Below are 48,234 nucleotides of genomic sequence, written 5' to 3'. Positions count from 1 at the left end.
AACGGGCCGTCGAGTGTGGTGCTGTCCGGGGAGATCGAGGCGCTGACCTCGGTGGCCGAACAGTGTGAGCGTGACGGGGTGCGGGCGCGGTGGATCCCGGTGGACTACGCCTCGCATTCGGCGTACATGGACGCGGTGCGCGAGGAGGTCGTCGAACTCTCCTCGGGTGTGCGTCCGTTGGCCGGCCGGGTGGCGATGTTCTCGACGGTGACCGGCGAAGCCGTTGACTCTCCGGACCGGTTGGCGGGTTCGTACTGGTTCGACAATCTGCGCGGCACTGTCCGCCTGGACGCGGCGGTGCGGGCCGCGGTGGCCGCCGGGCACACCACGTTCGTGGAGTGCAGTCCGCACCCCGGGCTGGTCGTTCCGGTCGCGGACCAGCTGGAAGAGGTTCCCGGCGCCGTGGTCCTGGAGACCCTGCGCCGTCATGAGGGTGGTCCCGCGCGGCTGGTGACGGCGTTGTCGGCGGCCTTCGTCGCGGGCCTGCCCGTCGACTGGACCACCCTGCTCCCCGCCGGCCGGCACGTCGACCTGCCGACCTACGCCTTCCAGCACCGCCGCTACTGGGCCGAGCCCGACCCCACGGACGTCGTCGGCGTCGGCTGGGGCCAGTCGGCCATGGAACACCCGGTGCTGGGCGCCGCCGTCGAGCTGGCGGACGGCTCCGGGACGGTCCTGACCGGTCGGTTCTCCGCCGCCACCCATCCGTGGCTCGCCGACCACGCCGTACTCGGCACCGTCATCGTCCCCGGCACGGCCTTCCTCGAACTCGCCCTCCGCGCGGGGGCCGAGGCCGGCTGCCCGGTGGTCGACGAACTCACCCTGCACACCCCGCTCGTGCTGGCCGACGCCGAGGACGTCCGGATCCAGGTCACCGTCGAGGACCCGGACGAGTCCGGTGCCCGCGCGATCGGCGTCCACTCCCGGCCTGAGCAGGCGCCCGCCGACCAGCCCTGGACCCGGCACGCCACCGGTCTGCTCACCGCCGCCCCCGAAGCGGTCGCCGAGGACCCGGCAGGCGAAGCGGCTGCCGGGCAGTGGCCCCCGCCCGGCACCCGGCCGCTCGACGCGGACGACCTCTACGAACGCGCGGCAGCGGCCGGCTTCGACTACGGCCCGCTGTTCCAGGGCCTGCGGCAGGTCTGGCGGCGCGGAAACGAGCTGTTCGCCGAAGTCGAACTCCCCGACGAGGGCGGCGCCGACGCCGACCGCTTCACGCTGCACCCGGCCCTGCTCGACGCCGCCATGCACCCGATGCTGGTCCGGGAGGACGCGGACGCGCCCCTCCAGGCGGGCCTGCCGTTCTCCTGGACGGCTGTCCGGCTGGACGCCCGCCACAGCCGTGCGCTGCGGGTGCGGCTGGTGGCGGGCGCGGACGGCGCGATCTCGCTGAGCGCCCACGACGAGGACGGCCGGGCGGTCGTCTCCATCGGCTCGGTGGCCGTCCGACCCGTCTCCGCCGAGCTGCTGCGGACCACCGACGCGCCGCTCCGCGATTCCCTCTTCGAACTCCACTGGAAGGAGGCGGAGTTCGAGGCCGCCTCCGGTTCCGGCCGGACCGTCGACCTGGACGACGCGCCCGCGCTCCTCGACGACTCCGAGGCCCCGCTCCCGGAGGCCGTCCTGGTGCGCGTCCCCTCCGCCGAGGACCCGGAACCCGCGCGGGCGCACGAGCTCACCGCTCGCGTCCTCGGTCTCCTGGGCCGCTGGCTGGCCGACCCCAGGACCGCCGACACCCGTCTCGTCCTGCTGACCACCGGCGCGGTCGCGGTCGGCGGGGACGAGCAGGTCGCCGACCTCGCCTCGGCCGCCGTCTGGGGGCTGGTCCGCTCCGCGCAGGCCGAGCACCCCGGGCGCTTCGTACTGGTCGACGCCGACCCCGACACCTCCGAGGAGGCCGTGCTCGCGCAGGCCGCCTCGGGCGAGGCCCAGCTCGCGCTGCGCCGCGGCACCGCTCTCCTCCCCGCCCTGGTCCGGGCCGCCGCCCGCCCCGAGGACACCGGCTTCACGCCCGCGCCCGAGGGCACCGTGCTGATCACCGGCGGCACCGGCACCCTCGGGGCCCTGCTGGCCCGCCACCTGGTCGCCGAGCGCGGCGTGCGCCGGCTGCTGCTGCTCAGCCGGCGCGGTGAGGACGCCCCCGGTGCGGCCGCCCTGGCCGCCGAACTCGCCGAGCTGGGCGCCGAGGTGCGCATCGAGGCCTGCGACGCGGCCGACCGCGAGGCCCTCGCCCGGGTGCTCGCCGCGATCCCCGCCGAGCACCCGCTCACCGCCGTCGTCCACGCGGCCGGCGTACTCGACGACGGGGTCGTCCAGGCCATGACGCCCGAACGGCTGGCCGCGGTGCTGCGCCCCAAGGCCGACGCGGCGTGGAACCTGCACCAGGCCACCCGTGACCTGGACCTGAACGCCTTCGTCCTGTTCTCCTCGGCCGCCGGCCTGATCGGCAACCCAGGGCAGAGCAACTACGCCGCCGCCAACGCCTACCTCGACGCCCTCGCCCGACACCGCCGCGCCCACGGCCTGCCGGCGACCTCGCTGGCCTGGGGCTGGTGGGCCGACGGCAGCGAGATGACCGCGGGACTCGGCACGGCCGACCGCCGGCGGATGACGAGCCTGGGAGTCCTGCCGCTCTCCGCCGAGCAGGGCTGCGCGCTCCTCGAAGCGGCGACCAACCGTGCCGAGGCCGTACTGATGCCGGTCCGGATGGACCTCGCCGTGCTGCGCCGCGCCGACGCCGACACGGTGCCCGCGCTGCTGCGCGAGCTCGCCCAGGGCCCCCGCCGACGTCGTTCCGCGGTCGGCGGAAGGACGCGGTCGGGCGCCCTGACGGTCCGACTGGCCGGGCTGCCGGAGGCCGAGCGCCGGCAGCTGCTGCTGCGGACCGTGTGCACCCACGCCGCCGCCGTGCTCGGACACGGCGACGAGGACGGCATCGAGGAGAGCCGGGCGTTCCGGGAGCTGGGCTTCGACTCGCTCACCGGGCTCGAACTGCGCAACCGGCTGAGCGGTGCGACCGGCCTGCGCCTGCCCGCGACGCTGGTCTTCGACTACCCGACGCCGAGGCTGCTGGCCGGCCGCCTGGCCGACCTGCTCGCCGACGGCCCGGCCCCGGCCGCCGCGTCCGCCCGGCCCGTGCCGGTGGCTTCGGACGAGCCGATCGCCATCGTCGGCATGGGCTGCCGCCTCCCGGGCGGCGTGACCTCCCCGCAGGAGCTGTGGGAGCTGGTCGCCGGCGGTGTCGACGCCCTCACCGACTTCCCCGCCGACCGCGGCTGGGACATCGACCGGATCTTCGACCTCGACCCCTCGCGCCCGGGCAGCACCTATGTGCGGACCGGCGGATTCCTCGACACCGCCGCCGAGTTCGACGCGGACTTCTTCGGGATCTCGCCGCGCGAGGCGCTGGCGATGGACCCGCAGCAGCGCCTGCTGCTGGAAGCCTCCTGGGAGACCGTCGAGCATGCGGGCATCGACCCGGAGTCACTGCGCGGCAGCCGCACCGGCGTGTTCGCGGGCGCGATCTACTACGACTACGCGACCCGCCTGAACCGGGTGCCGGACGAGCTGGAGGGCTACCTCGGCAACGGCAACGTCGGGAGCGTCGCCTCGGGCCGGGTGGCCTACGCGCTCGGCCTGGAGGGCCCGGCGGTGACCGTCGACACGGCCTGCTCGTCCTCGCTGGTCACCCTGCACCTGGCCTGCCAGGCGCTGCGCGCCGGTGAGTGCGACCTGGCGCTCGCCGGCGGGGTGACCGTGATGTCCACACCCGCCGTCTTCGTCGACTTCGCCCGCCAGCGCGGTTTGGCGGCGGACGGCCGGTGCAAGCCGTTCGCGGCGGGCGCGGACGGGACCGGCTGGGGCGAAGGTGTGGGCCTGCTGCTGGTGGAGCGGTTGTCGGACGCGGTGCGCAACGGGCATCCCGTCCTCGCGGTGGTGCGGGGCAGTGCGGTGAACCAGGACGGTGCGTCGAACGGGTTGACGGCGCCGAACGGTCCGTCGCAGGAGCGGGTGATCCGGGCGGCTCTGGCGAGCGGGGGGCTGGCTCCGGCGGACGTGGATGTGGTGGAGGCGCACGGGACGGGGACGACGCTGGGTGACCCGATCGAGGCGCAGGCGCTGCTGGCGACGTACGGTCAGGACCGTCCAGGGGACCGGCCGCTGCGGCTGGGGTCGGTGAAGTCGAACATCGGTCACACGCAGGCGGCGGCGGGTGTGGCGGGTGTGATCAAGATGGTGATGGCGTTGCGGCACGGTGTGCTGCCGAAGTCGCTGCATGTGGACGCGCCGTCGCCGCACGTGGACTGGTCGGCGGGCGCGGTCGAGCTGCTGGCGGAGTCGGTGGAGTGGCCGGAGACCGGGCGGCCGCGCCGGGCCGGGGTGTCCTCGTTCGGGATCAGCGGCACCAACGCCCACGTGATCATCGAACAGGCCCCGGAACCGGCCGGCCAGGACACCCCCCGGGAGCCGGGCGTGCCCGTTCCGTGGGTGGTCTCCGCACGCACCGCGACCGGGCTGCGGGCCCAGGCGGCCCGGCTGCGCGACTGGGCCGACGAGCACCCGGAGGCCCGCATCGCGGAGGTCGCGGCCGTGCTCGCCTCGGGGCGTTCGGCCATGGCGCACCGGGCGGTGGTCCTCGGCGCAGACACCGCGGAACTGTCGGTCGGTCTGGCCGCGGTGGCGGCCGGCGAGCCCGAACCCGCAGGCGTGGTGACCGGCGCCGTGGCGCGCGGTGCGGGGCGGACGGCGCTGGTGTTCACTGGTCAGGGGGTGGGTTGCCGGGGTGCGGGGCGTGAGCTGTACGAGGCGTTCCCGGTGTTCGCGGCGGCGGTGGACGAGGTGTGCGGGGCGTTCGAGGGGGTGGTGCCGTTCTCGGTGCGGGAGGTGCTGCTGGGGGAGCCCGGCGGTGCTGAGGACACGGGTGTGGTGCAGCCGGTGCTGTTCGCGTTCGAGGTGGCGTTGTACCGGTTGTGGCGTTCGTGGGTTGCTGCGCCGGAGGTGGTGCTGGGGCATTCGCTGGGTGGGATCGTGGCGGCGTACGTGGCGGGGGTGTTCTCGCTGGAGGGCGCGGTCGCCCTGGTGGCGGCGCGGGCCCGGTTGATGGGTGAACTGCCTTCGGGCGGGGCGATGCTGGCGGTGGGGGCGAGCGAGGCGCAGGTCGCGGCCCTGCTGGGTGCGGGCCGTGCGGGGATCGCTGCGGTGAACGGGCCGGCGTCGGTGGTGGTCTCCGGTGAGGCCGGTGCCGTGGAGGCGGTGCGGGTGCTGTGCGGGGAGCGCGGCTGGCGGTCCTCGCGGCTGGCGGTGTCGCACGCGTTCCACTCGGTGCTGATGGAGCCGGTGGTGGCACAGCTTCGGGAGGTGGTGGCGGGTATAGCCCTGTCGGAGCCGTCGATCCCGCTGGCCTCGGACGTGACGGGCCGGCTGGCGACGGCGGCCGAGGTCTGCGATCCGGAGTACTGGGTGCGCCAGGTCTGCGAGCCGGTGCGGTTCGCGGACGCGGTCGCCGCGGCCAGGTCCGAGGGTGCCTCGGTGTTCGTCGAGCTGGGCCCGGAGGCGGCACTGACCCCGATGATCGTCGAATGCACGACCGGCACGGACACCGTCGCCGTCCCCGCCCAGCAGCGGGACCGCGACCGGGTCCTGGCCCTCCGGACGGCGCTGGCCCGGCTGTTCGTCCGCGGCGGAGCGGTCGACTGGACGGCGGTGACCGGCATCGACGCGGCCACCGCCCGCCGCCGCGCCGGCGAGCTGCCGACGTACGCGTTCGAACGGCAGCGCTTCTGGCTCGACGCCGGCACCGGCGCGGGCGATGCCGCCGGCCTGGGACAGGGAGCGGTGGACCACCCGCTGCTGGGCGCGGTGGTGGGCCTCGCGGACGGCGACGGCGTGCTGTTCACCGGGCGCCTCTCGCTCGACACCCACCCGTGGCTCGCCGACCACGCGGTGCTCGACACCGTGCTGGTGCCCGGGGCCGCCTTCCTCGAACTCGCGCTGCACTCCGGCGCCCGGCTCGGCTGCCCGCACGTGGACGAACTGACGCTGGTGGCGCCGCTGGCCGTGCCGAGGACCGGGGGAGTGCAGGTCCAGGTCGCCGTCGGCGCGCCCGACCCGTCCGGCCTGCGGCCGGTCACCGTGCACGCCCGCCCCGAGCGGGCCGAAGGTCCCTCCGGGCCGGACGGCGCCTGGACGCTGCACGCCACCGGCGCGCTGACGCCCGAACAGGACTTCGGGGACACCCGGGGCGCCCGCGAACAGCAGGCGCTCGCCGTCTGGCCGCCGGCCGGCGCGGAGCCGGTCGAGGTGGACGAGCTGTACGCCGACGCGGCCGACGCCGGGGTGCGCTACGGTCCCTCCTTCCACGGGCTGCGGGCGGCCTGGCAGCGCGGCTCCGAGCTGTTCGCCGAGATCGTCCTCCCCGAGGAGGCGGCCGGCGGCCGGTTCGGCCTGCACCCGGCCCTGATCGACGCCGCCCTGCACCCGCTCGGGCTGACCGGGGCGGCGACCCGGGCGGCGACCGAGAGGGCCGAGGGGGCCGAGGACCTCGGCACCCGGGTGAGGCTGCCGTTCTCCTGGCGCGGCGTGCGGCTGCACGCGGGCGGCGTCCGGGCGCTGAGGGTGCGCCTGCTGCCGCTGGACGCCGACACGATCGCCATCACGGCGGCGGACGCGGACGGCCGGGCCGTCCTCTCGGTCGAGACCCTGACGGTGCGCGCGCTTTCCCGGGACCAGCTGCCGACGGCCGCGGCGCCCGCCGCCGACCACCTCTTCGACCTGGCCTGGGCCGAGGCCCCGGCCGTCGAGCCGCCCGCGCGCTGGGCGGTCGTGGGCGGCGGGAGCGACCCGGAGCCGGCCGCGTTCGCGGCACGGTTCGCCGCCCCCGGGTACCCGGACCTCGCCGCGCTGGCCGCGGCGGTCGACGACGGCGCGCCACTGCCCGACGCGGTCCTGCTCGCGCCCCGGTCCGGCCAGGACCCGGCCGCCGGGCCGCAGGCCGTCCGGGCCGCTGTGCACGAGGCGCTCGCCGTCGCGCAGGCCTGGCTCGCGGACGAGCGGTTCGCCGCCGCGTGCCTGGTGGTCACGACCCGCGGCGCGCTCGCCGTGAACGGCACCGAGCCGCCCGACCCGGCAGCGGCCGCGGTGTGGGGCCTGATCCGGTCCGCGCGCTCGGAGCACCCCGACCGATTCGCCCTGCTCGACCTGGAAGCGGATGCCGGGCGCCCGGACGGTACCGACCCCGCCGACGCCCGGCTCGACGCGATCGCCGCGGCCGGCGCCCTGCCCGAGGCTGCGCTGCGCGGCGCGGCCCTGCTGGTGCCCCGGCTGCGCCGGGCGCCGGCCCTCCCGGCCGCCCCCACCCCGCCGGAGCCGGCGGACGGCGGCACGGTGCTCGTCACCGGCGGCACCGGAGCCCTCGGGGCCCTGGTGGCCCGGCACCTGGTCGCGGCGTACGGCGTGCGGCACCTGCTGCTGGTGTCCCGGCGCGGCGCCGACGCCCCCGGGGCGCTGGCGCTGCGGGACGAACTCGCCGCGGCCGGTGCCCGGGCCGACTTCGCCGCCTGCGACGTCGCCGACCGCGCCGAGCTGGCGCGGGTGCTCGCGGCCGTCCCGGCCGAACACCCGCTCACCGCGGTCGTCCACTTGGCGGCCGTGGTCGACGACGGCCTGCTCCCGGCGCTGACCCCCGAGCGGGTGGACCGCGTCCTGCGCCCCAAGGCCGACGCGGCGCTGCACCTGCACGACCTGACGGCCGACCTCGACCTGCGGGCGTTCGTGCTGTTCTCCTCGGCCGCCGGCCTCACCGGCAACCCGGGCCAGGCCGCCTACTCCGCCGCCAACCTGGTGCTCGACGCGCTCGCGCAGCGCCGCCGCGCCCTCGGACTGCCCGCCGTCTCGCTGCAGTGGGGCCTGTGGGAGCAGGACAGCACGCTCACCGCCGGTCTCGGCACGACCGACCGGCAGCGGATGGCCCGCTCCGGGGTCCAGCCGCTGGACGCCGGGCTCGGCCTCGCCCTGTTCGACGCGGCACTGGCCCGGCCGGAGGCGGTCCTGGCGCCGGTCCGGCTCGACCCCGCCCGCCTCGGCGGGGAGGACCTGCCGCCCGTCCTGGCCGGGCTGGCCGCCCGACGGCCCGGGGCCGAGCGGCCGGGGCCGGGCACCGGCCGCGCCCTGGTCCGCCGGCTGGCCGCCGCTCCGGTGGCCGAGCAGGAACGGCAACTGGTCGACCTGGTGCGCACCCACGCCGCAGCGGTCCTCGGACACCGGGACGGCGGCGCGATCGACCCGGACCGCGCGTTCAGCGAGCTGGGCCTCGACTCGCTCGCCGCGCTCGAACTGCGCAACCGGCTGAACGGCGCGGCCGGCCTGCGGCTGCCCGCCACGGTGCTGTTCGACCACCCGTCCGCGGGCGCCCTCGGTCGGCACCTGCGCGCCGAACTGCTCGACGAGCCGCGCCGCCCGCGCGCCGCCGCCCCTGCCCGGGTGGCCGAAGAGCCGATCGCGATCGTCTCCGCCGGCTGCCGCTACCCCGGCGGGGTGGCGAGCCCCGAGGACCTCTGGCGGCTGGTGCAGGAGGGCACCGACGCCATCTCGGCCTTCCCCGACAACCGCGGCTGGGACGTGGAGAACCTGTTCCACCCCGACCCGGACCACCCCGGCACCTCGTACGTCCGCGAGGGCGGGTTCCTGTACGACGCCGACCGCTTCGACCCCGGGTTCTTCGGAATCTCGCCGCGCGAGGCGCTGGCGATGGACCCCCAGCAGCGCCTGCTGCTGGAGGCCTCCTGGGAAGCCGTCGAGCGGGCGGCCATCGACCCGCGCTCGCTGCGCGGCAGCCGTACCGGGGTCTTCGCCGGCCTGATGTACGCCGACTACGCGTCCCGGCTGGCCGCCGTCCCCGAGGGCGTCGACGGCTACCTCGGCAACGGCAGCGCCGGCAGCATCGCCTCCGGCCGGGTCGCCTACACCCTGGGCCTGGAGGGCCCGGCGGTGACGGTCGACACCGCCTGCTCCTCCTCGCTGGTGGCGCTGCACCTGGCCTGCCAGGCGCTGCGCCGCGGGGAGTGCGACCTCGCCCTGGCGGGCGGAGTGACGGTGATGTCGAGCCCGTCGACCTTCGTCGAGTTCTCCCGCCAGCGGGGCCTGGCCCCGGACGGGCGCTGCAAGTCCTTCGCGGCCGGCGCCGACGGCACGGCCTGGTCGGAGGGCGTGGGCCTGCTGCTGGTCGAACGGCTCTCCGACGCGCGGCGCAACGGCCACCCCGTCCTCGCGGTGGTCCGGGGCAGCGCGGTCAACCAGGACGGCGCGAGCAACGGCCTCTCCGCCCCCAACGGCCTCGCCCAGGAGCGGGTGATCCGCGACGCCCTCGCCGAGGCCGGGCTCACCCCGGCCGAGGTCGACGCGGTCGAGGCGCACGGCACCGGCACCGCCCTCGGCGACCCGATCGAGGCGCACGCGCTGCTCGCCACCTACGGCCAGGACCGGCCGGCCGAGCGGCCGCTGCGCCTCGGCTCCGTGAAGTCCAACCTCGGCCACACCCAGGCCGCCGCCGGGGTGGCCGGCGTGATCAAGATGATCATGGCGATGCGGCACGGCGAACTGCCCGCCACCGTGCACGTGGACGCGCCCACCCCGCACGTCGACTGGGCGTCAGGCGCGGTCTCGCTGCTCACCGAGCCGGCGCCGTGGCCGCAGGAGGGCCGGCCCCGCCGGGCCGGGGTGTCCTCCTTCGGCGTCAGCGGCACCAACGCGCACGTGATCCTGGAACAGGGCGACCCGGTCGAGGAGGCCGCGGCCCCGCTCCCCGAGCCGCAGCCGGAGCCGTCCGCGCTGGTCTGGCCGCTGTCCGGCGCGACCCCGGCCGCCCTGCGCGACCAGGCCGGCCGGCTCCGCGCCCACCTGGCCGCGCACCCCGCCGCCGAGCCCGCCGACACCGCCCACGCGCTCGCCACCACCCGCGCCGCGCTCGACCACCGCGCCGTGCTCGTCGCCGCCGACCCGGACGAACTCCTCGCCGCACTCGACGCGCTGAGCACCGGCGCGGCCCACCCCGGGCTGGTCACCGGAGCCGCCGGGCAGCCCGGCCGGACGGTCTTCGTGTTCGGCGGGCAGGGCTCGCAGTGGGCCGGCATGGGCGCCCGGTTGCTGGACCGCTCCCCGGTGTTCGCCGAGCACATCCGCGCCTGCGACGCCGCCCTCGCCCCGCACACCGACTGGTCGCTGCTCGACGTGCTGCTGCGGCGCCCCGGCGCCGCCTCGCTGGACCGCGTCGACGTCGTCCAGCCCGCCCTGTTCGCCGTCATGGTGTCCGTCGCCGCGGTGTGGCGCTCGCTCGGCGTCGAACCGGCCGCCGTCGTCGGACACTCCCAGGGCGAGATCGCCGCCGCCCAGGTGGCCGGCGCGCTCACCCTGGAGGAGGCCGCCCGGATCGTCGCGCTGCGCAGCCGGGCCCTGCGGGCCATCGCGGGCGGCGGCGGCATGATGTCGCTGGCCGCCGCGGCCGCGCGGACCGAGGAGCTGATCGCCGACCTGCCCGGCCGCCTCGGCATCGCGGCCGTCAACGGACCCGGCGCGGTGGTCGTCTCCGGCGACGCCGCTGCCCTGGACGCCCTGCACGAGCGGTGCGAGGCACAGGGCCTGCGGACCCGTCGGCTGCCGGTCGACTACGCCGCGCACTCCGCCGCCGTCGAGCACGTCCGCGACGAACTCCTCGCCGGCATCGGCGACATCGCCCCGAGGCCGACCCCGGCGGTCGCGTTCTACTCGACCGTCACCGGCGAGCCGTTGGACGGCGCCGCACTGGACGCCGGGTACTGGTACCGCAACCTGCGCGAGACCGTCGCCTTCGAGCGGGCCACCCGCGCGCTGCTGCGCGACGGGTACACCACGCTGGTCGAGACCAGCCCGCACCCGGTGATGGCCCCGGCCGTCGAGCAGACCGCCCAGGAGACCGGGACGGACGCCCTGGTCGTCGGCTCGCTCCAGCGCGACGCGGACACCCTGCACCGCCTGCTGACCGCGGCGGCAGCCCTGTCCGTGCGCGGGGTGCCCGTCGACTGGGCGGCGCTGCACGCCCACCGCGCGCCGCTGCGCACCGAGCTGCCCACCTACGCCTTCCAGCGCGAGCGCTACTGGCTGGAGCCCGCTCCGGCCGCAGCCGACGCCGAGGGGCTCGGCCTGCGCTCCGCCGACCACCCGCTGCTCGGCGCCGCCCTCGCCCAGGCCGGGGACGACCGGCACCTGCTCACCGGCCGGATCTCGCTGCCCACCCACCCCTGGCTCGCCGACCACGCCGTCCTCGGCACGGTGCTGCTCCCCGGCACGGCCTTCGTCGAACTCGCCCTCCAGGCAGGGCAGTCGGCGGACTGCGCGGTGATCGAGGAACTGACCCTGGAGGCACCGCTGACCCTGCGCGAGCGCGCGGCCGTCCAGCTCCAGGTCCACCTCGAAGCCCCGGACGAGGACGGGCGCCGCGCGCTCACCGTGCACGCCCGCCCCGACACCGCCGAGCCGGGCCCGTGGACCCGGCACGCCGCCGGCGTCCTGGCGCCCGCCCCGCTCGGCGAGGAGCCCGCCGCCGACGGCGCGGCGTGGCCGCCGCCCGGCGCCGAACCGCTGGACACCGAGGGCCTCTACGAGCGGCTGGCCGCCGCCGGCTACCAGTACGGCCCGCTGTTCCGCGCGGTGCGCGCCGCCTGGCGGCACGGCGGCGACCTGCTCGCCGAGGTCGCCCTGTCCGGGGACGACCACGACGCCGGGCGGTTCGCGCTCCACCCCGCGCTGCTCGACGCCGCCCTGCACACCGCCGGGGCCCTCGACGGCGCGGACGGCGAGAACCGGGGTGTCGGCCTCCCGTTCGCCTGGACGGGGGTGCGCCTGTACGCGGTCGGCGCCCGCACGCTGCGCGTGCGGCTCGGCCGCACCGGCCCGGACGCCGTCACCCTCGCCCTGACCGACCCGGCCGGCGCGCCCGTCGCCACCGTCGACACGCTGCTCTCCCGGCCGCTCACCGCGGGCGGCCTCGCCCCCGCCCCGGCGGGCGCGGACGCGGACCTCCACCCCGTCGCCTGGCCGCCGCTGACGCTGCCGCGGACCGCCCCGCTCGGCAGCTGGCTGCTGGCCGGGCCCGACGAACTCGGCGCCGGGGCCGCCCTGCGCGCGGCCGGCGCCGCCGTCACCACGACGGCCGACCCGGCCGCGCTCGACCCCGGCGCCCCGCTGCCCGACGCCGTCGCGCTCACCTGCGCCACCGACGGCGGCCCGCAGGCCGTCCGCACCGCCACCCGGCGGGTGCTGGCGTTCCTGCAGTCCTGGCTCGCCACCGAGCGCTTCGCCGCCACACCGCTGGTGGTGCTCACCCGCGGCGCCGTGCCCGGCCCGTACGGGGAGGCGGTCGACGACCTCGGCGCGGCCGCGGTCTGGGGCCTGGTGCGCTCCGCGCAGACCGAGCACCCCGGCCGGATCGTGCTGGTCGACCTCGACCGGCACCCCGACTCCCACGCCGCCCTCGGCGCGGCCCTGGCCTCCGGCGAGCCCCAGCTCGCCCTGCGCTCCGGCACCGCGGCGGCGCCCCGGCTCGCCCGGACCGGCCCTTCGGAGCGCCTGGCGGTGCCGGCCGGCACCGACGCCTGGCGCCTCGACCTGACCGGCACCGGGACCGTCGACGGCCTCGCCCTGGTGCCCCACGAGGACGGTGCCCGCCCGCTCGCCCCCGGCGAGGTCCGGGTCGCGCTGCGCGCCGCGGGCCTCAACTTCCGCGACGTCGTGGTCGCCCTCGGCATGGTGGCCGACACCCGGCCGCCCGGCGGCGAGGGCGCTGGCGTGGTGGTCGAGGTCGGCACCGAGGTCCACGACCTCGCGCCCGGCGACCGCGTCATGGGCCTGTTCTCCGGCGGCACCGGCCCGCTCGCGGTGACCGACCGGCGCCTGCTCGCCCCCGTCCCGGCCGGCTGGACGTACCCGCAGGCGGCGAGCGTGCCGGTGGTGTACCTCACGGCGTACTACGGCCTGGTCGACCTCGGCCGGGTCCGGCCGGGCGAGTCGCTGCTGCTGCACGCGGCGAGCGGCGGCGTCGGCATGGCCGCCCTGCAACTCGCCCGTCACTGGGGCCTGGACGTCCACGGCACCGCCTCGCCGGCCAAGTGGCCGGTGCTGCGCGCCCTCGGACTGGACGACGAGCACCTCGCCTCCTCCCGCGACCTCGGCTTCGAGGAGCGGTTCCGCACCGCCCGCGACGGCCGGGGCTTCGACCTCGTGCTCAACTCGCTCGCCCAGGACTACGTCGACGCCTCGCTGCGCCTGCTCGGCCCCGGCGGCCGGTTCCTGGAGATGGGCAAGACCGACATCCGCGACCGCGACGCGGTGACCGCCGCCCACCCCGGCACCGACTACCGGGCGTTCGACCTGATGGACGCGGGCGCCGACCGGATCCAGCAGATCCTCACCGAACTCGGCACCCTGTTCGCCGACGGCATCCTCGCCCCGCTGCCCGTCACCACCTGGGACGTCCGCGACGCCGTCGCCGCCTTCCGCCATCTGAGCCAGGCCCGGCACACCGGCAAGATCGTGCTGACGCTGCCGCCCACCGTCACCGGCGCCGCCGCCGACCCGCACGGCACCGTCCTGATCACCGGCGGCACCGGCACCCTCGGCGCCCTGCTCGCCCGCCACCTCGTCACCGGGCACGGCGCCCGGCACCTGCTGCTGACCAGCCGCCGCGGCCCGGCCGCCGACGGCGCCGCCGAGCTCGCCGCCGACCTCACCGCCCTCGGCGCGGAGGTGCGGATCGAGGCCTGCGACGCCGCCGACCGGGACGCGCTGGCCGCCCTGCTCGCCACCGTCGACCCCGGGCACCCGCTCACCGCCGTGGTGCACGCGGCCGGCGCCATCGACGACGCCGCCCTGCACGCGCTCACCCCGGAACAGCTCGACCGGGTGCTGCGCCCCAAGACCGACGCCGCCTGGAACCTGCACGAGCTGACGCTCGGCCGGGACCTGGCCGAGTTCGTGCTCTTCTCCTCGATGGCCGGCACCTTCGGCGGCGCCGGACAGGCCAACTACGCGGCCGCCAACGCCTACCTGGACGCGCTCGCCCAGCACCGGCGCTCCCGGGGCCTGGCCGCCACCTCGCTGGCCTGGGGCCTGTGGGCGCAGGCCAGCGGGATGACCGGCCACCTCGACCGGGCCGACCTCGACCGGATCGCCCGCACCGGCGTCGCCGCCCTGGAGACCGACCACGCGCTCGCGCTGTACGACGCCGCGCGCGCCGCCGACCACCCGGCCGCGGTGCTCGCCCACCTGGACCTCGCCGCGCTGCGCGGGGCCGACGGCGTCCCCGCCCTGCTGCGCGATCTGGTCCGGTCCCGGCCCAGGCGGGCCGCGGCAGGCCCCGACCCGGACACGGCCGCCTTCGCGCAGCGCCTCGCCCGGCTGCCCGAGGACCGGCGCCGGCAGACCCTCACCACCCTGGTCCGCCAGGAGACCGCGGCCGTCCTCGGCCACGCCGGCGCCGAGACGATCGAGCGCGGCCGCCCGTTCAAGGCGCTCGGCTTCGACTCCCTCACCGCGGTCGAACTGCGCAACCGGCTCAGCGCCGCGACCGGGCTGCGGCTGCCCGTCACCCTGGTCTTCGACCACCCGACGCCCGAGGTGCTCGCCGAGCACCTCGGCGCCGAACTCCTCGGCTCCTCCGAGCAGCAGGCGCCGGCCCTGCCCGTGCCGCGCACCGCCGACACCGCCGACGACCCGGTGGTCATCGTCGGCCTCGGCTGCCGCTACCCCGGCGGCGTCGCCGACGAGCACGACCTGTGGCGGATGCTCGCCGAGGGCGCCGACGCCATCACGCCGTTCCCGCGCGACCGCGGCTGGAACCTCGACACCCTCTTCGACCCCGACCCCGACCGCCCCGGCAAGTCCTATGTGCGCGAGGGCGGCTTCATCGACGACGCCGTCGCCTTCGACGCCGAGTTCTTCGGCATCTCGCCGCGTGAGGCCGCCGCGATGGACCCCCAGCAGCGCGTCCTGCTGGAGACCGCGTGGGAGACCTTCGAGCACGCCGGCATCGACCCCACCTCGCTGCGCGGATCCGCCACCGGCGTGTTCGTCGGCGCGATGGCGCAGGACTACCACACCGCCTCGGGCGCGGTGGCCGAGGGCCAGGAGGGCTACCTGCTCACCGGCACCGCCACCAGCGTCATCAGCGGCCGGGTCTCCTACGTGCTCGGCCTCGAGGGCCCGGCCGTCACCGTCGACACCGCCTGCTCCTCCTCCCTGGTCGCCCTGCACCTCGCGGCCGCCGCGCTGCGCTCCGGCGAGTGCGACCTCGCCCTCGCCGGCGGAGTCGCGGTGCTCACCTCGCCGCACGCCTTCGTCGAGTTCAGCCGCCAGCGGGGACTGGCGCCGGACGGCCGCTGCAAGCCGTTCGCGGCCTCGGCCGACGGCACCGGCTGGGGCGAGGGCGTCGGCCTCGTGCTCGTCGAGCGGCTCTCCGACGCCCGGCGCCGCGGCCACCGCGTCCTCGCCGTCGTGCGCGGCTCCGCGACCAACCAGGACGGCGCCTCCAACGGGCTCACCGCGCCCAACGGGCCGTCCCAGCAGCGGGTCATCCGCCAGGCGCTCGGCAACGCCGGGCTCACCCCGGCCGACGTCGACGCGGTCGAGGCGCACGGCACCGGCACCCGGCTCGGCGACCCGATCGAGGCGCAGGCCCTGCTCGCCGTGTACGGCCGCGAGCACACCGCCGACCGGCCGCTCTGGCTCGGCTCGATCAAGTCCAACATCGGCCACACCCAGTCCGCCGCCGGCATCGCGGGCGTGCTCAAGATGGTGCTCGCCCTGCGCCACGGCGAACTGCCGCGCACCCTGCACGCCGACGAGCCGACCCCGCACGTCGACTGGGCCTCCGGCCACGTCGCGCTGGCCACCGAGCACCGGGCCTGGCCGGAGACCGGCCGCCCGCGCCGCGCCGCCGTCTCCTCCTTCGGTGTCAGCGGCACCAACGCGCACATCATCCTGGAACAGGCCCCCGAGGAGGAGCCGGCGCCCGACCGGGCCGCCCTGCCCGCCCCGCGGGTGCCGGGCGTGGCCGACGTGGTGCCGTGGCCGTTGTCCGCCCGCACCGGCGAGGCGCTGCGCGCCCAGGCCGCCCGGCTGCGGGACTGGCTCCTGCGCAACCCGGGGGCCGAACCCGCCGACGTGGCCTGGTCGCTGGCGACCGGCCGGGCCGCCTTCGACCACCGGGTGGTGGCCCGCGGCCGCGACACCGCCGAGCTGCTCGCCTCCCTCGGTGAGGTGGCGGACGGAGCGGTGGAGGCTCCGGGCGTCCTGGTGTCCGGCCCCGGACCGGTCTTCGTCTTCCCCGGCCAGGGCTCCCAGTGGCTCGGCATGGCGGCCGAACTGCTGGACACCAGCCCGGTGTTCGCGCAGGCCGTGGCCGAGTGCGCGGAGGCCGTCGACCCGCTGGTCACCGGCTGGTCGCTGCTCGACGTGCTGCGCGGCACCGACGAGAACACCGAGCGGGCGCTCGCGCGGGTCGAGGTGCTGCACCCCGTCCTGTTCGCCGTGATGGTCGGCCTCGCCCGCTGGTGGGAGTCCTGCGGGGTGCGCCCGGCCGCGGTGATCGGCCACTCCCAGGGCGAGGCCGCCGCCGCCTACGTGGCCGGCCGGCTCTCCCTGGCGGACGCCGCCCGGGTCGCGGTGATGCGGGTGCGGGCCGTGCAGACGGTCGACGCCTGCCACGGCGGCCTCCTCGCGGTGGCCCTGACCCCGGATCTGGCCCGCGCCGAGATCGACGCGGTCGGCGCCGCCGACCGGGTGTCACTCGGTGCCGTCAACAGCCCGACCGGTGTGGTGCTCTCCGGCGAGACGGACGCCCTGGCGGCGATCGCGGCCCGCTGCGAGGCGGCCGGCACCCGCGCCCGCTGGGTGCCCGCCGCCTACGCCTCGCACTCCGCGCAGATGGACCCCGCCCGCGGGGAGATCACCCGCCTGCTCGCGGACCTGCGCCCGCTGCCGGGCCGCGTCCCGATGTACTCCACCGTCACCGGCGCGCTGCTGGACGACGCGACCCCGCTGGACGCCGCCTACTGGTTCGAGAACATGCGCCGCACCGTCCTGTTCGAGAGCGCGGTCGCCGCCGCCGCGGCGGACGGCCACGACGCCTTCGTCGAGTGCAGCCCGCACCCCGGCCTGCTGGTGCCGGCCGGGGACACCCTCGACGGGCTCGGCGTGCCCGCCGCGGTGCTGGGCACCCTGCGCCGGGGCGACGGCGGCGCGGACCGGCTGGTCACCGCCCTGTCCGACGCCCACGCCCGCGGTCTGGACGTCGACTGGCCGGGGCTGCTCGCCCACGACGGCGCGGTGCGGGTCGACCTTCCCGGCTACGCCTTCCGGCGCCGCCGCCACTGGATCGAGCCCACCACCGCCACCGGCTCCGCCGGCGCGGGCTGGGGGCAGTCCGCGGTCGAGCACCCCGTGCTCGGCGCCGGTGTCGACCTCGCCGACGGCTCCGGGACGGTCTTCACCGGGCGGCTCTCCACCGCCGCGCACCCCTGGCTGGCCGACCACCTCGCGCTCGGCTCCGCCGCCGTGCCCGGCAGCCTCCTCGTCGACCTCGCGCTGCGGGCCGGTGGCGAGAGCGGCTGCCCGGTGCTGGAGGAGCTCACCGTCCACACCCCGCTGGTGCTGCCCGCGACGGCCGGGGTACGGGTCCAGGTCGCCCTGGAGGTGCCGGACGGCACGGGCTCCCGAGCCGTCAGCGTGCACTCGCGCTCCGAGGACGCGCCCGCCGAGGCCCCCTGGACCCGGCACGCCACCGGCACGCTGGCCCCCGGCGGCCACCACCCGGCCGCCCGCCCCGGGCAGTGGCCGCCGATCGGCGCGACCCCGCTGCCCGTCGCGGACGCCTACGAGCGGCTCGCCGACACCGGCCTGCTGCTCGGCCCGGCCTTCGCCGGGATGCGGGCCGCCTGGCAGCGCGGCGAGGACCTGTTCGCCGAGACCGCCCACACCGGCGGCGAGGCGGCGACCGCCCGCCACGACCTGCACCCCGCGCTGCTGGAGGCAGCCCTGCTCGGCCTCGCCCCCGGCGAGCCCGCGGGCGACGGCCAGGTGCGGCTGCCGTCCGCCTGGCAGGGCGTCACCGCCGTACCCGGGGCACGGGCGGCCGTCCGGCTCACACTGCGCGCCACCGGCCCGGACACCCTGGCCGTGCACCTCGCCGACGAGCAGGGGCGGTCCGTCGCGGCGATCGAGTCGGTCCGGCTGCGCTCCTGGTCGGCCGCCGAACTGCGCGCGGCGGGCCGGGAGCGCCCGGCGCTCGCCCGGCTGGAGTGGCTGCCGCCGGAGCAGCCGCCCGCCGCGGCGCCCGGTGGTGCCTGGGCCGTGCTCGGCGCCGCCAGCCCGCTCGCCCGCGAGCTCGCGGCCGGCACCCACCCCGACTGGGCGGCCCTCGGCGCCGCGGTGGCGGCCGGACTGCCGGTGCCGGAGCGGATCGCCCTGGTACCCGACGCCCCGGCGGACGGGGAGCCGCTGCCGCAGGCCGTCCGCGACCGGCTGGGCGCCGTGCTCGCGCTGCTGCGCGAGCACGGGGCGGACCGGCGTTTCGAGGGCACCCGCCCGGTCGTGGTCACCCGGGGCGCGGTGCTCGCCGAACCCGGCGACCGCGTCGCCGACCCGGCCGCCGCCGCCCTGTGGGGGCTGCTGCGCTCGACCGGCCGGGAGCGGATCGTCCTCGCCGACCTGGACGACCACGAGGCCTCCCCGCAGGCCCTGGCGGCAGCCGTGGACGCGGGCCTGACCGAGTTCGCCGTCCGGGCCGGGCAGGTCCTCGTGCCGGTGCTCGGCCGGGCACCCGCCGTCGGCGTGGACGGGCCGGGACTCCCGGCGGACGGCACCGTGCTGGTGACCGGCGCGGCCGGCCGCCTCGGCGCCGCCACCGCCCGCCGGCTGGTGGCCGTCCACGGCGTGCGCCGCCTGCTGCTCGCCGACCCCGGCCCCACGGCACCGGCGACGGCCGCCCTGGCCGAGGAGCTGGCCGGACTCGGCGCCGCCGTCACGCTCGCCGACTGCGACGCCGCGGACCGGGACGCCCTGGCCGTGCTGCTGGCCGCCGTGCCGGCGGAGCACCCGCTGCGCGCCGTGGTGCACGCACCCCGGGCCCCGCGCACCGACGGCGCGGGCCCCGCGGACGACACCGAGGCCGAGCTGCGCCCGACCGTCGACGCGGCCTGGCACCTGCACGAACTCACCCGGGACCTCGACCTCGCCGCCTTCGTCCTGCACGGCTCCTGGGCCGGCCGGGCGGGCGACCCGGACCGGGCCGGGCGGGCCGCGGGCGCCGCTTTCCTCGACGCCCTGGCCCAGCACCGGCGCGCCCAGGGGCTGCCGGGCCTCGCGCTCGCCTGGGGCCCGTGGGCGGACGCGGACGCCTCCCCCGACGCGGGCGACGCCCGCCCGGACGGGCTGGTCGCCCTCGGCGAACCCGAGGCCCTGGCGCTGCTCGACGAGGCGCTCGGCCGCCCGGAGGCCGCGCTCGTCCCGCTCGCCGTCGACACCGCCGCCGTGCGACGCGGCGACCCGGGCGTGGCCCCGCTGCTCGCCGGGCTGGTGACGGACCGCCGGCGGGGCCGGCCCGCCGGCCCGGCCGAGGCGGGCCCCGCCGTCGCCGCCCGCCTGCTGGACCTGCCCGAGGACGAGCAGGAACAGGCCTTCGTCGACCTGGTCCGGGCCGGCGCCGCCGCCGTCCTCGGCCACGCCGACCCCGAGGAGATCGACCCTGGGACGGCCTTCAAGGACCTCGGTTTCGACTCGCTCACCGCGCTCGCGGTGCGCAACCGGCTGCGCACCGCGACCGGGCTGGCTCTGCCGGCCACGCTGGTCTTCAGCCACCCCAACCCGGCCGCCCTCGGCCGCCACCTGCGGACCCTGCTGCGCAGGGAGCACACCGTCTCCTGGGACTCCGTGCTCGGCGAGATCGACCGGGTCGAGGCGATGCTCGCCCTGCTGGACGAACACGACCGCGCCAAGGCGGCGCAGCGCCTCCGGGAGCTCGCCGGCGGCGGGGCGGAGAACCCGGAGGAACGACAGGTCCCGGCTGTGCACGAGGAATTCGGATCGGCCACCGACGAGGAGATGTTCGACTTCATCGACCGCGGCACCGATCGCTGACCACCCATCACGGGGCTGGGGCATCCCCGTCCCTCGCGGACATTCACGGAGCAGACCAACGATGGCGAACGAAGAGCAACTGCGCGACTACCTGCGGCGTGCGGCCAACGAGCTGCACGAGACCCGGACCCTGCTGCGCGACGCCGAGGACCGGTGGCACGAGCCCATCGCCATCGTCGGCATGCAGTGCCGCTACCCCGGCGGGGTCGGCTCTCCCGAGGAGCTCTGGGAACTGGTGCGCACCGGCGGCGACGCCATCACCGGCATCCCGTCCGGGCGCGGCTGGGAGCACGCCGAGGGAGCGGCCGGCGGCTCCTACCGGGGCGGGTTCCTGGCCGACGCGGCCGACTTCGACCCCGGCTTCTTCGGGATCTCGCCGCGCGAGGCGCTGGCGATGGACCCGCAGCAGCGCCTGCTGCTGGAGGCCTCCTGGGAGGCGGTCGAGCGGGCCGGGATCGACCCGACCTCGCTGCGCGGCAGCCGGACCGGCGTCTTCGTCGGGGTGATCGCGAGCGACTACCTGTCCCGGCTGCCCTCCGTCCCCAAGGAGGTCGAGGGCCACCTGCTGACCGGCAGCCTGACCAGCGTCGCCTCCGGCCGGATCGCCTACACCCTGGGCCTGGAGGGCGCGGCGGTCACCGTGGACACGGCGTGCTCCTCGTCGTTGGTCGCCCTGCACCTGGCCTGCCAGGCGCTGCGGGCCGGCGAGTGCGACCTCGCGCTGGCCGGCGGCGCCACCGTCCTGGCGACCCCGGGCGCCTTCGACGAGTTCGCCCGCCAGCGCGGCCTGGCGGCGGACGGGCGGTGCAAGTCCTTCTCGGCGGCGGCCGACGGCACCGGCTGGAGCGAGGGCGTCGGCATGCTGCTGGTCGAACGGCTCTCCGACGCGCGGCGCCACGGGCACTCCGTGCTCGCCGTGGTGCGGGGGTCGGCGGTCAACCAGGACGGCGCCTCCAACGGCCTGACCGCGCCCAACGACCTGGCGCAGGAGCGGGTGATCCGCCAGGCCCTCGCCAGCGCCCGGCTGACCCCGGCGGACGTGGACGCGGTGGAGGCGCACGGCACCGGCACGGTCCTCGGCGACCCGATCGAGGCCCAGGCACTGCTGGCCACCTACGGCCGGGACCGGCCGGCCGGACGGCCGCTGCGGCTCGGCTCGGTGAAGTCCAACCTCGGCCACACCCAGGCCGCCGCCGGAGTGGCCGGCGTCATCAAGACGGTGCTGGCGCTGCGGCACGGCCTGCTGCCGCGCACCCTGCACGCCCAGGAGCCCACGCCCATGGTCGACTGGGCGTCCGGCGGGGTCGAACTGCTGACCGAGGCGGCCGACTGGTCGGCGGGGGAGCGGGTGCGCCGGGCCGGCGTCTCCTCCTTCGGGGTCAGCGGCACCAACGCGCACGTGATCATCGAGGAGGAGCCGGCCGAGGACCGGACGCCCGCCGACGGGGCGGCCGCCGCGCCGTCACCGGCCCCCGTGCCCTGGGTGGTCAGTGCCCGCACCGAGGCCGGGCTGCGCGCCCAGGCCGCCCGGCTGCGCGACTGGGCGCTCGCGCACCCCGCGGCCCGGCCGGCCGACGTGGCCTGGTCGCTGGCCTCCGGACGGGCCGTGCTGGAGCACCGGGCGGTCCTGGTCGGGGACGACCTCGCCGGACTCGCCGCGCAGCTGGGCCGGGTCGCGGACGGCGGGGCGGACGCGCCGCAGGGCGCCGCGCCGCGCCGGACCGGCCGCACCGCCGTCCTGTTCACGGGCCAGGGCACCCGGACCCGGGGCGTCGCGCGCGAGGCGTACGCGGCCTTCCCGGTGTTCGCCGCCGCGCTGGACGACGTCTGCGCCGCCTTCGAGGGAGTGACGCCGTTCTCCGTCCGCGAGGTGCTGCTCGGCGAGCCCGACGGGTCGCCGGTCGAGGACACCGGCGTCGCCCAGCCCGCCCTGTTCGCCTACGAGGTCGCCCTCTACCGCCTGTGGACCGCGTGGGCGCCGGCGCCCGACCACGTGGCCGGCCACTCACTGGGCGAGATCGTCGCCGCGCACGTGGCCGGGGCGCTCACCCTGGAGGACGCCGTCACCCTGGTCGCCGCCCGTGCCCGGCTGATGGCCGCGCTGCCGACCGGTGGCGCGATGCTCGCGGTCGGGGCGGGCGAGGGCGAGGCCGCCGCCGTCCTGGCCCCGATCGCCGGGGTCGGGCTCGCCGCCGTCAACGGGCCTGCGAGCGTGGTGGTCTCCGGCACCGTCGAGGCCGTCGAACAGGTCCGCGCCGCCTGCGCCGAACGCGGCTGGCGGCACACCCGGCTGCCGGTCTCGCACGCCTTCCACTCCGAGCTGATGGACCCGGTGCTGGAGAAGTTCGCCTCCGTGGTCGACGGGCTGCGCCCGCGCCGCGCCGGGATCCCGCTCGCCTCCACCGTCACCGGGACGATCACGGCCCCCGACCGGTTCAGCGATCCGGCGCACTGGATCGCCAACCTGCGCGGCACCGTCCGCTTCGCGGACGCGGTCGGCGCGCTGCGGGCGGCCGGGGTGACCGAGTTCGTCGAACTCGGCCCCGGGGTCGTCCTGACGCCGATGGCCACCGAGTGCCTCGCCGCCGAGGAGGCCGACCGGACGGTCGCCGTGCTCCCCACCGCCGACCGCGAGGGCCCCACCGCCCGGAGCGTCCTGACGGCGCTCGGCCGGGCCTTCGTGCGCGGCACGGCGGTGGACTGGGCAGCCCTCACCGCCGGGCCCGCCACCGACCCGGCCGCACTCGGCCGGCGCCGGGTCGAGCTGCCCACCCAGGCCTTCGAACGCCGCCGGTTCTGGCTGGACGCGGGCATCGGGGCCACCGACGCGACCGGCCTCGGACAGGGCCCGGCCGACCACCCGCTGCTCGGCGCCATGGTCGAACTCGCGGACGGGCACGGCTCGCTGTTCACCGGACTGCTCTCGCTCGACAGCCACCCCTGGCTCGGCGACCACGTGGTGCTCGGCACCGTGCTGTTGCCCGGCACCGCCTTCCTGGAGCTCGCCCTGCACGCCGGCCGGCGGGCCGGCTGCGAACTCGTCGAGGAACTCTCCCTGGAGGCGCCGCTGGTCCTGCCCGAGCGCGGCGCCCTCCAGCTCCAGCTGTGGCTGGAGGCCCCGGACGCCGCCGGCCGGCGGGCCGTCGCGATCCACTCGCGGCCCGACACCGGCGACGCCGCCGAGCCGTGGACCCGCCACGCGGTCGGCACCCTGGCCCGGACCGGCGCGAGCGCCCCCGCCGAGTCGCCGGTCCGGCCGCCGGCCGACGAGGGCGCCGTCCCGCTCGACGGCTTCTACGACTGGCTCGCCGACGCCGGTGTCGCCTACGGTCCGGCCTTCCTCGGCGTGCGCGCCGCCACCCGCCACGGCGAGGACGTGTACGGGGAGATCGCGTTGCCCGAGGCCGTCGCCCACGACGCCGACCGCTTCGGCGTCCACCCGGCACTGATGGACGCCACCCAGCACCTGCTCGGCATCGCGGCCTTCGCGGACCGCGCCGACCCCGGCGCCGGGCCGGTCTCGCTGCCGTTCTCCTGGCGCGACGTCCGCCTGTTCGCCCCCGGCGCCGCCGCGGTCCGGGCACGGCTGCGGCGCACCGGCCCGGAGGCCGTCACCCTGACCCTCGCCGACACCCAGGGCCGACCGGTCGCCGAGGTCGGCTCGCTGTCGGTGCGGCCGGTCTCCGCGGAGAAGCTGCGCGCCGCCGCCACGGCCCGTCAGGACCCGCTGTACGCCGTGCGCTGGACCGCACTGCCCCACCCGGCGCAGCCCGCCGCCCCCGCCGCCGGCTCCTGGGCCGTGGTCGGGGACGGCGACCTGGCCCCCGGTCCGGAGGCCTCCCGGCACACCGACCTCGCGGCCCTCGCCCGCGCCCTGGACGGCGGCCTGCCCACCCCGGCCCTGGTCGTGCTGTCCTGGCCCGCCGCCGGAACCCCCGGCCCGCCGCCGGCGGAGGCCGTGCACGCCGCCGTCACCCGCGCCCTGGAGACCGTCCAGACCTGGCTCGCCGAGCCCCGCCTCACCGGAACGCGCCTGGCCGTGGTGACCCGCCGGGCGGTCTCGGTGGGCGCCGACGACCCGGTGCGCGACCTCGCCGCCGCCGCGGTCGGCGGCCTGGTGCGCTCCGCCATGTCGGAGAACCCGGACCGGATCGTCTTGGTCGACCTCGACGACGACCCGGCCTCGGCGTCCGCCCTCGCCGCCGCCACCGCGACCGCCGCCGCGACCGGAGAACCGCAACTCGCGCTGCGGGCCGGTGCGCTGTACGCTCCGCGGATCATCCGCAGTGGCCCCGCCGAGGCCGCCCGACCCGCCTTCGACCCGGACGGGACCGTCCTGGTCACCGGCGGCACCGGCGCGCTCGGTGCCCTCGTCGCCCGGCACCTGGCCGCGGTCCACGGCGTCCGCCGGCTGCTGCTGACCAGCCGGCGCGGCCCGAGCGCCCCCGGTGCCGCGGAACTCGTCGCCGACCTCGCCGCGCTGGGCGCCGAGGTCGAGGTCGCGGCCTGCGACGTCGCCGACCGGCAGGCCCTCGCGGCCCTGCTCGCCGCCGTCCCCGCCGAGCACCCGCTGCGCGCCGTGGTGCACACCGCCGGCGCCGTGGACGACGGCGTGATCGCCGCCCTGACACCCGAGCGCGTCGGCCCCGTGCTGCGCCCCAAGGTGGACGCCGTCCTCCACTTGCACGAGCTCACCCGCGACCTCGACCTGACCGCCTTCGTGCTCTACTCCTCCGTCGCCGGCGTCATCGGCAGCCGGGGCCAGGCCAACTACGCGGCCGGCAACGCCTTCCTGGACGCCTTCGCCCAGTACCGGCGGGCGGCCGGCCTGCCCGGCGTCTCGCTGGCCTGGGGCCTGTGGGAGGAGGAGAGCGGTCTGATGCGGGAGGACTTCACCGCCACCGACCGCCACCGCATCGACCGCAGCGGTGTGCTCGCGCTCTCCGCCGAGCAGGGCCTCGCCCTGTTCGACGCCGCCCTCGCCCAGGACGAGGCGCTGCTCGCCCCCGTCCGGCTCGACCTGGCCGCGCTGCGCCGCTTCGACGAACTGCCGGTCATCCTCGGCGCCCTCGTCCCCGCGCGGCGCCGGGCCGGCGGCGAGGAGGCCCGCAGGCTCGTCCAGCGCCTGGCCGGCCGCCCCGAGGCCGAGCAGGTCCAGCTGCTCACCGACCTGACCCGCCGGCAGGCCGCCGTCGTCCTCGGGCACTCCGGCCCCGAGACGGTCGGCGCCGACCGCGCCTTCACCGAGCTGGGCTTCGACTCGCTCACCGCGCTGGAGATGCGCAACCGCCTCAACACCGCGACCGGCCTGCGGCTCCCGGCGACCGTCCTGTTCGACTACCCCAGCGCCACCGCCCTCGCCCGCTTCCTGCGCACCGAACTGCTCAGCCTGCCCGGGTTCGGCCGGGCCCCGGCCGCCGTCCCGGCCCGGGTGACGGACGAGCCGATCGCGATCGTCGCCATGAGCTGCCGCTTCCCCGGCGACATCGCGAGCCCCGAGGAACTCTGGCGCTGCGTGGCCGACGGCGTGGACACCGTCTCCCCGCTCCCCACCGATCGCGGCTGGGACCTCGCGGGGCTGTACGACCCGGACCCGGACCGCTCCGGGCGCTTCTACACCCGCGAGGGCGCGTTCATGCGGGGCATCGACCGCTTCGACTCGGAGCTGTTCGGGATCTCGCCGCGCGAGGCGCTCGCGATGGACCCGCAGCAGCGCCTGCTGCTGGAGACCTCTTGGGAGGCCTTCGAGCGGGCCGGCATCGACCCGCTCTCGCTGCGCGGCAGCAACACCTCCGTCTTCGCCGGGCTGATGTACTCGGACTACGCCGCCGGCCGGGTCCAGGACGTCGACGACGAGCTGGAGGCGTACATCGGCAACGGCAACTCCTTCGGCGTCGCCTCCGGGCGCGTGGCCTACACCCTTGGCCTGGAGGGCGCGGCCGTCACCGTCGACTCGGCCTGCTCCTCCTCGCTGGTGTCGCTGCACTGGGCGAGCCACGCGCTGCGGACCGGGGAGTGCGACCTCGCGCTGGCCGGCGGGGTCACGATCATGTCGACGCCGAGCGTGTTCGTGGAGTTCGCTCGCCAGCGCGGGCTGGCCCCGAACGGCCGCTGCAAGTCCTTCGCGGCCGGCGCGGACGGCACCGCCTGGGGCGAGGGCATCGGCATGCTGCTGCTGGAGCGGCTCTCCGACGCCCGCCGCAACGGGCACCCCGTGCTGGCGATCGTCCGCGGCTCGGCGGTCAACCAGGACGGCGCCTCCAACGGCCTCACCGCCCCCAACGGGCCGTCCCAGCAGCGGGTCATCCGCCAGGCGCTGGCCAACGCGCGGCTGTCCACGGCCGACGTCGACGTGGTGGAGGCGCACGGGACGGGGACGACGCTGGGCGACCCGATCGAGGCCCAGGCGCTGCTGGCCACCTACGGCCAGGACCGTCCCGAGGACCGGCCGCTCTGGCTCGGCTCGGTGAAGTCGAACTTCGGCCACACCCAGGCGGCGGCCGGCGTGGCCGGTGTGATCAAGATGGTGATGGCGCTGCGCCACGGCCTGCTGCCGAAGACCCTGCACGTCGACGCGCCGACCCCGCACGTCGACTGGACGGCCGGCCGGGTGGAACTTCTCGCGGAGGGCCGCCCCTGGCCCGAGCTGGACCGCCCGCGCCGCGCGGCGGTCTCCTCGTTCGGGATCAGCGGCACCAACGCGCACGTCATCCTGGAGCAGGCGCCGGCCGCCGAGGCCCCCGCCGGGCCGGCCGCCGAGGCCCCCGCCGGCGTGGCCGGGGTGGTGCCCTGGGTGCTCTCGGCCCGGACCGAGGGCGCGCTGCGGGACCAGGCCGACCGGCTCGGGCAGTGGCTGACCGCCCGCCCCGACGCCGGACTCGCCGACGCGGCGTGGTCGCTGGCGGCCGGGCGGGCCACCCTGGAGCGCCGCGCGGTGGTCTGGGGCCGCGACGGCGCCGAGATCGCCGCCGGGCTGCGGGCGGTGACGGACGGTACGGCCTCCACCGCCCCGAACGCGCTCCCGGGCGACGCCGGCGGACCCGGAGCCGCCGCCACCGGACCGGTGTTCGTGTTCCCGGGGCAGGGGTCGCAGTGGGCCGGGATGGCGGTCGAACTCCTCGACGCATCACCGGTGTTCGCCGCCGCGGTCGAGGAGTGTGCGGGGGTGATGGACCCGCTGACGGACTGGTCGCTGCTGGAGGTGCTGCGGGACGGTTCGGGGGCGCTGCTGGATCGCGTCGACGTGGTGCAGCCGGTGCTGTTCGCGGTGATGGTGGGGCTTGCGCGGTGGTGGGAGTCGTGCGGGGTGCGGCCGGCCGCGGTGATCGGGCACTCGCAGGGCGAGATCGCCGCCGCGCACGTGGCCGGGCTGCTGTCCCTGGAGGACGCGATCCGGGTGGTGGTGCGGCGCGCCCAGGCGCTGCGGCGGGTCTCCGGCACCGGCGGCGGGATGCTTTCGGTCGGTGTGAGTGCGGACAGCGCCGCCGAACTGCTGGCCGACGACGAGCGGTTGTCCCTGGCGGCGGTCAACGGGCCGTCGAGCGTGGTGCTCTCCGGGGCCGTCGAGGCGCTGGCCGCCGTGGCCGAGCGGTGCGAGCGCGAGGACGTCCGGGCCCGCTGGATCCCGGTCGACTACGCCTCGCACTCGGCGCACATGGACGCGCTGCACGATGACCTCCGGGCGCTGCAGGCGGACCTCGCCCCGCTACCGGGCCGGGTGCCGATGTACTCGACGCTGACCGGCGAAGCGGTTGACTCTCCGGACCGGCTGGCGGGTTCGTACTGGTTCGACAACCTGCGCGGCACCGTCCGGCTGGACAAGGCGGTGCGCACGGCTCTCGGGGAGGGGCACACCGTCTTCCTGGAGTGCAGCCCGCACCCCGGGCTGGTCGTGCCACTGGAGGACCTCATCGCCGCGGCCGCCGCCCCCGGGACCGTGCTGCACACCCTGCGGCGCGGCGCGGGCGGTCCGGAGCAGTTGGTCACCGCCCTGGCCGCGGCCTTCGGCCGAGGCGTGCCGGTGGACTGGGCCGGGCTGCTGCACCGGCGTGGCGTGCGCCGGGTCGACCTGCCCACCTACGCCTTCCAGGGCCGCCGTTACTGGCTCGACCCGGACGGCGGGACCGCGCTGCCGGGCCGTGCCAAGCGGTCCGCCGCCCCGAGCGGCGACCCGGTCGACGGCACCCTGTGGGACGCCGTCACCGCCTCCGACGCGGCGGGCCTTGCCGCACTGCTCGACGTCCGCGAGGACGCGCCGCTGCACGAGGTCCTGCCCGCGCTCGCCGGCTGGCGCACCCGCCGGCGGGCCGACACGGCGGTCCGCTCCTGGCGCTACACCGAGAGGTGGGAGCCGTGGACGGACGCGCCCGCCGTGCCCGGCCGGCTCACCGGGCGCTGGCTGGTCCTCGCCCCGGCGGACACGGAGCCGCGCGCCACCGTGGCGGACGCGCTCACCGCGGCCGGCGCGGAGGTCCTCGCCCCCGGGGCCGGGGAGGTGCCCACCGACCGTGCCGAGCTGGCCGCCTGGCTGCGGGAGACCGCGCCCGCCGGCGTCCTGCTGCTGCCCGACCCCGGGCCGGAGCGGGCCGATCCGACCCTCGCCCTGTACGGGCTGGCGGTGCTCGTCCAGTCCCTCGGTGACGCCGGACTCGACGCACCGCTCTGGTGCGCCACCCGGGGCGCGGCCTCCCCCCTCGGCGAGGCCCCGGCCGACCTGACGGCGGCTGCCCTCTGGGGGCTCGGCCGCGTCGCCGGTCTCGAACACCCGGACCGCTGGGGCGGCCTGGTCGACCTGCCCGAGGCCGTCGACGAGCGCTCCGCCGCGATCCTGTCCGCCGTACTCGGTGCCCGCTCGGTGGAGGACGAGATCGCGATCCGCCCGCTCGGCACCTTCGTCCGGCGCCTGGCCCGGTTCCCGCACGCCGAGGGCGCCCCGCGCCGCGACACCCCCTGGCAGGCCGGCCGCACCGCGCTGGTCACCGGCGGCACCGGGGCGCTCGGAGGGCACGTCGCCCGCTGGCTGGTCCGGGCCGGCGCCGAGCACCTGGTGCTGGCCGGCCGGCGGGGCGAGGCCGCGCCGGGGGCCGCGGAACTGCGCGAGGAGCTGACGACGGCCGGCGCCGAGGTGGAGATCGCCGCCTGCGACGTCAGCGACCGCGAAGCGGTCGCGGCCCTGCTCGCCGACCTACGCGGCCGGGGACTGCGGGTGGACACCGTGGTGCACGCGGCGGGTGCCGAGGTCGGCGGACCGTTCGAACGGATCACCCGGGAGTCCGTCGCCGAGGCGGTTGCCGCCAAGGTCGGCGGCGCCCTCGTTCTTGACGAACTGCTGCGCGCCGACGAGGCCGGGACCTTCGTGCTCTTCACCTCGGGTGCCGGGGTGTGGGGCGGAGCCGGCCAGGGCGCGTACGCGGCGGCCAACGCCTACCTCGACGCGCTCGCCGCCCGGCGCCGTGACGAGGGCCGGGCCGCCACCGCCGTCGCCTGGGGCCGGTGGGCGGGCGGCGGAATGTCGGACGGCGAGGCCGTCTCGGCGGCACTCGACCGGATCGGTGTGGCGGCGATGGACCCCGAACTCGCCCTTGAGGCGCTGCGCCAGGCCCTGGAGGAGGACTTGGACCGGGTGACTGTCGCCGACCTCGACTGGCCGCGCTTTGCGGTCGGGTACACCGCCGCCCGCCCGCGCCCGCTGATCGCGGAGCTGGTCGCGGCCGAGACCCCGGCGCCGGCCGACGCGGAGCCGGGCGCCGACGACCGGGTGCCCGAGCACCTGCGCGAGCGCCTCGCCGGGCTGTCCGCCGATGACCGGCACGGCGCGCTGGTCACCCTGGTGTGTGCGGAGGTCGCCTCCCAGCTGGGCCACACCGACCCGGCCGAGATCGAGCCCGAACGGCCGTTCCGCGACCTCGGGTTCGATTCGCTGGCCGCCGTCGGCCTGCGCAACCGGCTGGTCGCCGCGACCGGGATCGACCTGCCGACCACGTTGGTCTTCGACCACCCGACGGCGCAGGCGCTGGCCGCCCACCTCGGCGCGGAGCTGTTCGACGACACCGCGCGGAACGCGTCGGCGCTCGACGAGCTGGACCGGCTGGAGGCGGGCCTGGCGGCGCTGTCCGGCGCCGCGGACCGTGACCGCGTCGCCGACCGGCTGGTCGAGCTGGCGGAGCGCCTGCGCGGCGGACCGCGCCCGCCGGCCGAGGCCGGCCGCGACCTGCGGACCGCGACCGACGCCGAGATGTTCGACATCCTCGGGGAGGAGTTCGGGATCTCCTGAGCAGCCGTCCACACCGGATTTCTCGAACCGACAGGGGTACACATGTCCACCGCGTCCAGCGCGCCGGACCCGTCCAACGGGTCGAACGAGGAGAAGCTCCGCCACTTCCTGCGGATGACCGCCACGGACCTGCGCGAGACCAAACAGCGACTGCGCGAGGCCGAACAGGCCGCCCGGGAGCCGCTCGCGATCGTGGCGACCGGCTGCCGGCTGCCCGGCGGCGTCCGCTCCGCCGAGGACCTGTGGCAGCTGGTGGCGGAAGGCATCGACGCGATCGGCGCCTTCCCGGCCGACCGGGGCTGGGAGGCCGGACCGGCGGGGGACGACGCCGCCGGCTCCGCCACCCGGCAGGGCGGATTCGTCTACGACGCCGCCGAGTTCGACGCGGACTTCTTCGGCATCTCGCCCTTCGAGGCGCTCGCGATGGACCCCCAGCAGCGCCTGTTGCTGGAGACCGCCTGGGAGACCGTGGAGCGCGCCGGCATCGACCCGCTCTCGCTGCGGCGCAGCCGGACCGGCGTCTTCGTCGGCGCCTCCGCGCTCGGCTACGGCGGTGGCCGGCAGGACATCGCCCCGGCGGTGGCGGGCCACCGGGTGACCGGCGGCTCGATGTCCGTGGTCTCGGGCCGGATCTCGTACGTGCTGGGCCTGGAGGGCCCGGCGGTGACCCTGGACACCGCCTGCTCCTCGTCCCTGGTGGCCCTGCACACCGCGGCGCAGGCACTGCGCGCCGGTGAGTGCGACCTGGCACTGGCCGGCGGCGTGACCGTGATGGCCCGGCCGACCGCCTTCGTGGAGTTCTCCCGGCAGAACGGACTGGCGGCGGACGGCCGGTGCAAGCCGTTCGCGGCGGCGGCGGACGGGACCGGTTGGGGCGAGGGCGTGGGCCTGCTGCTGGTGGAGCGGTTGTCGGACGCGGTGCGCAACGGGCATCCCGTCCTCGCGGTGGTGCGGGGCAGCGCGGTGAACCAGGACGGCGCGTCCAACGGCCTGTCCGCTCCGAACGGACCCTCGCAGGAGCGGGTCATTCGCCAGGCACTGGTGAACGCGGGGCTCTCCACGGACGAGGTGGACGTGGTGGAGGCGCACGGGACGGGCACGGCGCTGGGTGACCCGATCGAGGCGCGGGCGCTGCTGGCGACGTACGGTCAGGACCGTCCCGGGGGCCGGCCGCTGTGGCTGGGGTCGGTGAAGTCGAACATCGGTCACACGCAGGCGGCGGCGGGTGTGGCGGGTGTGATCAAGATGGTGATGGCGTTGCGGCACGGTGTGCTGCCGAAGTCGCTGCATGTGGACGCGCCGTCGCCGCACGTGGACTGGTCGGCGGGTGCGGTCGAGTTGTTGACGGACGAGGTGCCGTGGCCGGAGACGGGGCGGCCGCGTCGGGCGGGGGTGTCCTCGTTCGGGATCAGCGGCACCAACGCCCATGTGGTCCTCGAACAGGCCCCGGAACCCGCGCAGCCGCTGCCGGAGCCGCCCTCCGGGGCCGGGGTGGGCGGACTCGTTCCATGGGTGCTGTCGGCCCGGACCCCCGAGGCCCTGCGGGCCCAGGCGGCCCGGCTGCGCGACTGGGTCCGCGCGCACCCGGAGGCCGAGCCCGCCGATGTCGCCTGGTCCGCCGTCACCGGCCGGGCTCTGCTGGAGCACCGTGCCGTGCTGCTCGGCCGTGACCTCGCCGAGCTGACGGCCGGACTGACGGCGCTCGCCGACGGCGTGCCCAGGCCGGCCGGAACCCCGGCTGTGGTGACCGGGGTGCTGCCACGCGGTGCGGGGGCGGCCGGCAAGCACGCCGTGGTGTTCACGGGTCAGGGGGTGCGGTGCGCGGGCGTGGGGCGTGAGCTGTACGACGTGTTCCCGGTGTTCGCGGCGGCGGTGGACGAGGTGTGCGGGGCGTTCGAGGGGGTGGTGCCGTTCTCGGTGCGGGAGGTGTTGCTGGGGGAGACGGGGGACGCGGACGGTACGGGTGTGGTGCAGCCGGTGCTGTTCGCGTTCGAGGTGGCGTTGTACCGGTTGTGGCGTTCGTGGGTTGCTGCGCCGGAGGTGGTGCTGGGGCATTCGCTGGGTGGGATCGTGGCGGCGTACGTGGCGGGGGTGTTCTCGCTGGAGGGCGCGGTCGCCCTGGTGGCGGCGCGGGCCCGGTTGATGGCCGAACTGCCTTCGGGTGGGGCGATGCTGGCGGTGGGGGCGAGTGAGGCGCAGGTGCTGGCGCTGCTCGCGGAGCGTGCTGTGGGTGTGGTGGGGGTCGCGGCGGTGAACGGTCCGGCGTCGGTGGTGGTCTCCGGTGAGGCCGGGGCCGTGGAGGCGGTGCGGGTGCTGTGCGGGGAGCGCGGCTGGCGGTCCTCGCGGCTGGCGGTGTCGCACGCGTTCCACTCGGTGCTGATGGAGCCGGTACTGACCCACTTGCGGGAGGTGGCGGCGGGCATCGAGCTGAGGGAGCCGTCGATCCCGCTGGCGTCGGACGTGACGGGCCGGATGGCGACGGCGGCGGAGGTCTGCGATCCGGAGTACTGGGTGCGTCAGGTGTGTGAGCCGGTGCGGTTCGCGGACGCGGTCGCCGCGGCGAGGGCCGGGGGTGCCTCGGTGTTCGTGGAGCTGGGCCCGGAGGCGGCGCTCACCCCGATGGTCGCGGAGTGCACGGCCGGGACCGACGCCGTCGCCGTCCCCGCCCAGCGCCACGGCCGAGACCCGCGGGAGACCCTGGCGGCGGCACTCTCCACCGCCTTCGTCCGCGGCACCCCGGTCGACTGGGCCGCGGCCGTGACCGGCGCGCACCGGGTGGACCTGCCGACCTACCCCTTCCAGGGCCGCCCCTACTGGCTCGCCCACGAGGCGCCCTCGGCGGAACCGCTGCCGCAGCCCGCCACCGAGCCGGCGGACGGCGGGTTCTGGGAGGCCGTCGAGCAGACCGACCTCGACCGGCTCACCGCGCTGCTGGACGTCCCCGCGGACGCGCCGCTGCGCGAACTGCTGCCCGCGCTCTCCACCTGGCGCACCGAGGACCGTGCCGCGCGGACCGCCCGGTCCTGGCGCCACGAGCTGCGCTGGGAGCCGTGGACGCCCGCCGCGCCCGACGCCGCGCCCACCGGGCACTGGCTCCTCGTCCACTCCGCCGACGGCGGCGACCTCGCCGCCGCGGTGGCGCGGGCGCTGACCGACGGCGGCGCCCGGGTCCTGCGCCGCGAACTCGACGCCAAGACCGCCGATCGGGCCGAACTCGCCGCCTGGCTCCGCGAGTCGGCCGGTGAACCGGGACTCGCCGGGGTCGTGTCGCTGCTCGGGGCAGCGCCGGAGGAGGGCGACGGCGGATCGGTCCTGGTCCGCGCCGTGACGGCCACCGTCACCTTGGTCCAGGCGCTGGCGGACACGGACATCGCCGCCCCGCTCTGGTGCCTGACCGCCGGCGCCGTGTCGGTGCTGGGCGAGGACGTGGCCTCCGCGACGGGCGCCGGGATCTGGGGTCTCGGCGGCGTCGTCGGACTCGAACACCCGCTCAACTGGGGCGGGTTGGCCGACCTGCCGGCCGACCCCGACGAGCGCTCCCTGACCACCCTGCTCGCCGTCCTGGCCGACGCCGGGGGAGAGGACCAGTTCGCGATCCGGCCGCTGGGCACCTTCGGCCGCCGCCTGTCCCGCCCCGCCGCCACGGACGCGCCCGCCCGCCCCGCCCGCCCCTGGCGGACCGGCGGCACCGCGCTGATCACCGGCGGCACCGGAGCCCTGGGCGGGCACGCGGCCCGCTGGCTGGCCGCCCGCGGGGCCGAGCGCGTGCTGGTGCTGGGCCGCCGGGGCCCCGACACCCCCGGCCTCGACGGGCTGCGGGCCGAACTCGCGGCCGTCGGTGTCGACCTGATGCCGGTTGCCTGCGATCTCACCGCCCCGGACGCCGCCGACCGGCTCCGCGAGGCCCTGGGCGAGGAACTTCCGCGCATCCGCACCGTGCTGCACGCCGCCGGCGTCGCCGGGCCCGCCCGGCTGCTCGACACCGGCCCGGCCGCGATCGCCGCCACCGTCACCGCCAAGGTCGCCGGGGCGCTGGCGCTGGACGAGCTCTTCGCCACGGCCGAGCTCGACGCCTTCGTGCTCTACTCCTCCGGCGCCGGGGTCTGGGGCGGCGCCGCGCAGGGCGCCTACGCGGCCGCCAACGCCCACCTGGACGCCCTCGCCCTGCGCCGCCGGCAGCGCGGACTCACCGCCACCGCCGTCGCCTGGGGCCCCTGGGCCGCCGGGGGCATGGCCGACGGCGAGGCCGGACGCCACCTCGGCCGGCTCGGGGTGCGGCCGATGGACCCTGCCACCGCCCTGACCGCCCTCGGCCAGGTCCTGGACGAGGACCTGACCTGCGTGACGGTCGCCGACGTGGACTGGCCCCGACTCGCGCACAGCTACGCCGCCGCCCGCCCCCGGCCGCTGATCGCGGACCTCGTGGCGGCCGCCCCGGAGCGTCCGGCGGACCCGGCGCCCGGCACCGTACCGCCCCCGATCCTGGACCGCTCCGCCGAGCGCTCGCCCGCCCGGCTGGCCGCCGAGCTGCTCGACCTGGTCCGCACCGAGGTGGCCGCCCAGCTCGGCCACGCCGACGCCGGCGCCGTCGATCCGGACCAGCCCTTCCGCGCGATGGGATTCGACTCGCTGGCCACCGTCGGGCTCGCCCGGCGGCTCGGCGAGGCCACCGGCCTCGACCTCCCCACCACCCTGGTCTACGACCATGCCGGCCCGGCCGCGCTCGCCGCGCACCTGGCCCGCGCCCTGGAGGACGGGACCGCCGCGCGCCGCGCGCCGCGGCCGGAGCCGGGCACGGAGGAGTCCCACGAACTGCTCGGCTCCGTCTACCGCGAGCTGGCCCTGCGCGGGCAGATGGACGACGCGGAGGCACTGCTGGTCGGCGCGTCCGGCCTGCGCGAGGTCAGCGCGGATCTGCTGCTCCTGGCCGGCCTGGCCGGATCCGTCCGGATGTCGCAGGGCGGCGAACAGCCGCGGCTGATCTGCTTCCCTCCGTTCGCCCCGGTCGACGGCACCATCCAGTTCGGGCGACTGGCCGGCGCCTTCGACGGATTCTGCGGCACCGCCGTCCTGACCGTCCCCGGCTTCCGCTCCGGCGAGCCGCTCGCGGCCTCCCGCGACGTCCTGCTGGACCTGCTCACCGACGCGACCCTGCGCTGCGCCGAGGGCGAGCCGTTCGTCCTGCTCGGCTACTCCTCCAGCGGCTGGCTCGCCCAGGCGGTCGCCAGTCGGCTCCAGGCGGCCGGCACCGCGCCGGCCGGCCTGGTGCTGCTGGACACCTACCTGCCGGCCACCATGTCGCGTCGCATGCGCAAGGCGATGAACTACGAGGTGATCGTGCGCCGGCAGGCGTTCACCGCGCTCGGCTACGTCGGACTCACCGCGATCGGCAGCTACCGGCGGATGTTCCGCGGCTGGGAGCCCGAGCCGACCACGGTGCCGACGCTGTTCGTCCGGCCGTCGCGCTGCGTGCCGGGCTCGCCCGAGGAACCGATGACCGGCGAGGACTGGCGCTCCTCCTGGCCCCACGAGCACACCGCCGCGGAGGTCGAGGGCGACCACTGCACCATGATCGGCGAACACGCCGACCGGACCGGCGCCGCGGTGCGCACCTGGATCGAGGGGCTGTCCCGGACCGCCCCGTGACCCCGCAGGACCACCGGCCCCCGGCCGGCCGACGGACCGTACGACCGACGAAGGGATCATCACCCATGCCCCGGACCACCGCCCCCACGCCCGCCCCGCTGCTTCCGGCGCCCGGCTCGACCGGCCACCTCGACGCGGCGTTCCTCGCCGACCGGGCCGCCATCCAGGACGTCATCGCCGCCTACAGCCTGTACTACGACTCCGGCGACTTCGAAGCCCTCGGCGACCTGTTCACCGAGGACGCGAGCTTCACCTTCACCCCGGCCCCCGAGGGCTTCCCGCCGTCGGTGACCACCCGCGAGCGGATCGTCTTCGCGATGGCCGCGCTGTACCGCCACCACACCGAGACACGCGGCGCCCACCAGCGCCACCTCACCGGCAACACGGTCGTCGTCCGCTCGGACGGGAACACCGCCGAGGCGCGCTCGCTGCTCTCCGTCACCTTCGCCCTCGACGACGGCAGCCACGAGATCGGCCGCAGCGGCTCGTACGTCGACCTGCTGGAGAAGGACGGGGACCGCTGGCGCATCGCGAGCCGCCACCTGTGGCTCAGGGACCTCCCCCGGGTCACCGCCACCACCCCGGACGGACCGGAGGGTCGGGCATGATCCCCGTCCTGGACCTCGTCCAGATCTCCTCCCTGCCCGACGCGGAACGCGAGCTCGGGCAGCTGGCCCGCCGCCACCCGGTGATCCGCGCCCGGCAGGCCGACGGCACCGAGGCGTGGACCGTCCTCGGCGCCGAGTCCGCCCGGCGGTTGCTCGGCGACCCCCGGCTCTCCAGCGACCTCCACCGGCACGCGCCGCAGGCCGCGCAGATCCCGGACGCCCCGATCGTCCTCTTCGAACAGGACAATCCGGAGCACGCCCGCTACCGCCGGCTGGTCAGCGCCGCCTTCGCCTCCCGCGCGGTGCGCTCGCTGGAACCCCGCCTCACCGAGATCGCCCGCGGCCTGCTGGACGGCCTTCCCGCCGAGGGGGAGGCCGACTTCGTCTCCGCCTTCGCCAACCCCTTCCCGCTGGAGGTCATCTGCGAGCTGCTCGGCGTGCCGTCGGCCGACCGCGAGGTGTTCCACAGCCGGGTCAAGAACATGGACTCGCCCTCGGCGCCGGTCCGCCAGGCCGCGACGGACGCCTTCGCCGCCTACTGCACCAACCTGGTCGAGGCGAAGCGCCGACAACCCACCGAGGACCTGCTGAGCGAGCTCGTCGGCGCCCGGCTGGACGACGGACAGGCGCTCTCCCGGGAGGAGCTCGTCGGGTTCTGCTCCGTCCTGCTGTTCGCCGGACACGTCACCACCGCCCACGTCATCTCCAGCGCACTCCTCGAACTCCTCGAACACCCCGATCAGCTGGCCGCGCTCCGGACCGACCCGGAGCTCGTGGCGGGCGCCACCGAGGAGGCGCTGCGCTACCGCGGCTCCCTGCTGTCGACCACCAACCGGGTGGCGCTCGACGACATCGAGATCGATGGCGTGAACGTCCGCAAGGGCGAGCTGGTCCGCTTCCTGCCGTCGGCCGCCAACCGGGACCCGGCCGTCCGCGCCGACCCGCACTCCTTCGACCTGCTGCGCCCGACCACCGCGCACCTCGCCTTCGGCCACGGCCCGCACTTCTGCCTCGGCCACCAGCTGGCCCGGCAGGAGATCAGGGTCGCGCTGACCGAGGTCCTGGCCCGTTTCCCGGGCCTGGAACTCGCCGTCCCGCCCGGGCGGCTGACCTGGCACCGCTCGGACTTCCTGCGCGGGCTCACCGAGCTGCCGCTGCGCTTCGCCGGCTGACCGGCCGGACCGGTCCCACCACGAGAAACGGATCCCCCTCCCATGCCCGACCCCGGCCTCGACCCCGACCTCGCGGAGCTGAGCGGACGCTGGCTGCGGCAGTACCGCCCGGCCCCCGAGGCGGCCGTCACCCTGGTCGCCTTCCCGCACGCCGGCGGCTCCGCCAGCTACTTCCAGCCGCTGTCCGGCGCGCTCGGGCCGCGGACGCAGGTGCTCTGCCTCCAGTACCCGGGCCGGCAGGACCGCCGCCACGAACCCTGCCTGGACACCGTCGACGCCTTCGTCGACGCCATCTGCGCCGTGCTGCGCCCCCGCACCGAGCGGCCCCTGGTGTTCTTCGGACACAGCATGGGCGCCGTCCTGGCCTACGAGACGGCCCGCCGGCTGGAGGCCGAGCGCGCCGTCGACCTGCTCGGCCTGATCGTCTCGGGCCGCCGCTCGCCGACCACCACGCGGCACGAGACCGTGCACCTGCGCGACGACGCCGGCATCCTCGCCGAGATCCAGCAGCTGAACGGCACCGACAGCACGCTCCTGGACGACGAGGACATCCGGCGGATGATCCTGCCGTGCCTGCGCGCCGACTACACGGCGGTCGAGACCCACGTCCACCGCGACGGGCCGCCCCTGCGCTGCCCGGTCACGGTGCTGACCGGCGACGCCGACCCGCAGGTGACCCGGCAGGAGGCGGAGCGCTGGACGGAGGTCACCGCCGGAGGGTTCCGGCTCCGGACCTTTCCCGGCGGGCACTTCTTCCTCAGCTCCCAGCAGGGACCGGTGACCAGGGCGCTCACCGACTCCCTCACGGCCTTCCGCACCGGAACGGCGGAGAGCGCCCGCTGATCCGGGGCGAGGGGAGCGGGAACGGAGTGGTCCGGCACACCTGCGCCGGACCCGGCTCGCGGACCGGGTGCGGCCCCGGTGGCCGCCGTCCGTACCTCGTGCGTCCCAGCACGGGACCGCCGGTGGCGCCGTTCTTCCGGAGAACGGCGCCACCCACCGGTCGATCCGCCACCGCCGGTGGAAGGCTCCCCGATGGCCGGCCGGGGGAAGAAGCGGAAGCGCGTCCCGGGCGCCGCGGTCACACCTTCGAGTAGCGCCGGAACGAGTCCGGCCGGCCGTGGCCGAGCACCAGCGGCAACACGGGGCCGGCCGGGGCGACGGTGCGGGCGTCAGGGGATCAGCACCACCTTGCCGCTCACCGTTCCGGACTCGGCCAGGCGCAGCGCCTCGGCGGCGCTGGTAAGCGGGAGTTCGGCGGCGACGCGGGCGGAGACCTCGCCGCGGCGGACGGCGTCGAAGACCTCGGTGAGGTCCTCCCGCAGCCGGGTGCGGAAGCCGTCCGCGCGCAGGGCGCGGCCCGCCCAGATGTTGTAGAAGTGGGCGCGGCGCCCGTTGGGCAGGGTGTTCCAGAACCAGGTGCGGGCCAGGATCTTCAGCACCGGCCACTGCTTGGAGCCGGTGTCGTCCCGGGTGGAGGCGCTGCCGTAGGCGACCAGGGCGCCGCCGGGGGCGAGCAGCTGCCAGGAGTCGACCACGCTGCGCCCGCCGACGTGGTCGAACACCGCGTCCACTCCGCCGGGCGCCAGCTCCCGCACCCGGGCGGGGAGGTCACCGGTCCGGTAGTCGAGCGGGACGGCGCCCAGTTCGCGCAGCGCGTCGTGGTGCCGGGCGGAGGCCGTGCCGATCACCGACGCGCCCGCCGTGCGGGCGAGTTGGACCAGCACCGAGCCGACGCCGCCGCTCGCGCCGTGCACCAGCACGGTCTGCCCGGGGCGCACCCGGGCCAGCCGGTGCAGCATCTGCCGGGCGGTGATGCCGTTGACCACCACGGCCTCCGCCTCGGCCGAGGTGAGGCCGTCCGGCACGGGCACCACGTCCGCGGCGTCGAGCGCCACATGGCTGGCCCACCCGCCGGTCTTCACCAGCGCCGCCACCCGCCGGCCGGTCAGGGCCGGGTCGACGCCCTCGCCGGTGGCCAGGACCCGGCCGACCAGGTCGTAGCCGGGGACGAAGGGGAACGGCGGCTGGTCGTAGTACCGCCCGCGGCGCATCTGCTGCTCGGCGAACGAGACGCCGGTCGCCTCCACGCCGATCACGACCTGGCCCCGGCCGGGCTCCGGCACCGTGCCCCGGCGGATCTCCAGCCCCTCCGGGGCCACCACACCCGGCAGGACGACTTCGAGCAGGCGCAGGTCACTCATGGCCGCACCCTCCTGTTCCCTAGAGGCTTTTGCGTTCGTTATAAGTTGTAACTCCTTGCCTCTGTGAGTGTCAACAGCTTCAGTGAGACCCTCTAACTCCGCGGTGCGGCCGCGACGCCCCCGGCGTGCGTCACGGGACACGCGCCGGGGGCGGGCTGTCGGGGGCGGGCCATCGGGGGTGCTCAGCCCATCGACTTGGCGCCGTCCAGGGACTCCCGCAGGATGTCGGCGTGGCCCGCGTGCTGCGCCGTCTCGCCGATGATGCCGAGCACCACCCGGCGGGCCGAGCGGCGGGCGCCGGGCTCGTACCACGGCGCCGGCGGCAGGGGCTGGGAGACCTCGAGGTCCGGCAGGGCGGCGATCAGCTCGTCCGTGCGGCGCGCCGTCTCGGCGTACTCGGCGAGCACGTCGGCCAGCGTCTCGCCGGGCAGCATCCGGAAGATGCCCGTCCACCTCTCCTGCTCGGCCTGCGTCATGCTGGTGAAGTCGGGCATCGCGGACGGGCCTTCGAGGATGAAGTCGACCCAGGCCCGCTCGACGGCCGAGACGTGCTTGATGAGGCCGCCCAGGCACAGTTCGCTGGCGGTGGTGCGCAGCCCGACCTGCTCGTCGGTCAGGTCGCGCGTGGTGTGGCGCAGGTAGTGGCGCTGCATGGCGAGCTGCTCCAGCAGGTCGGCCCGCTCGCCGGTGATCGCAGGGGCGGTGGTGGCCGTGGTGTCGCTCATGTCCGTACCTCCGTGGGGTGTTGCGTTCTCGACGGTCCGTCGCCGTCCGACGTGTCCCACGATAGGAGCCGTATAGGTCAGATCCTGTCCTCGACTGCCGGGGCGGCCTCGGGCGTGGGGAAGTTCGGCAGCACGTGCTCGGCGAGCTCGTGCAGCAGCTCCTCGATCGGCCGGTCGTTGGGGCGCAGGTTGAACGAGACATGGGAGACGCCGAGACCGGCCATCGCCTTCAGGTGCTCCACCAGGGCGTTGCGGCCGGTGCTCAGGCCGAGCCGGATGGGGGTGGCCGGGGCGTCGGGGTCATCCTGGAGGGTGAGGACCATGGGCGTCAGGTACGGCTTGGCGCCGTCGGTCCGCTGCTGCCACTCCCGGGCCCTGATCCGCAGCGCGCCCAGTTCGCGCGGGTAGTTGAGGGAGGCGTCGACGTTCTCGGCGATCCACTCCGGGGTCTGCTGGGCGCCGCCGGCGACGGCGATCGGGATCCCGGCCGGGTGCACCGGCCGCGGCAGCACCTCCAGCTGCCGGTCCGCGCCGAGGCCGACGGCGGGCAGCTCCAGCGGCCCGCCGCGCCAGGCGGCGCGCAGGGTCTCGACGCCCTCGCGGAACGCCGCGCCGCGGGACTGGAAGTCGCGGCCGAACAGCGGGTACTCCACCGGGCGGTCGCCGCTGGCCAGGCCGAGCAGCATGCGCCCGCCGGACAGCACGTCGACGGTGGCGGCGGCCTTGGCGACCAGCAGCGGCTCGCGCAGCGGCAGGACTGTCGCGCCGGTGCCGAGGACGACGTTCTCGGTGACGGCGGCGAGGTGGCCGAGGTGGGTGAAGGTCTCGAAGACGGTGCCGGCGTCGCCGAACTGGAGCGGGTCGTAGAGCGGGACGTCGCGCAGCCACAGGGCGGCGAAGCCGAGCCGGTCGGCCAGCCGTGCGCGCTCGGTGTGCGCCGTGAGGTCGGGCACGCCGAACGGCAGGCCGGCGGCGCGGTCGGCGCGTCCGCGCTCGGGGCCCCAGTCGTTGTCCAGGGGCAGTTCGAGGCCGATCGTGAGCCGTCCGTCGCCGGGGGCGATGCGGGCGAGGGCGGGGTGGGCGGAGGCCATGGCGGATCCTTCCGAGGCGGTGCGAGCGGGTGTGCGGGCGGGTGTGCGAGCGGGGGTGCCGGGCGAGCGGTGGGAGCGGGCGGAGCGGCAACGGGGGACGCCCCCGCTCCGCCCCGGTCGGTCGGCCGGTGGTGGAGCGGGGGCGTCGGGAGGATCAGTTGAACTGGTCCGGGTGCGGGCCGGTGCGCAGGCCGCGGTCGGTCGCACCGATCGCGTCCATGTCCGCGTCGGTCAGCTCGAAGTCGAAGACGTCGAGGTTCTGGCGGATGCGGGCCGGGGTGACCGACTTGGGGATCACGATGTTGCCCAGCTGCAGGTGCCAGCGCAGCACCACCTGAGCGGGCGACTTGCCGGTGCGCTCGGCGATCGCGGTGATCGCCGGGTCGTCCAGGACGGCGCCCTGCGCGAGCGGGCTCCAGGCCTCGGTGGCGATGCCGTGCCGGGCGTGGAAGGCGCGCAGCTCGGCCTGCTGGAGGCCGGGGTGCAGCTCGACCTGGTTGACGGCCGGGACGAGCTCGCTGTTGTCCAGCAGGCGCTGGAGGTGGGCGGGCTGGAAGTTGGAGACACCGGCGGCGCGGATCCTGCCGTCGGCGGCGAGGCGCTCGATGGCCCGCCAGGAGTCGAGGTAGAGGTCGCGGGCCGGGGTGGGCCAGTGGATCAGGTAGAGGTCGACGGTCTCCAGGCCCAGCTTGGCGAGGCTGGCGTCGAAGGCGCGCAGGGTCTCGTCGTAGCCCTGGTCGGCGTTCCACAGCTTGGTGGTGACGAACAGGTCCTCGCGCGGCACGCCGCCCTCGGCCAGGGCCCGGCCGACGCCGGCCTCGTTGCCGTAGATCGCGGCGGTGTCGATGCTGCGGTAGCCGGCCTCCAGGGCGCTGGCGACGGCGGCGGTGGTCCGGTCGTCCGGGACCTGGAAGACGCCGAAGCCGAGCTGGGGGATCTCGACGCCGTTGTTGAGCTTCACGGTGGGGACGGTGGGGGCGTTCATGGTGGTACCGGTCTTTCAGTCGGTGCGGTTGCTGAGGGTGTAGCGGACGGTCTGGGCACTGATCAGGCCGTCGCGGAAGACGAAGGTGTCGGTGCCGTCGGCGACCCGGTGGGTGCCGGTGGCGGCCGCCCAGCGGAGGAAGAGGATCTCGCCGGCGAACTGCGGGGTCAGCCACCACTCGGCCTGCGGCAGGTCGGCCAGCAGCCGGCCGATCACCTGCCGGACCCCGTCATGGCCCCGGAACTCCCCGTCGGGGGTGATCAGGACGGCGTCCTCGGTGTAGTTGCCCGCTATGTGGTCGAGGTCGCCGGTGCCCAGGCGCTCACCGTGGTCAGCGAAGACCTCGCGAGGGGTGCGGCTCACCGGTCCAGCTCCTGGAGGGCGGCGGTGGCGAAGGAGTGGTCCTGCTCCGGGGCGCCGCCGCCGAGGCCGATGGCGCCGACGAGGCGGCCGTCGCGGTGGACGGGGATGCCGCCGGCGATGAACAGGAGCGGACGGTCGAGCGCGGTCGGCAGCGAGTGGAACGGGCCGTCGGGCTTGACCAGGTCGACCAGGTCGGCGGTCGGGGCGTTCAGCTGCAGCGCGGTGTAGGCCTTGCGGGTGCTGGTCTCGCCGGAGATCAGCACGGCCCGGTCGTCGCGCCGGAAGGCGAGCAGGTGGCCCCCGGCGTCGAGGACGGTGACGCTGACCGGGACCCCGGCCGCCTCGGCGGCGGCTCGGGCGGCGGTGATCAGGGTCTCGGCGTCGGCGGTGGTCAGCGGGGTCACGGTGGTGGTGCTCATGGGGGTGGTTCTCCTGAGGTGAGGGGGCCGGACGGGGAGGGTGGGACGGTCAGTGGTGGACCGGAACGGCGGTGGCGACGGGGTCGGCCGCGGTCGCGGTCACGGGGGTGCGGCGCTCCAGGGCGGCGGACCAGATGGCGAGGACGAGGGCCGCGGCGGCGAGCACGGCGCCGACCCAGTTCGGCGAGGTGTAGCCGAGGCCGGCGGCGATGACCATGCCGCCGAGCCAGGCGGAGAGGGCGTTGCCGAGGTTGAAGGCGCCGATGTTCACGGCGGAGGCCAGGGTGGGCGCCCCGTGGGCCTGGTCGAGCACCCGCTTCTGCAGCGGCGGGACGGTGGCGAAGCCGAGCGCCCCGACGAGCATGATGGTGATCGCGGCCAGCACCTTGTTGTGCGCGGTCAGGGTGAACAGCGCCAGGACGACGGCGAGGCCGCCCAGGGTGGTGTAGAGCATCGGCATCAGCTTGCGGTCGGCGTACTTGCCGCCGAGCAGGTTGCCGAGGAACATCCCGATGCCGAAGAGGACCAGCAGCCAGGTGACCGCGCCGTCCGAGTAGCCCGCCACCTGGGTCATCATCGGGGCGATGTAGGTGATCGCGGCGAAGACACCACCGAAACCGAGCACGGTCATCGCCATGGCGAGCAGGACCTGCGGGTTGCGGAAGGCGGTCAGCTCGCGGCGCAGGTGGGCGCCCTCGGGCCGGGGCATGGCGGGGACGAGCTTGGCGATGCCGAGCAGGCCGACGATGCCGAGCGCGGCGACACCGGCGAAGGTGATGCGCCACCCGACGGCCTGGCCGATGTAGGTGCCGAGCGGCACGCCGACGATGTTGGCGATGGTCAGACCGGTGAACATGGTGGCGATGGCGCCGGCCTTCTTGTCCGGGGCGACCAGGTCGGCGGCGACGACGGAGCCGATGCCGAAGAACGCGCCGTGGGCGAGCGAGGCGACCACGCGGCCGGCGAGCATCATGCCGAACGAGGGGGCGAGGGCCGAGACCAGGTTGCCGAGCACGAACAGGCCCATCAGCAGCATGAGCATCCGCTTGCGGCTGACCTTGGTGCCGAGCACGGTCAGCAGCGGTGCGCCGAGGACGACGCCGAGGGCGTAGCCGGTGACGAGCAGGCCCGCGGTGGGGATGGAGACGCCGTAGTCGGCGGCGATCTCGGGCAGCAGGCCCATGATCACGAATTCGGTGGTGCCGATGCCGAAAGCGCCGACGGCCAGAGCGAGCAGTGCGAGAGGCATTGGGCTCGACCCTTCTGTGATTGCTTGAGTGAGCTCCTTGCGTGTCTTCACAATAGTTGCAGGCGCGCTATAAGTGCAAGCGCGGGCTGTGGTCGTTCTCTGGATGTCGGCGATCACATGGTGTCGTCGGGCCGGGGCTGCGGGGGTCGCCGGGCCGGGGCTGCGGGGGTCGCCGGGCCGGGGTGGAGGGGTCGGGCATGCAAAAACCGGCCCCAGCGAGGTGCTGGGGCCGGTCGGGGGAGGCGGGGTCGGGTGGCTAGCCGAGGCGCGCCGGGGTCTCCACGGCCTCGACGGCCTCCACCAGTGAGGCCAGCTCGGGATTGCGCGCGGCCTCGCCGAGCGCCTCGCGCAGCGCGGCGTCATTGGTCGGCCGGGCCTCCTCCAGCAGCTTCAGCCCCTCCTCGCTGACATTGGTGTAGATGCCGCGGCGGTCGGTGGGGCAGAGGTAGCGGGCCAGCAGGCCGCGGTCCTCCAGGCGGGTGACCAGTCGTGTCGTGGCGCTCTGGCTGAGCACGACCGCGTCGGCGACCTGCTTCATCTGGAGGTGGCCGCCCTCGCCGTCGTGCTGCCGGCTGAGGACGTCGAGCAGTGAGTACTCCCGCACGCTCAGGTCGTGCTTGGACTGCAGGGCGCGCTCGATGTGCGACTCGATCCTGCCGTGCAGGAGGGAAAGCGCACCCCAGCCGCTGGCCAGGGCGGTGAGCGCGGGGTCCGTGGCGGTCATGAGGCCGGTCTCCTTCCGAATGTGGCTGTACCCAAGGGTAAGCCATGAAGGCGAATACCGGCTAGGGCCTATATGCGGCTAGTGCAAGTATCTCGTGCTCGGCTGCACGCTCGCCACACGCCCGGCCGCGGAAGTTCAGCTCGCGAAGCCGCCCTCCGGCTGGATGATCTCCAGATTGGTGCCGTCGGGGTCGTTGAAGTAGGCGACCTTGGTACCCAGGGCCGCCTCCGGGGTGACCTCGCCCGCGATGAACGTGTAGTCGTCGCCGAGGAAGTCGTACCCGGCCTCCTTCATCCGCCGGTACACCGCGTCGAAGTCGTCGACCCGCAGACACAGGTGCATCGAGCCGGGGCGGTTCGCCACCCCGCCGGTCCGCTCGCCCACCGGCTCCTGGAACTGGATGAGGTCGATGCCGAGGCTGTTGTCCAGGTTGATCGTGGCGTAGCGGAGCTTGGCGACCGGCAGCCCCTGCGACCTGCCGAACGGCACGCTGTGCATGGTTCCCTCGGCGACCGGCGACCGGCCGGTGAGGGCCGTGTAGAAGGCGATCGAGGCGTCCAGGTCGGAGACCGAGATGCCGACGTGGGCGGCGCGGGTGAGGTTGACCGGGGTGCTGGAAACGGTCATGGGGCATCCCCTTCGTCCTGCGGCCCTCCTCGTGCGGGGTGGCGCCGGCCGGCACGGGCGGGCCGGTCCCCGGAGAGCCGTCCGCGCTCAATTCTTCCGGGGACCGGGGCGGTCGCAACTCGCCCGCGCGCGGGGGGCGCGCACGCTCACTCCTGGCCCCGGTCCGCCGCGAGCGCGGTGTTGAGCCGGGCCGCCCGGCGGGTCAGATGGTCCCGCTCGGCGAGGTTGGGCGCCTCGCGGGCCGCCTCGGCGTACAGCCGCGCCGCCGTCGCCAGTTCGCCGTCCCGCTCGCGCAGGTGGGCCTCCGCCGCCGTGCGGCGCGGCAGCCCGGCGTCCACCTCCGCCAGCGCCGCCAGCCCGGCGCGCGGCCCGTCCGCCTCGCCGACCGCCACCGCGCGGTTGAGCCGCACGACGGGGCTGCCGGTCAGCCGCAGCAGCTCGTCGTACCACTCGACGATCTGCACCCAGTCCGTCTCCTCCGCCGTCCGCGCGTCCGCGTGCAGCGCCGCGACGGCCGCCTGCGCCTGGAACTCGCCCAGCCGGTCGCGGGCGAGGGCCGCCTGGAGGATCGCCACGCCCTCGGCGATCGCCGCGGTGTCCCAGCGGGAGCGGTCCTGCTCGGCGAGCGGCACCAGACTGCCGTCCGGGGCGGTCCGGGCGGCCCGCCGGGCGTGGTGGAGCAGCATCAGGGCGAGCAGCCCGGCCACCTCGGGGTGGTCGACCCGGGCCGCCAGCTGCCGGGTCAGCCGGATCGCCTCGGCGGCGAGGTCGACATCGCCCGAGTAGCCCTCGTTGAACACCAGGTAGAGCACCCGCAGCACGGTCGCGACGTCGCCCGGCCGGTCGAGGCGCACACCGGAGACGGTGCGCTTGGCCCGGCTGATCCGCTGCGCCATGGTCGCCTCGGGCACCAGGTAGGCCCGGGCGATCTGGCGGGTGGTGAGCCCGCCGACGGCGCGCAGGGTGAGCGCCACCGCCGAGGCCGGCGTCAGCGAGGGGTGGGCGCACAGGAAGTACAGCCGCAGCGTGTCGTCGAGCGCGGGGGCCGGCCCGGGGGCCGGCTCCTCCTCGACCCGGTCCTCGCGGCGGCGCCGGGCGGAGTCCGCCCGGGCCGCGTCGAGGAACTTGCGCCAGGCCACGGTGACCAGCCACCCCTTCGGCTCGGCCGGAGGCCCTGCGGGCCACACCCGCAGGGCCTCCACCAAGGCGTCCTGGACGGCGTCCTCGGCCGCCGCGAAGTCGGCTCCGCGGCGGACGAGGACGGCGAGCACCTCCGGGGTGAGGCTGCGCAGCAGGGCCTCGTCCACGGGAGCGGTCACTCCGTGATGGTCGGCGAGAAGGCGAGGAACGGGCGCAGCTCCAGCCACTCGTGGATCGGCCGCCCGCCCGCCCCCGGAGCGGCGGACAGCTCGCCGGCCAGCTCGACGGCGCGCTCGTAGCTGTCGACGTCGATCACCATCCAGCCGGCGATGAGGTCCTTGGTCTCCGCGAACGGGCCGTCGGTGACCGGCGGCCGGCCCTCGCCGTCGTACCGGACCCACGCCCCCTCGGGGGCGAGCGCCTGGCCGTCGACGTACTCGCCGCTCTTCTCCAGCCGGTTCGCGAAGTCGCGCATGTACTGCATGTGCGCCTCGATCTCCTCCGGGGTCCACTGGTCCATGGGCACGCAGTTGACCGCCTCCGGGGCGCCGCGGTAGTGCTTCAGCAGCAGGTACTTGGCCATGGTGACCCTCTCCTCGCAGTTCGTGCGGCCCATTGTGGCCGCCTTCGACCCTGGGACGGAGCCGCCCGCCGCTTCTCGACACCACCGCCGGAACTTCTTCGAGGAATTCCTCCCGCCCGGCCGCGCCCGCCCCGTCAGCTCCGGTGGACGCCCACCTCGTACAGTGAGTACCCCCACGAGGTGGCCCGCTGCTCGCCGTGGATCCGCACCTGGCGGGCCGGGACGGCGGGGAACCGCGCGGTGTCCAGACCGCCGTCGCCGGAGG

General features: G+C 76.4%; 17 protein-coding genes and 1 pseudogene (1 of these 18 running past the window's edge). 6 read left to right on the top strand and 12 right to left on the bottom strand.

Going from position 1 to position 48,234, the window contains the following annotated elements:
• The 6 genes and pseudogenes from ACFU9E_RS18015 to ACFU9E_RS17990 form a co-directional block, all read left to right on the top strand.
• A partial coding sequence (locus tag ACFU9E_RS18015) for an SDR family NAD(P)-dependent oxidoreductase (RefSeq protein WP_380715128.1) occupies positions 1-20,160 on the top strand: 20,160 nt, incomplete at its 5' end.
• Between the two features lie 61 nt (positions 20,161-20,221).
• The gene (locus ACFU9E_RS18010; protein WP_380715126.1) at positions 20,222-30,433 is read left to right on the top strand and encodes a type I polyketide synthase; all 10,212 of its coding nucleotides are present in this window, start codon (positions 20,222-20,224) and stop codon (positions 30,431-30,433) included.
• Positions 30,434-30,610: 177 nt separating this feature from the next.
• Positions 30,611-36,079, top strand: a pseudogene (locus ACFU9E_RS18005) (type I polyketide synthase); the annotation flags it as partial.
• 65 nt (positions 36,080-36,144) lie between these two features.
• Positions 36,145-36,687, top strand: coding sequence for a nuclear transport factor 2 family protein (locus ACFU9E_RS18000; RefSeq protein WP_380679988.1), 543 nt, complete (start codon positions 36,145-36,147; stop codon positions 36,685-36,687).
• Positions 36,684-37,859, top strand: coding sequence for a cytochrome P450 (locus ACFU9E_RS17995; protein WP_380679985.1), 1,176 nt, complete (start codon positions 36,684-36,686; stop codon positions 37,857-37,859). Before ACFU9E_RS18000 ends, ACFU9E_RS17995 begins: the two co-directional genes overlap by 4 nt.
• A gap of 42 nt (positions 37,860-37,901) precedes the next feature.
• Positions 37,902-38,702 carry a thioesterase II family protein gene (locus ACFU9E_RS17990; protein ID WP_380679982.1) on the top strand — a complete coding sequence of 267 codons (801 nt, stop codon included), beginning with the start codon at positions 37,902-37,904 and terminating at the stop codon, positions 38,700-38,702.
• Between the two features lie 329 nt (positions 38,703-39,031).
• Here ACFU9E_RS17990 and ACFU9E_RS17985 read toward each other — a convergent pair whose 3' ends face one another.
• From ACFU9E_RS17985 to ACFU9E_RS17930, 12 genes are all read right to left on the bottom strand, one after another.
• Entirely contained in the window at positions 39,032-40,063 is a 1,032-nt protein-coding gene (locus tag ACFU9E_RS17985; protein ID WP_380679979.1) for a medium chain dehydrogenase/reductase family protein, read from the bottom strand.
• 182 nt (positions 40,064-40,245) lie between these two features.
• Positions 40,246-40,788, bottom strand: a complete 543-nt coding sequence (locus tag ACFU9E_RS17980; RefSeq protein WP_380679976.1) for a DinB family protein — start codon at positions 40,786-40,788, stop codon at positions 40,246-40,248.
• 77 nt (positions 40,789-40,865) lie between these two features.
• Entirely contained in the window at positions 40,866-41,879 is a 1,014-nt protein-coding gene (locus tag ACFU9E_RS17975) for a TIGR03571 family LLM class oxidoreductase (RefSeq protein WP_380679973.1), read from the bottom strand.
• Between the two features lie 154 nt (positions 41,880-42,033).
• Positions 42,034-42,864, bottom strand: coding sequence for an aldo/keto reductase (locus ACFU9E_RS17970; RefSeq protein WP_380679970.1), 831 nt, complete (start codon positions 42,862-42,864; stop codon positions 42,034-42,036).
• Positions 42,865-42,879: 15 nt separating this feature from the next.
• A complete protein-coding gene (locus tag ACFU9E_RS17965) occupies positions 42,880-43,227 on the bottom strand; it encodes a nuclear transport factor 2 family protein (protein ID WP_380679967.1) in 348 nt (115 codons plus the stop codon).
• A complete protein-coding gene (locus tag ACFU9E_RS17960) occupies positions 43,224-43,646 on the bottom strand; it encodes a heme-binding protein (protein WP_380679964.1) in 423 nt (140 codons plus the stop codon). Before ACFU9E_RS17960 ends, ACFU9E_RS17965 begins: the two co-directional genes overlap by 4 nt.
• A 49-nt stretch (positions 43,647-43,695) precedes the next feature.
• Positions 43,696-44,895, bottom strand: coding sequence for an MFS transporter (locus ACFU9E_RS17955; protein WP_380679961.1), 1,200 nt, complete (start codon positions 44,893-44,895; stop codon positions 43,696-43,698).
• A gap of 256 nt (positions 44,896-45,151) precedes the next feature.
• Positions 45,152-45,619 (bottom strand): MarR family transcriptional regulator, encoded by a 468-nt coding sequence (locus ACFU9E_RS17950; protein WP_355363373.1) that lies wholly within the window; start codon positions 45,617-45,619, stop codon positions 45,152-45,154.
• Between the two features lie 135 nt (positions 45,620-45,754).
• The gene (locus tag ACFU9E_RS17945; RefSeq protein WP_380679958.1) at positions 45,755-46,246 is read right to left on the bottom strand and encodes a VOC family protein; all 492 of its coding nucleotides are present in this window, start codon (positions 46,244-46,246) and stop codon (positions 45,755-45,757) included.
• Between the two features lie 146 nt (positions 46,247-46,392).
• Entirely contained in the window at positions 46,393-47,553 is a 1,161-nt protein-coding gene (locus ACFU9E_RS17940; RefSeq protein ID WP_380679994.1) for an RNA polymerase sigma factor, read from the bottom strand.
• An 8-nt stretch (positions 47,554-47,561) separates the two neighbouring features.
• Complete coding sequence (locus tag ACFU9E_RS17935; RefSeq protein ID WP_380286405.1) at positions 47,562-47,969, bottom strand: YciI family protein; 408 nt, start codon at positions 47,967-47,969, stop codon at positions 47,562-47,564.
• 134 nt (positions 47,970-48,103) lie between these two features.
• Positions 48,104-48,234: the end of a discoidin domain-containing protein gene (locus ACFU9E_RS17930; RefSeq protein WP_380679956.1), read on the bottom strand. It continues 1,930 nt past the right edge of the window; the window shows 131 of its 2,061 coding nt (coding positions 1,931-2,061); the start codon falls outside the window, past its right edge — the gene reads right to left on this strand; the stop codon is at positions 48,104-48,106.

Source organism: Kitasatospora sp. NPDC057595, from assembly GCF_042800875.1.
Taxonomy (GTDB): Bacteria; Actinomycetota; Actinomycetes; order Streptomycetales; family Streptomycetaceae; genus Kitasatospora.
Note: the sequence above shows the minus strand (reverse complement) of the source record. Positions and strands in the feature narration are given on the sequence as shown.

What these genes read in the sequence shown, in the direction of transcription:
- ACFU9E_RS17970 (WP_380679970.1), bottom strand. Translation starts at nt 42,864, where the DNA reads ATGAACGCCCCCACCGTCCCCACCGTGAAGCTCAACAACGGCGTCGAG.
- ACFU9E_RS18010 (WP_380715126.1), top strand. Translation starts at nt 20,222, where the DNA reads ATGGCGAACGAAGAGCAACTGCGCGACTACCTGCGGCGTGCGGCCAAC.
- ACFU9E_RS17985 (WP_380679979.1), bottom strand. Translation starts at nt 40,063, where the DNA reads ATGAGTGACCTGCGCCTGCTCGAAGTCGTCCTGCCGGGTGTGGTGGCC.
- ACFU9E_RS17990 (WP_380679982.1), top strand. Translation starts at nt 37,902, where the DNA reads ATGCCCGACCCCGGCCTCGACCCCGACCTCGCGGAGCTGAGCGGACGC.
- ACFU9E_RS17935 (WP_380286405.1), bottom strand. Translation starts at nt 47,969, where the DNA reads ATGGCCAAGTACCTGCTGCTGAAGCACTACCGCGGCGCCCCGGAGGCG.
- ACFU9E_RS17955 (WP_380679961.1), bottom strand. Translation starts at nt 44,895, where the DNA reads ATGCCTCTCGCACTGCTCGCTCTGGCCGTCGGCGCTTTCGGCATCGGC.
- ACFU9E_RS18000 (WP_380679988.1), top strand. Translation starts at nt 36,145, where the DNA reads ATGCCCCGGACCACCGCCCCCACGCCCGCCCCGCTGCTTCCGGCGCCC.
- ACFU9E_RS17960 (WP_380679964.1), bottom strand. Translation starts at nt 43,646, where the DNA reads ATGAGCACCACCACCGTGACCCCGCTGACCACCGCCGACGCCGAGACC.
- ACFU9E_RS17980 (WP_380679976.1), bottom strand. Translation starts at nt 40,788, where the DNA reads ATGAGCGACACCACGGCCACCACCGCCCCTGCGATCACCGGCGAGCGG.
- ACFU9E_RS17995 (WP_380679985.1), top strand. Translation starts at nt 36,684, where the DNA reads ATGATCCCCGTCCTGGACCTCGTCCAGATCTCCTCCCTGCCCGACGCG.
- ACFU9E_RS17975 (WP_380679973.1), bottom strand. Translation starts at nt 41,879, where the DNA reads ATGGCCTCCGCCCACCCCGCCCTCGCCCGCATCGCCCCCGGCGACGGA.
- ACFU9E_RS17945 (WP_380679958.1), bottom strand. Translation starts at nt 46,246, where the DNA reads ATGACCGTTTCCAGCACCCCGGTCAACCTCACCCGCGCCGCCCACGTC.
- ACFU9E_RS17950 (WP_355363373.1), bottom strand. Translation starts at nt 45,619, where the DNA reads ATGACCGCCACGGACCCCGCGCTCACCGCCCTGGCCAGCGGCTGGGGT.